General features: G+C 56.8%; 55 protein-coding genes, 3 tRNA genes, 1 other RNA gene and 1 riboswitch (2 of these 60 running past the window's edge). Of the genes, 40 read left to right on the top strand and 19 right to left on the bottom strand.

From position 1 onward, the window contains the following. The 19 genes from sucA to P2R09_RS01750 all read left to right on the top strand — a co-directional run. Positions 1 to 2301 carry the 3' portion of a 2-oxoglutarate dehydrogenase E1 component gene (gene sucA, locus P2R09_RS01660; RefSeq protein WP_003853155.1) on the top strand. The gene continues 507 nt to the left of window position 1, outside the view, so only the last 2301 of its 2808 coding nucleotides appear in the window; the start codon falls outside the window, past its left edge; it ends in the stop codon at positions 2299 to 2301. Positions 2302 to 2316: 15 nt separating this feature from the next. Then, positions 2317 to 3540: a 2-oxoglutarate dehydrogenase complex dihydrolipoyllysine-residue succinyltransferase gene (gene odhB / locus P2R09_RS01665; protein WP_275766513.1), complete on the top strand. Its 1224-nt coding sequence runs from the start codon at positions 2317 to 2319 to the stop codon at positions 3538 to 3540. A gap of 67 nt (positions 3541 to 3607) precedes the next feature. Further along, positions 3608 to 4774 carry an ADP-forming succinate--CoA ligase subunit beta gene (gene sucC / locus P2R09_RS01670; RefSeq protein ID WP_003853151.1) on the top strand — a complete coding sequence of 389 codons (1167 nt, stop codon included), beginning with the start codon at positions 3608 to 3610 and terminating at the stop codon, positions 4772 to 4774. Further along, the gene (gene sucD, locus P2R09_RS01675) at positions 4774 to 5649 is read left to right on the top strand and encodes a succinate--CoA ligase subunit alpha (RefSeq protein ID WP_003853148.1); all 876 of its coding nucleotides are present in this window, start codon (positions 4774 to 4776) and stop codon (positions 5647 to 5649) included. Before sucC ends, sucD begins: the two co-directional genes overlap by 1 nt. Positions 5650 to 6222: 573 nt before the next feature. Next, positions 6223 to 7794 carry a cytochrome ubiquinol oxidase subunit I gene (cydA, locus tag P2R09_RS01680; protein WP_275766521.1) on the top strand — a complete coding sequence of 524 codons (1572 nt, stop codon included), beginning with the start codon at positions 6223 to 6225 and terminating at the stop codon, positions 7792 to 7794. Positions 7795 to 7805: 11 nt separating this feature from the next. Then, positions 7806 to 8945 (top strand): cytochrome d ubiquinol oxidase subunit II, encoded by a 1140-nt coding sequence (cydB, locus tag P2R09_RS01685; protein WP_275766523.1) that lies wholly within the window; start codon positions 7806 to 7808, stop codon positions 8943 to 8945. A 15-nt stretch (positions 8946 to 8960) separates the two neighbouring features. Further along, positions 8961 to 9065, top strand: coding sequence for a cytochrome bd-I oxidase subunit CydX (gene cydX / locus P2R09_RS01690; RefSeq protein WP_072040350.1), 105 nt, complete (start codon positions 8961 to 8963; stop codon positions 9063 to 9065). Continuing rightward, a complete protein-coding gene (gene ybgE / locus P2R09_RS01695) occupies positions 9065 to 9358 on the top strand; it encodes a cyd operon protein YbgE (RefSeq protein ID WP_008925028.1) in 294 nt (97 codons plus the stop codon). The genes cydX and ybgE overlap by 1 nt, the downstream gene beginning before the upstream one ends. Before the next feature lie 178 nt (positions 9359 to 9536). Then, complete coding sequence (gene ybgC, locus P2R09_RS01700; RefSeq protein ID WP_003853144.1) at positions 9537 to 9941, top strand: tol-pal system-associated acyl-CoA thioesterase; 405 nt, start codon at positions 9537 to 9539, stop codon at positions 9939 to 9941. Continuing rightward, entirely contained in the window at positions 9938 to 10624 is a 687-nt protein-coding gene (tolQ, locus tag P2R09_RS01705; protein ID WP_003853142.1) for a Tol-Pal system protein TolQ, read from the top strand. The genes ybgC and tolQ overlap by 4 nt, the downstream gene beginning before the upstream one ends. A gap of 13 nt (positions 10625 to 10637) precedes the next feature. After that, positions 10638 to 11066 (top strand): colicin uptake protein TolR, encoded by a 429-nt coding sequence (gene tolR / locus P2R09_RS01710; protein ID WP_003853140.1) that lies wholly within the window; start codon positions 10638 to 10640, stop codon positions 11064 to 11066. 27 nt (positions 11067 to 11093) lie between these two features. Then, the gene (gene tolA / locus P2R09_RS01715) at positions 11094 to 12470 is read left to right on the top strand and encodes a cell envelope integrity protein TolA (RefSeq protein ID WP_275766530.1); all 1377 of its coding nucleotides are present in this window, start codon (positions 11094 to 11096) and stop codon (positions 12468 to 12470) included. 115 nt (positions 12471 to 12585) lie between these two features. Next, positions 12586 to 13881: a Tol-Pal system beta propeller repeat protein TolB gene (gene tolB, locus P2R09_RS01720; RefSeq protein WP_275766532.1), complete on the top strand. Its 1296-nt coding sequence runs from the start codon at positions 12586 to 12588 to the stop codon at positions 13879 to 13881. Between the two features lie 51 nt (positions 13882 to 13932). After that, positions 13933 to 14460: a peptidoglycan-associated lipoprotein Pal gene (pal, locus tag P2R09_RS01725; RefSeq protein ID WP_003853135.1), complete on the top strand. Its 528-nt coding sequence runs from the start codon at positions 13933 to 13935 to the stop codon at positions 14458 to 14460. A gap of 9 nt (positions 14461 to 14469) precedes the next feature. Continuing rightward, entirely contained in the window at positions 14470 to 15264 is a 795-nt protein-coding gene (gene cpoB / locus P2R09_RS01730) for a cell division protein CpoB (protein WP_003853134.1), read from the top strand. Positions 15265 to 15428: 164 nt separating this feature from the next. Then, positions 15429 to 15504: transfer RNA gene (locus tag P2R09_RS01735), tRNA-Lys, on the top strand. A gap of 70 nt (positions 15505 to 15574) precedes the next feature. Next, positions 15575 to 15650 (top strand) — tRNA-Lys (locus P2R09_RS01740). A gap of 46 nt (positions 15651 to 15696) precedes the next feature. Continuing rightward, a tRNA-Lys gene (locus P2R09_RS01745) sits at positions 15697 to 15772 on the top strand. A 43-nt stretch (positions 15773 to 15815) separates the two neighbouring features. After that, positions 15816 to 15949: non-coding RNA, RtT sRNA (locus tag P2R09_RS01750), on the top strand. 380 nt (positions 15950 to 16329) lie between these two features. Here P2R09_RS01750 and P2R09_RS01755 read toward each other — a convergent pair. Next, the gene (locus tag P2R09_RS01755) at positions 16330 to 17805 is read right to left on the bottom strand and encodes an AlkA N-terminal domain-containing protein (protein WP_039659187.1); all 1476 of its coding nucleotides are present in this window, start codon (positions 17803 to 17805) and stop codon (positions 16330 to 16332) included. A gap of 158 nt (positions 17806 to 17963) precedes the next feature. On the opposite strand from P2R09_RS01755, the gene P2R09_RS01760 reads away from it, so the two are divergent. The 3 genes from P2R09_RS01760 to pnuC all read left to right on the top strand — a co-directional run bounded on the left by P2R09_RS01760 (position 17964) and on the right by pnuC (position 20440). Next, positions 17964 to 18506, top strand: a complete 543-nt coding sequence (locus P2R09_RS01760; protein ID WP_275766539.1) for a methylated-DNA--[protein]-cysteine S-methyltransferase — start codon at positions 17964 to 17966, stop codon at positions 18504 to 18506. 126 nt (positions 18507 to 18632) lie between these two features. Beyond that, positions 18633 to 19694, top strand: a complete 1062-nt coding sequence (gene nadA, locus P2R09_RS01765) for a quinolinate synthase NadA (protein WP_033762596.1) — start codon at positions 18633 to 18635, stop codon at positions 19692 to 19694. A gap of 23 nt (positions 19695 to 19717) precedes the next feature. Further along, positions 19718 to 20440: a nicotinamide riboside transporter PnuC gene (pnuC, locus tag P2R09_RS01770; RefSeq protein WP_275766542.1), complete on the top strand. Its 723-nt coding sequence runs from the start codon at positions 19718 to 19720 to the stop codon at positions 20438 to 20440. Here pnuC and zitB read toward each other — a convergent pair. The 4 genes from zitB to P2R09_RS01790 form a co-directional block, all read right to left on the bottom strand. Continuing rightward, positions 20434 to 21417, bottom strand: a complete 984-nt coding sequence (gene zitB / locus P2R09_RS01775) for a CDF family zinc transporter ZitB (protein ID WP_275766544.1) — start codon at positions 21415 to 21417, stop codon at positions 20434 to 20436. The genes pnuC and zitB overlap by 7 nt on opposite strands. Continuing rightward, positions 21395 to 24451, bottom strand: a complete 3057-nt coding sequence (locus P2R09_RS01780) for an ATP-binding protein (protein WP_275767257.1) — start codon at positions 24449 to 24451, stop codon at positions 21395 to 21397. Before P2R09_RS01780 ends, zitB begins: the two co-directional genes overlap by 23 nt. 14 nt (positions 24452 to 24465) lie before the next feature. Continuing rightward, positions 24466 to 25047 carry a response regulator transcription factor gene (locus tag P2R09_RS01785; protein WP_275766547.1) on the bottom strand — a complete coding sequence of 194 codons (582 nt, stop codon included), beginning with the start codon at positions 25045 to 25047 and terminating at the stop codon, positions 24466 to 24468. A 98-nt stretch (positions 25048 to 25145) separates the two neighbouring features. Continuing rightward, entirely contained in the window at positions 25146 to 25514 is a 369-nt protein-coding gene (locus P2R09_RS01790) for a YbgS-like family protein (protein ID WP_275766549.1), read from the bottom strand. A gap of 287 nt (positions 25515 to 25801) precedes the next feature. Here P2R09_RS01790 and aroG point away from each other — a divergent pair, with 287 nt between their 5' ends. Then, the gene (gene aroG / locus P2R09_RS01795; protein ID WP_275766552.1) at positions 25802 to 26854 is read left to right on the top strand and encodes a 3-deoxy-7-phosphoheptulonate synthase AroG; all 1053 of its coding nucleotides are present in this window, start codon (positions 25802 to 25804) and stop codon (positions 26852 to 26854) included. A 75-nt stretch (positions 26855 to 26929) separates the two neighbouring features. Here the strand turns inward: aroG and gpmA are convergent, their stop codons facing one another. The 6 genes from gpmA to modE form a co-directional block, all read right to left on the bottom strand. Then, complete coding sequence (gene gpmA, locus P2R09_RS01800; protein ID WP_003851893.1) at positions 26930 to 27682, bottom strand: 2,3-diphosphoglycerate-dependent phosphoglycerate mutase; 753 nt, start codon at positions 27680 to 27682, stop codon at positions 26930 to 26932. Between the two features lie 151 nt (positions 27683 to 27833). Beyond that, a complete protein-coding gene (gene galM, locus P2R09_RS01805) occupies positions 27834 to 28868 on the bottom strand; it encodes a galactose-1-epimerase (RefSeq protein WP_275766558.1) in 1035 nt (344 codons plus the stop codon). Continuing rightward, on the bottom strand, positions 28862 to 30010 hold the full coding sequence (gene galK, locus P2R09_RS01810; RefSeq protein WP_275766561.1) for a galactokinase: 1149 nt from the start codon (positions 30008 to 30010) through the stop codon (positions 28862 to 28864). The genes galM and galK overlap by 7 nt, the downstream gene beginning before the upstream one ends. Further along, entirely contained in the window at positions 30007 to 31053 is a 1047-nt protein-coding gene (gene galT / locus P2R09_RS01815) for a galactose-1-phosphate uridylyltransferase (protein WP_275766564.1), read from the bottom strand. The genes galK and galT overlap by 4 nt, the downstream gene beginning before the upstream one ends. A gap of 237 nt (positions 31054 to 31290) precedes the next feature. After that, the gene (modF, locus tag P2R09_RS01820; RefSeq protein WP_275766567.1) at positions 31291 to 32763 is read right to left on the bottom strand and encodes a molybdate ABC transporter ATP-binding protein ModF; all 1473 of its coding nucleotides are present in this window, start codon (positions 32761 to 32763) and stop codon (positions 31291 to 31293) included. A 69-nt stretch (positions 32764 to 32832) separates the two neighbouring features. After that, positions 32833 to 33615 (bottom strand): molybdenum-dependent transcriptional regulator, encoded by a 783-nt coding sequence (modE, locus tag P2R09_RS01825; protein WP_275766570.1) that lies wholly within the window; start codon positions 33613 to 33615, stop codon positions 32833 to 32835. Between the two features lie 136 nt (positions 33616 to 33751). Here modE and P2R09_RS01830 point away from each other — a divergent pair, with 136 nt between their 5' ends. The 4 genes from P2R09_RS01830 to modC all read left to right on the top strand — a co-directional run bounded on the left by P2R09_RS01830 (position 33752) and on the right by modC (position 36570). Next, entirely contained in the window at positions 33752 to 33907 is a 156-nt protein-coding gene (locus P2R09_RS01830; protein ID WP_008925042.1) for an AcrZ family multidrug efflux pump-associated protein, read from the top strand. Between the two features lie 145 nt (positions 33908 to 34052). After that, positions 34053 to 34826, top strand: a complete 774-nt coding sequence (modA, locus tag P2R09_RS01835) for a molybdate ABC transporter substrate-binding protein (protein ID WP_275766574.1) — start codon at positions 34053 to 34055, stop codon at positions 34824 to 34826. Continuing rightward, positions 34823 to 35512, top strand: a complete 690-nt coding sequence (modB, locus tag P2R09_RS01840) for a molybdate ABC transporter permease subunit (RefSeq protein ID WP_275766576.1) — start codon at positions 34823 to 34825, stop codon at positions 35510 to 35512. The genes modA and modB overlap by 4 nt, the downstream gene beginning before the upstream one ends. Next, the gene (gene modC / locus P2R09_RS01845; RefSeq protein ID WP_275766579.1) at positions 35512 to 36570 is read left to right on the top strand and encodes a molybdenum ABC transporter ATP-binding protein ModC; all 1059 of its coding nucleotides are present in this window, start codon (positions 35512 to 35514) and stop codon (positions 36568 to 36570) included. The genes modB and modC overlap by 1 nt, the downstream gene beginning before the upstream one ends. Here the strand turns inward: modC and P2R09_RS01850 are convergent, their stop codons facing one another. Then, entirely contained in the window at positions 36571 to 37389 is an 819-nt protein-coding gene (locus P2R09_RS01850) for a pyridoxal phosphatase (RefSeq protein ID WP_003851875.1), read from the bottom strand. It lies immediately after the preceding gene. 155 nt (positions 37390 to 37544) lie between these two features. Between P2R09_RS01850 and pgl the strand changes: the two genes are divergently transcribed. Continuing rightward, the gene (gene pgl, locus P2R09_RS01855) at positions 37545 to 38546 is read left to right on the top strand and encodes a 6-phosphogluconolactonase (protein ID WP_039659206.1); all 1002 of its coding nucleotides are present in this window, start codon (positions 37545 to 37547) and stop codon (positions 38544 to 38546) included. Between the two features lie 278 nt (positions 38547 to 38824). On the opposite strand, the gene P2R09_RS01860 is transcribed toward pgl, so the two are convergent. Both P2R09_RS01860 and bioA read right to left on the bottom strand, forming a co-directional pair. Then, entirely contained in the window at positions 38825 to 39301 is a 477-nt protein-coding gene (locus P2R09_RS01860; protein WP_275766584.1) for a kinase inhibitor, read from the bottom strand. A 75-nt stretch (positions 39302 to 39376) separates the two neighbouring features. Next, a complete protein-coding gene (gene bioA / locus P2R09_RS01865; protein ID WP_275766586.1) occupies positions 39377 to 40681 on the bottom strand; it encodes an adenosylmethionine--8-amino-7-oxononanoate transaminase in 1305 nt (434 codons plus the stop codon). Between the two features lie 86 nt (positions 40682 to 40767). Here bioA and bioB point away from each other — a divergent pair, with 86 nt between their 5' ends. The 4 genes from bioB to bioD are packed head-to-tail and all read left to right on the top strand — an operon-like array spanning position 40768 to position 44357. After that, positions 40768 to 41799, top strand: coding sequence for a biotin synthase BioB (bioB, locus tag P2R09_RS01870; protein WP_275766588.1), 1032 nt, complete (start codon positions 40768 to 40770; stop codon positions 41797 to 41799). After that, complete coding sequence (gene bioF, locus P2R09_RS01875; protein ID WP_275766591.1) at positions 41799 to 42950, top strand: 8-amino-7-oxononanoate synthase; 1152 nt, start codon at positions 41799 to 41801, stop codon at positions 42948 to 42950. Before bioB ends, bioF begins: the two co-directional genes overlap by 1 nt. After that, positions 42934 to 43689: a malonyl-ACP O-methyltransferase BioC gene (gene bioC / locus P2R09_RS01880; RefSeq protein ID WP_275766593.1), complete on the top strand. Its 756-nt coding sequence runs from the start codon at positions 42934 to 42936 to the stop codon at positions 43687 to 43689. Before bioF ends, bioC begins: the two co-directional genes overlap by 17 nt. Further along, positions 43686 to 44357 (top strand): dethiobiotin synthase, encoded by a 672-nt coding sequence (bioD, locus tag P2R09_RS01885; RefSeq protein ID WP_275766595.1) that lies wholly within the window; start codon positions 43686 to 43688, stop codon positions 44355 to 44357. The genes bioC and bioD overlap by 4 nt, the downstream gene beginning before the upstream one ends. A gap of 3 nt (positions 44358 to 44360) precedes the next feature. Here bioD and P2R09_RS01890 read toward each other — a convergent pair whose 3' ends face one another. After that, positions 44361 to 45083, bottom strand: coding sequence for an ATP-binding cassette domain-containing protein (locus P2R09_RS01890; RefSeq protein ID WP_003851859.1), 723 nt, complete (start codon positions 45081 to 45083; stop codon positions 44361 to 44363). Positions 45084 to 45976: 893 nt separating this feature from the next. Between P2R09_RS01890 and uvrB the strand changes: the two genes are divergently transcribed. Beyond that, on the top strand, positions 45977 to 47998 hold the full coding sequence (gene uvrB, locus P2R09_RS01895) for an excinuclease ABC subunit UvrB (RefSeq protein ID WP_003851852.1): 2022 nt from the start codon (positions 45977 to 45979) through the stop codon (positions 47996 to 47998). Here the strand turns inward: uvrB and yvcK are convergent. Continuing rightward, positions 47982 to 48905: a uridine diphosphate-N-acetylglucosamine-binding protein YvcK gene (gene yvcK, locus P2R09_RS01900; RefSeq protein ID WP_275766598.1), complete on the bottom strand. Its 924-nt coding sequence runs from the start codon at positions 48903 to 48905 to the stop codon at positions 47982 to 47984. The two genes, uvrB and yvcK, sit on opposite strands and share 17 nt — an antisense overlap. A gap of 204 nt (positions 48906 to 49109) precedes the next feature. Then, a riboswitch (molybdenum cofactor riboswitch) is annotated at positions 49110 to 49243 on the top strand. On the opposite strand from yvcK, the gene moaA reads away from it, so the two are divergent. From moaA to moaE, 5 genes are all read left to right on the top strand, one after another. Continuing rightward, positions 49233 to 50219, top strand: coding sequence for a GTP 3',8-cyclase MoaA (moaA, locus tag P2R09_RS01905; RefSeq protein WP_275766600.1), 987 nt, complete (start codon positions 49233 to 49235; stop codon positions 50217 to 50219). Its footprint overlaps the riboswitch before it by 11 nt. Positions 50220 to 50233: 14 nt before the next feature. Further along, positions 50234 to 50749 (top strand): molybdenum cofactor biosynthesis protein B, encoded by a 516-nt coding sequence (moaB, locus tag P2R09_RS01910; protein WP_008925052.1) that lies wholly within the window; start codon positions 50234 to 50236, stop codon positions 50747 to 50749. Between the two features lie 11 nt (positions 50750 to 50760). Next, complete coding sequence (gene moaC / locus P2R09_RS01915) at positions 50761 to 51246, top strand: cyclic pyranopterin monophosphate synthase MoaC (protein WP_275766604.1); 486 nt, start codon at positions 50761 to 50763, stop codon at positions 51244 to 51246. Next, positions 51239 to 51484 (top strand): molybdopterin synthase sulfur carrier subunit, encoded by a 246-nt coding sequence (gene moaD / locus P2R09_RS01920; RefSeq protein ID WP_275766607.1) that lies wholly within the window; start codon positions 51239 to 51241, stop codon positions 51482 to 51484. Before moaC ends, moaD begins: the two co-directional genes overlap by 8 nt. Position 51485: 1 nt before the next feature. Beyond that, positions 51486 to 51938, top strand: a complete 453-nt coding sequence (moaE, locus tag P2R09_RS01925) for a molybdopterin synthase catalytic subunit MoaE (protein ID WP_033731918.1) — start codon at positions 51486 to 51488, stop codon at positions 51936 to 51938. Positions 51939 to 52036: 98 nt separating this feature from the next. Here moaE and P2R09_RS01930 read toward each other — a convergent pair whose 3' ends face one another. Beyond that, positions 52037 to 52822, bottom strand: coding sequence for an OBAP family protein (locus tag P2R09_RS01930; protein WP_275766613.1), 786 nt, complete (start codon positions 52820 to 52822; stop codon positions 52037 to 52039). A 106-nt stretch (positions 52823 to 52928) separates the two neighbouring features. Here P2R09_RS01930 and P2R09_RS01935 point away from each other — a divergent pair, with 106 nt between their 5' ends. Beyond that, the gene (locus P2R09_RS01935; protein WP_275766615.1) at positions 52929 to 54023 is read left to right on the top strand and encodes a DUF1615 domain-containing protein; all 1095 of its coding nucleotides are present in this window, start codon (positions 52929 to 52931) and stop codon (positions 54021 to 54023) included. A gap of 104 nt (positions 54024 to 54127) precedes the next feature. After that, entirely contained in the window at positions 54128 to 54835 is a 708-nt protein-coding gene (locus P2R09_RS01940) for a Bax inhibitor-1/YccA family protein (RefSeq protein ID WP_033762576.1), read from the top strand. Positions 54836 to 54883: 48 nt separating this feature from the next. On the opposite strand, the gene P2R09_RS01945 is transcribed toward P2R09_RS01940, so the two are convergent. Together P2R09_RS01945 and clsB are read right to left on the bottom strand one after the other, a co-directional pair. Next, on the bottom strand, positions 54884 to 55849 hold the full coding sequence (locus P2R09_RS01945) for a lysylphosphatidylglycerol synthase domain-containing protein (protein ID WP_275766618.1): 966 nt from the start codon (positions 55847 to 55849) through the stop codon (positions 54884 to 54886). Beyond that, positions 55849 to 56280, bottom strand: partial view of a cardiolipin synthase ClsB gene (gene clsB / locus P2R09_RS01950; protein WP_275766620.1) — the 3' end only. It continues 813 nt past the right edge of the window; 432 of the gene's 1245 nt are visible here — the last part of the coding sequence; its start codon lies beyond the right edge, outside the window; the stop codon is at positions 55849 to 55851. Before clsB ends, P2R09_RS01945 begins: the two co-directional genes overlap by 1 nt.

The following is a 56280-nucleotide window of genomic DNA, read 5'->3' on the forward strand; positions in this document are numbered from 1 at the left end:
GCAGAATATATGCACATCAACAACACCGATGAAAAACGCTGGATTCAGCAGCGTCTTGAGTCGGTCGCGGGCCGTGCAGCGTTCAGCAACGAAGAGAAAAAAGGTTTCCTGAAAGAGCTGACTGCGGCAGAAGGGCTGGAAAAATACCTTGGGGCGAAATTCCCGGGTGCCAAACGCTTCTCGCTGGAAGGCGGCGATGCGCTGGTTCCGATGCTGCGCGAAATGATTCGTCACGCCGGCAAGAGCGGTACCCGTGAAGTGGTACTGGGTATGGCGCACCGTGGTCGTCTCAACGTGCTGATTAACGTGCTGGGCAAAAAGCCGCAGGATCTGTTCGACGAGTTCGCCGGTAAGCATAAAGAACATCTGGGCACCGGTGACGTGAAGTACCACATGGGCTTCTCCTCTGACGTGGAAACCGAAGGCGGCCTGGTTCACCTGGCGCTGGCGTTTAACCCGTCCCACCTGGAGATCGTCAGCCCGGTGGTTATGGGTTCTGTGCGTGCCCGTCTGGATCGTCTGGATGAGCCAGCCAGCAATAAAGTTTTACCGATCACCATTCATGGTGATGCGGCCGTGATTGGTCAGGGCGTGGTTCAGGAAACCCTGAACATGTCGCAGGCGCGCGGCTACGAAGTGGGCGGTACCGTTCGCATCGTTATCAACAACCAGGTTGGCTTTACAACGTCCAACCCGAAAGATGCGCGTTCTACCCCTTACTGCACCGACATCGGCAAAATGGTGCTGGCACCGATTTTCCACGTCAATGCTGATGACCCGGAAGCGGTTGCTTTTGTGACCCGTCTGGCGCTTGATTACCGCAACACCTTTAAGCGTGATGTGTTTATCGATCTGGTCTGCTATCGCCGTCATGGTCACAATGAGGCGGATGAGCCAAGTGCGACCCAGCCGCTGATGTATCAGAAAATCAAAAAACACCCGACGCCGCGCAAAATCTACGCCGACCGTCTGGAAGGTGAAGCCGTTGCCACGCAGGAAGATGCGACCGAAATGGTCAATCTCTACCGTGACGCGCTGGATGCGGGCGAGTGCGTGGTGCCGGAATGGCGTCCAATGAGTCTCCACTCCTTTACCTGGTCGCCTTACCTGAATCATGAGTGGGATGAGCCTTATCCGGCGCAGGTCGACATGAAACGTCTGAAGGAACTGGCGCTGCGTATAAGCCAGGTGCCTGAAGAGGTGGAAGTGCAGTCGCGTGTTGCCAAGATTTATAACGACCGTCGTCTGATGGCGGAAGGCGAAAAGGCCTTCGACTGGGGCGGCGCGGAAAACCTGGCCTACGCCACGCTGGTTGATGAAGGTATTCCGGTTCGTCTGTCGGGCGAAGATACCGGTCGCGGTACTTTCTTCCACCGTCATGCGGTGGTTCATAACCAGGCGAACGGCTCAACCTATACCCCTCTGCATCATGTGCACAGTGGTCAGGGTCAGTTCAAAGTGTGGGATTCCGTGCTGTCAGAAGAGGCGGTACTGGCCTTTGAATATGGCTACGCCACCGCAGAGCCGCGCATCCTGACCATCTGGGAAGCGCAGTTTGGTGACTTCGCTAACGGTGCACAGGTTGTTATTGACCAGTTCATCAGTTCCGGTGAGCAGAAATGGGGCCGTATGTGTGGCCTGGTGATGCTGCTGCCGCACGGTTATGAAGGTCAGGGCCCAGAGCACTCCTCTGCGCGTCTGGAGCGTTATCTGCAACTTTGTGCTGAGCAGAACATGCAGGTTTGCGTGCCGTCTACACCCGCACAGGTTTACCATATGCTGCGTCGTCAGGCGCTGCGCGGTATGCGTCGTCCACTGATTGTGATGTCGCCAAAATCTCTGCTGCGCCATCCGCTGGCTATTTCCACGCTGGATGAACTGGCGAATGGCAGCTTCCAGCCTGCGATTGGTGAAGTCGATGATCTGGATCCGCAGGGCGTTAAACGCGTCGTACTGTGCTCCGGTAAAGTGTATTACGACCTGCTTGAACAGCGTCGTAAAAATGAGCAGACCGATGTGGCTATCGTGCGCATCGAACAGCTTTATCCGTTCCCGCATCAAGCGGTTCAGGAAGCATTGAAAGCGTATTCTCACGTACAGGATTTTGTCTGGTGTCAGGAAGAGCCACTGAATCAGGGCGCCTGGTACTGCAGCCAGCATCATTTCCGTGAAGTTGTGCCGTTTGGTGCCACTTTACGTTATGCAGGCCGCCCGGCCTCCGCCTCACCGGCCGTGGGTTACATGTCCGTACACCAACAACAGCAGCAAGACCTGGTTAATGACGCGCTGAACGTTAATTAATTAAAAGGAAAGATAATGAGTAGCGTAGATATTCTCGTTCCCGACCTGCCTGAATCGGTTGCCGATGCCTCAGTGGCAACCTGGCACAAAAAACCAGGCGATGCAGTCACTCGCGATGAAGTGCTGGTCGAAATCGAAACCGATAAAGTGGTGCTGGAAGTACCAGCCTCTGCTGACGGTATCCTGGAAGCCGTTCTGGAAGATGAGGGTGCCACTGTTACCTCCCGCCAGATCCTGGGTCGTCTGAAAGAGGGCAATAGCGCCGGTAAAGAGAGCAGCGCGAAGTCTGAAAGCAAAGAGTCTACCCCGGCTCAGCGTCAGACTGCGTCACTGGGAGAAGAGAGCAACGATGCGCTCAGCCCGGCTATCCGCCGCCTGATTGCAGAGCACAATCTTGACGCCTCACAGATTAAAGGCAGCGGTGTTGGCGGACGTCTGACCCGTGAAGATGTTGAAAAATACCTGGCCAACAAGCCGCAGGCGGCTAAAGCGGCAGCACCTGCTGCTGATGCGGCTACCACGCAGCAGCCAGTGGCTAACCGCAGCGAAAAACGCGTACCGATGACGCGTCTGCGTAAGCGCGTTGCTGAACGTCTGCTGGAAGCGAAGAACAGCACCGCGATGCTGACCACCTTCAACGAAATCAACATGAAGCCCATCATGGATCTGCGCAAGCAGTATGGTGAGGCCTTCGAGAAGCGTCACGGTGTGCGTCTGGGCTTTATGTCCTTCTACATCAAAGCGGTTGTTGAAGCGCTGAAACGCTATCCGGAAGTGAACGCTTCTATCGATGGAGAAGATGTGGTTTACCACAACTACTTCGACGTCAGCATTGCGGTCTCTACCCCTCGTGGTCTGGTTACACCAGTCCTGCGTGACGTTGATGCGCTGAGCATGGCGGACATCGAGAAGAAAATCAAAGAGCTGGCAGTGAAAGGCCGTGACGGCAAGCTGACAGTGGAAGATCTGACCGGCGGTAACTTCACCATTACCAACGGCGGCGTCTTTGGTTCACTGATGTCTACCCCGATCATCAACCCACCGCAGAGCGCCATCCTGGGCATGCACGCCATCAAGGATCGCCCGATGGCGGTCAATGGTCAGGTTGTAGTGCTGCCAATGATGTATCTGGCGCTCTCCTACGACCACCGTCTGATCGATGGTCGTGAATCAGTTGGTTACCTGGTTGCAGTGAAAGAGATGCTGGAAGATCCGGCGCGCCTGCTGCTGGATGTCTGATTTTCACCGGGCGCGCCTGGCGCGCCCAACCTCAATACTCTTTTCAGACCTGAATGGATAGAACATCATGAACTTACACGAATACCAGGCGAAACAACTGTTTGCACGGTATGGCATGCCTGCACCAACGGGTTACGCCTGTACTACACCACGTGAAGCGGAAGAAGCTGCCTCTAAAATTGGCGCAGGCCCGTGGGTAGTTAAATGTCAGGTTCATGCCGGTGGCCGCGGTAAAGCGGGCGGTGTGAAAGTAGTTAACAGCAAAGAAGAGATTCGCGCCTTTGCTGAAAACTGGCTGGGCAAACGCCTGGTGACCTATCAAACAGATGCAAACGGCCAGCCGGTAAACCAGATTCTGGTTGAAGCGGCAACCGATATCGACCAGGAGCTCTATCTGGGCGCTGTGGTCGATCGCGCAACGCGTCGCGTCATTTTCATGGCGTCGACTGAAGGCGGCGTGGAAATTGAAAAAGTGGCGGAAGAAACCCCGCACCTGATCCATAAAATGGCGCTGGATCCCCTGACCGGCCCGCAGCCTTACCAGGGCCGTGAGCTGGCATTCAAACTTGGCCTGACTGGCAAGCTGGTCGGTCAGTTCACCAAGATCTTCATGGGTCTGGCGACACTGTTCCTGGAGCGCGATCTGGCAATGGTTGAGATCAACCCGCTGGTGATTACCAAGCAGGGCGACCTGATCTGCCTGGACGGTAAACTGGGTGCCGATGGCAATGCCCTGTTCCGTCAGCCAGAACTGCGTGAAATGCGCGATCCAAGCCAGGAAGATCCACGTGAAGCACATGCGACACAGTGGGAACTGAACTATGTTGCGCTGGAAGGCAACATCGGTTGTATGGTTAACGGCGCAGGTCTGGCGATGGGTACCATGGACATCGTTAAGCACCATGGCGGTCAGCCAGCCAACTTCCTTGATGTCGGCGGCGGCGCGACCAAAGAGCGCGTAACTGAAGCCTTTAAAATCATCCTGTCTGACGATGCGGTTAAAGCCGTTTTCGTTAACATCTTCGGCGGTATCGTACGCTGTGACCTGATTGCCGACGGCATCATCGGCGCAGTGGCTGAAGTGGGTGTGAACGTGCCAGTAGTGGTACGTCTGGAAGGTAACAACGCCGAGCTGGGCGCCCAGAAACTGGCGGACAGCGGTCTGAACATCATTGCAGCAACCAGCCTGACAGACGCCGCACAGCGTGTTGTTGCTGCCGCGGAGGGTAAATAATGTCCATTCTGATCGACAAAAACACCAAAGTCATTTGCCAGGGTTTCACCGGTGGCCAGGGGACTTTCCATTCTGAGCAGGCGCTGGCTTACGGCACCCAACTGGTTGGCGGCGTGACGCCAGGCAAAGGCGGCACGACTCACCTCGGCCTGCCGGTGTTCAACACCGTACGCGAAGCCGTAGAAGCGACGGGCGCAACCGCCACCGTGATCTATGTACCCGCACCATTCTGCAAAGATGGCATCCTGGAAGCGATCGAAGCGGGCATTAAACTGATCATCACCATCACCGAAGGTATTCCGACCCTGGATATGCTGACCGTGAAAGTGAAGCTGGATGAAGCAGGCGTGCGGATGATTGGTCCAAACTGCCCGGGTGTTATCACCCCTGGCGAATGTAAGATCGGCATCATGCCGGGCCACATTCACCAGCCGGGCCGCGTTGGTATCGTATCGCGTTCAGGTACGCTGACCTATGAAGCGGTTAAGCAGACCACTGACATCGGCTACGGCCAGTCAACCTGCGTCGGCATCGGCGGTGACCCGATCCCAGGCTCTAACTTCATCGACATTCTGAAAATGTTCCAGGATGATCCACAGACTGAAGTTATCGTGATGATCGGTGAGATCGGCGGTAGCGCTGAAGAAGAAGCCGCAGCCTTCATTAAAGAGCACGTGACCAAACCGGTTGTGGGCTACATTGCTGGCGTAACCGCGCCAAAAGGCAAGCGTATGGGCCATGCAGGCGCCATCATTGCCGGTGGTAAAGGCACGGCAGATGAGAAATTTGCTGCGCTGGAAGCGGCAGGCGTGAAAACCGTTCGCAGCCTGGCTGATATCGGTGATGCAGTTAAAGCCGTATTACCGGCCAAATAAGTCAGCGTCATCTGAAACTAAGCCACCTTCGGGTGGCTTTTTTTATGCCCGTTTTCTACGGGCATAATGCTGGCAGTGAAAACGAAGAATACGTTGTTAAAAAACCTGCTCACGGTTTATCACGTTAAGGAAAAGTGGCAAAGGTAAACTATTTCTTCATGTCTTATTTCATTAATGACAATTTTTTAACAGGAAACTGACCCAGCTCTATCTGGAAACTTATTACGTTAATCCAGATCAATAAATCACGTTTTATATCCAACTATATCTCTGGCAAAGCGCAACGCTAAGGGCGTAAATTGCGCTGCATCAATCCAGCCTTTTACACAAATTTTCATACGTCTGCTCAACCCGGGATGACACCCACTTTTCTCCTGTTAAAGCAGCCGTTAATAAAGTGCTGATTGGCATTTTTCAGAGCTGCTTCATTCGTTACTCGCCTTTTCGGGCAGCTCACAGACCTGTTCTGCTGGTAATAAAAAACTGGAATCAATAAACAGTCGTTCCTGACTCTGATTACGTTCGATCTGATCGCGCGCGTGACGGAGACAAAGCGAGGAGCAAGGAGTCCTTATGTTAGATATCGTCGAGCTGTCGCGGTTACAGTTTGCCTTAACGGCGATGTACCATTTTCTGTTCGTCCCTTTAACGCTGGGTATGGCGTTTCTGCTGGCGATCATGGAAACGGTCTATGTCCTGAGCGGTAAACAAATTTATAAAGATATGACGAAGTTCTGGGGCAAGTTATTTGGTATTAACTTTGCGCTGGGCGTCGCTACCGGCCTGACCATGGAATTTCAGTTCGGAACAAACTGGTCATATTACTCTCACTACGTCGGCGATATCTTCGGCGCGCCGCTCGCCATTGAAGGTCTGATGGCGTTCTTCCTGGAATCGACCTTTGTCGGCCTGTTCTTTTTTGGCTGGGATCGGCTGGGTAAAGTGCAGCACATGGCGGTGACCTGGCTGGTCGCTCTGGGCTCGAATATGTCTGCGTTGTGGATTCTGGTCGCCAACGGCTGGATGCAGAACCCTATCGCTTCAGAGTTCAACTTCGAAACCATGCGCATGGAGATGGTCAGCTTCTCAGAGCTGGTGCTGAACCCTGTGGCACAGGTGAAATTCGTTCACACCGTCGCGGCCGGTTACACCACAGGCGCGATGTTTATCATGGGCATCAGTGCCTGGTACATGCTGAAAGGCCGCGACTTCGCCTTTGCTAAACGCTCGTTCGCTATCGCGGCAAGCTTTGGCATGGCGGCGGTGCTGTCAGTGATCGTGCTGGGTGATGAGTCTGGTTATGAAATGGGTGACGTGCAGAAGACCAAGCTGGCCGCGATTGAAGCGGAGTGGGAAACCCAGCCGGCGCCAGCGTCCTTTACCCTGTTTGGCTTGCCCGATCAGGCCACTCAGGAGAACCGGTACGCCATTCAGATCCCCTGGCTGCTGGGCCTGATTGCCACCCGATCCACGGATACGCCGGTGACGGGCCTGAAAGAGTTAATGGCACAGCATGAGGTGCGCATCCGCAACGGTATGAAAGCCTACGCCTTGCTGAACGAACTGCGCGGTGGCAGTCAGGATCTGGCGTTACGTGACGCGTTCAACAGTCACAAACAGGATCTCGGTTACGGTCTGCTGCTGAAACGCTATACCGATAACGTGGCGGATGCGACAGAAGCGCAGATCAAACAGGCGACGCAGGACTCTATCCCGCGTGTTGCCCCGCTTTATTTCGCCTTCCGTATCATGGTGCTGTGTGGTGTTCTGCTGCTGGGCATTATCGCGCTGGCGTTCTGGAGCGTGTTGCGTAACCGCATCGGTAAAAATCGCTGGTTACTGAAAGCGGCGCTGTTTGGTATCCCGCTGCCGTGGATCGCAATCGAATCCGGCTGGTTCGTCGCGGAATATGGTCGTCAGCCCTGGGCTATCGGTGAAGTTCTGCCGACTGCGGTGGCGAACTCTTCTCTGACTGTAGGCGATCTGTTGTTCTCGATGATCCTGATTTGCGGACTCTACACGCTGTTCCTGGTGGCTGAGATGTACCTGATGTTCAAATTCGCCCGCCTTGGGCCGAGCAGCCTGAAAACCGGGCGTTATCATCATGAGCAGATCACGGCAACCACGCAGCCGGTTCGGGGATAAGGAGAGCGACCATGTTTGATTATGAAGTTCTGCGCTTTGTCTGGTGGCTGTTGATTGGCGTGCTGCTAATCGGCTTTGCCATCGCAGATGGTTTTGATATGGGCGTCGGCATGCTGACGCGCATTCTGGGTCGCACCGATACTGAGCGTCGCATTATGATTAACAGTATCGCCCCACACTGGGACGGCAACCAGGTCTGGCTTATAACTGCCGGTGGCGCACTGTTTGCCGCCTGGCCGATGGTCTATGCGGCGGCCTTTTCTGGCTTCTACGTGGCCATGATTCTGGTGCTCGCCTCTCTGTTCTTCCGTCCGGTTGGCTTCGATTACCGCTCGAAGATTGAAGACAACCGCTGGCGCGGTGCCTGGGACTGGGGCATCTTCATCGGCAGCTTCGTGCCGCCGCTGGTCATTGGCGTGGCGTTTGGCAACCTGTTACAAGGCGTGCCGTTCCATGCCGATGAGTATTTGCGTCTGTTCTACACCGGCAACTTCTTCCAGCTGCTGAATCCGTTTGGCCTGCTGGCGGGTGTGGTCAGCGTGGCGATGATTCTGGCACAGGGCGCAACCTATCTGCAGATGCGCACCACGGGTGAACTGCATCTGCGTTCACGCACCGCAGCACAACTTGCCGCCCTGGTGATGATGGTCTGCTTCATCCTGGCCGGTGTCTGGGTGAAATATGGTATTGATGGCTATGTGGTGACCAGCACGATGGATCACTTTGCTGCCTCTAACCCACTGGGTAAAACGGTAGTGCGTGAGGCAGGTGCCTGGATGGTCAACTTCCAGAACCATCCTGTGTTGTGGCTGTTCCCGCTGCTGGGCGTGGTGTTGCCGCTGCTGACCATATTTTGCTCGCGGGTTGAGAAGGGTGCCTGGGCATTCCTGTTCTCTTCACTGACGCTGGCCTGCGTCATCATGACCGCCGGCATTGCGATGTTCCCGTTCATCATGCCATCCAGCACCGTGCCGGGTACCAGCCTGACGATGTGGGATGCAACGTCCAGCCTGCTGACGCTGCAAACGATGACCGTTGCCGCCGCTATCTTTGTCCCAATCATTCTGATTTACACCACCTGGTGTTACTGGAAGATGTTTGGTCGTATCACCAAAGAGCATATTGAAAGCAACAGTCACTCACTCTATTAATTAAGGAGAAGTCGCATGTGGTATTTTGCCTGGATTCTCGGCACGTTGCTGGCCTGTGCCTTTGGTATCGTGACCGCGCTGGCGATTGAACATGTTGAAGCGCAGGATGAGCCTCACTGATGCGTACGCCAATTCGGATGCTGTATGATCTGATGGATAAGGGCCCGTTACGGGCCCTTTCACTGCTGCTGGCGCTGCTGGCGGCAGGCGGCGTGATGTGGGACCCGACCCGCTTTGCTAACCACGCGGGTCAGCTGCCCGCGCTGCAGGGTCTGGTGCTGATCTGGGCGGTCTGCAGTGGTGTGATTCACGGTACAGGCTTCCGGCCACAGCAAACCCGATGGCAGGCGCTGTTTAGCCCGTTACCCGCCATGCTGGTGTTATTTATCGCGCTTTACCGTTTTTACCTGTAACCCCCCACCTCACCAGCGCTGTCAGTGAATATTTGTCAGCGTCTGGTCAATTAATCTTCCTGAAATCGTTCCATTTGTTACCGAGCGATAATTATTTTCGCCTGGCTCTGACGAGCCATTCCCAACCCCAATTCTCTTGCGTATAGTAGCAACGTTTAAAACGAGGCCGGGATGTAGAGTGAGTACAACGCTGTTTCGCTGGCCGGTTCGGGTCTACTACGAAGATACTGATGCCGGTGGTGTGGTTTATCACGCCAGCTATATCGCTTTTTATGAACGAGCACGTACCGAAATGTTGCGACAGCACCATTTCAATCAGCAGACGCTGTTAGAACAGCAGATCGCTTTTGTGGTACGGCGCATCACGGTGGACTATCTTGCAGCGGCGCGTCTTGATGACCTTCTGGAGATCCAGAGCGAGGTCACCTCAATGACTCGGGCTACCATGACGTTCACTCAGCGTATCGTGAATACTGAAGGCAAAGTGCTCAATGAGGCAGAGGTCCTGATTGCCTGCATTAACCCTCATCTAATGAAGCCGATTGCGCTTCCCAAGTCTATTGTCGCGGAGTTCAAGCAGTGACTGACATGAACATTCTTGATTTGTTCCTGAAGGCGAGCCTTCTGGTCAAACTTATCATGTTGATTTTGATCGGCTTTTCTATTGCCTCCTGGGCCATCATTATTCAGCGCACACGTATTCTGAATGCGGCGGGAAGAGAAGCTGAGGCATTTGAAGACAAATTCTGGTCCGGCATCGAACTCTCCCGACTGTATCAGGAGAGCCAGGAGCGTCGGGAAGAGCTGGGCGGCTCGGAGCAGATTTTCTACTCCGGCTTTAAAGAGTTCGCCCGACTGCACCGCGCTAACAATCATGCGCCGGAGGCGGTTATTGATGGTGCAAGCCGTGCAATGCGCATCTCAATGAACCGTGAGCTGGAAGCGCTGGAAAACCACATTCCGTTCCTCGGTACTGTCGGTTCAATCAGTCCCTATATCGGGCTGTTCGGTACTGTCTGGGGGATCATGCACGCCTTTATCGCGCTGGGCGCGGTGAAGCAGGCAACACTGCAGATGGTGGCACCGGGTATCGCTGAAGCATTGATTGCAACCGCAATCGGTCTGTTTGCGGCAATTCCGGCGGTAATGGCGTACAACCGTCTGAACCAGCGCGTCAACAAACTGGAGCAGGGCTACGACAACTTCATGGAAGAGTTCACTGCCATTCTGCATCGCCAGGCTTTCTCCAGCGATAGCGCTAAGTAAATAGAGGTTAATGATGGCCAGAGTACGTGGTCGCAAACGCCGCGACCTGAAGTCGGAAATCAACATCGTTCCGCTACTGGACGTCCTGTTGGTGCTGCTGCTGATCTTCATGGCAACGGCACCCATTATTACCCAGAGCGTGGAAGTGGATCTGCCTGATGCGACCGACTCTAAAACCGTTTCCAGCGATGATAATCCGCCGGTAATTGTTGAAGTGGCGGGCGTGGGGCAGTACAGCCTGGTCGTGGATCACGATCGTATGGATCAGCTCCCCCCCGAGCAGGTGATCAGCGAAGCGCAGCGTCGACTGGAAGCAAATCCTAAGACGGTGTTTTTGATCGGGGGCGCGAAAGAAGTGCCTTACGATGAAATCATTAAAGCGCTCAACCTGCTGCACCAGGCGGGTGTTAAATCTGTCGGTTTGATGACGCAGCCGATTTAAAATCGAACCGTTTTTTGGGAACCGAGTGTGTCGAAGGCAACCGAGCAAAACGAGAAGTTAAAGCGCGCGATAATCATTTCGGTGATTCTGCATATCGTGTTGATCGCGCTCCTGATTTGGAGCTCGTTTAATGAGCACGTTGACCCCAGCAGTGCGGGTGGCGGAGGCAGCGATATTGATGCTGTGATGGTCGATCCCGGTGCCGTCGTGAGTCAATACAATCGTCAGCAGAACCAGCAAAGCGACAGCCAGCGGGCTGAGCAGCAGCGTAAAAAGCAGGCGCAGCAGCAGGCGGAAGAGCTGCAACAGAAACAGGCTGCTGAACAGCAGCGTCTGAAAGCGCTGGAAAAAGAGCGTTTAGCCGCGCAGGAAACCGCGAAAGAAGAGGCTAAACAGCAGGCTGAGCAGCAGAAAGCGGCAGAAGACGCCGCTAAACAGGCTCAGGAACAGCAGAAAACGGCCGAAGCGGCAGCAGCTAAAGCCAAAGCCGATGCGAAAGCTCAGGCGGATGCCCAGGCCAAAGCGACCGCCGAGCAGGCGAAGCAGGCCGCGGCTGAAGCAAAAAAGCAGGCTGATCAGCAGGCGAAAGCCGCTGCTGCCGCTGCGGCAAAAGAGAAAGCCGTTGCGGAAGCGAAGGCAAAGTCTGAAGCGGATGCAAAAGCGGCGGCTGAGGCCAAAGTGAAAGCGGCTGCGGATGCCAAAGCTAAAGCCGCCGAAGAAGCGAAAGAGAAAGCCGCAGAAGCGAAAGAAAAAGCCGCAGAAGCGAAAGAAAAAGCCGCAGAAGCGAAAGAAAAAGCTGCTGAGGCAGCGAAAGAGAAAGCCGCTGAGGCTGCTAAAGAAAAAGCTGAAGCCGCCAAAGAAGCTGCCAAAGAGAAAGCTGAGGCGGCAAAAGAGGCCGCTAAAGAGAAGGCCGAAGCTGCTGCTAAGGCGAAAGCTGATGCGGCTGCCAAAGCGAAAGCCGATGCTGCCGCGAAAGCCAAAGCAGATGCCAAAGCGAAAGCTGCCGCCGATGCGGCCAATGACAGCGATGTTGATGATTTGCTGGGTGGACTCACTTCCGGTAAAAATGCACCGAAAAGCGGCACCTCAGGTGGCGCAGCGGGGCAGGGCAACCAGAAGAAAGCGGGGGCATCGGGCGCTGAGATCAACTCCTACATGGGTCAGGTCGTGAGTGCGATTCAGAGCCGATTCTACGATGCCGATCTGTATCGCGGAAAAACCTGTGATTTGCGGATTAAACTTGCGCCTGATGGCTTGTTGATTGATGTTAAGTCAGAGGGTGGTGATCCCGCGCTCTGCCAGGCCGCGATTGCTGCTGCCAAACAGGCACGTATTCCGAAGCCGCCTTCTCAGGCGGTCTACGAAGTGTTTAAAAACGCCCCGATGCGTTTTAAACCGCAATAATGCAGTCACGGTCGGCAAGTTGATCTATGTTTAGCTTGCCGTACTTATGTTGTACTCGTGGTTTCCAGGAACAGTGCCAATTATCGTGGACTGAGGTTCAGATAAGGGAGATAAAATGAAGCAAGCTCTTCGCGTTACGTTAGGCTTTTTTATCCTGCTGTGGGCAGCCATGCTGCATGCAGAAGTTCGAATTGAGATCACCCAGGGTGTGAACACCGCGCGCCCGATTGGCGTGGTGCCGTTTAAATGGGCCGGTTCTGGTGCAGCGCCGGAAGATGTCGGCGGCATCGTGGCGGCTGACCTGCGCAACAGTGGCAAATTCAATCCACTGGATCGCTCACGTCTGCCACAGCAGCCAACCAGCGCGCAGGAAGTGCAGCCTGCCGCCTGGAGCGCACTCGGCATTGACGCCGTTGTCGTCGGTCAGGTCGCGTCGAACCCGGATGGCAGCTATCAGGTCTCTTACCAGCTGGTCGATACCGGCGGTGCGCCGGGTACTGTGCTGGCACAGAACTCGTATAAAGTGACGAAGCAGTGGCTGCGCTATGCCGCTCACACTGCCAGTGACGAAACGTTCCAGAAGCTGACAGGCATTAAGGGCGCTTTCCGCACCCGCATCGCCTATGTCGTGCAGACCAACGGTGGTCAGTTCCCTTATGAACTGCGCGTCGCTGACTACGATGGCTATAACCAGTTCGTCGTGCATCGTTCACCACAGCCACTGATGTCGCCAGCCTGGTCTCCGGATGGCAGCAAAGTGGCCTACGTGAGCTTTGAAAGCGGCAAGTCCGCGCTGGTGGTCCAGACGCTCTCTAACGGTGCCATCCGTCAGGTTGCCTCTTATCCGCGTCACAACGGTGCCCCGGCATTCTCGCCAGATGGCTCTAAGCTCGCTTTCGCGCTCTCTAAAACCGGTAGCCTGAATCTCTATGTGATGGATCTGGCTTCAGGTCAGACGCGTCAGGTGACGGATGGTCGTTATAACAGTACTGAACCGACCTGGTTCCCGGACAGCCAGACTCTGGCTTATACCTCCGATCAGGCGGGTGCCCCTCAGATCTATAAAGTCGGTCTGAATGGCGGCACGCCACAGCGTATTACCTGGGAAGGCGGTCAGAACCAGGATGCGGATGTGGCAACAGATGGTAAATCTATGGTGATGATTAGCACCAACGGTGGTGCTCAACACGTCGCCAAACAGGATCTGGAAACGGGAGCCGTTCAAACGTTAACGGACACGTTCCTGGATGAAACGCCGAGCCTGGCACCAAATGGCACAATGGTAATCTACAGCTCTACTCAGGGTATGGGTTCCGTGTTGCAGTTGGTTTCAACCGACGGCCGTTTCAAAGCGCGTCTTCCGGCAACTGATGGACAGGTAAAATTTCCTGCCTGGTCGCCGTATCTGTAATGTCTGACACTTCAGACATCGCAAACAATAAACAATAATGGGATTTTTGAAATGCAACTGAACAAAGTGCTGAAGGGTTTGATGCTGGCTCTGCCGGTTCTGGCAGTAGCGGCTTGTAGCTCACACAAAAACAACAACAATGACCAGACTGGCATGGGTGCTGATGGCGCTTACGGTGCAAATTCTGGCATGAACGGCAACGGCGGCAACATGTCTTCTGACGAGCAGGCTCGTCTGCAGATGCAGCAGCTGCAGCAGAACAACATCGTGTACTTCGGTCTGGACAAATATGACGTTCAGTCTGATTACGCACAGATGCTGGATCAGCACGCAACTTTCCTGCGCAGCAACCCATCATACAAAGTGACCATCGAAGGTCATGCGGATGAGCGCGGTACGCCGGAATACAACATCGCCCTGGGCGAACGTCGTGCTAACGCCGTTAAGATGTATCTGCAGGGTAAAGGCGTGTCGGCTGATCAGATGTCTATCGTTTCTTACGGTAAAGAGAAGCCAGCCGTTCTGGGTCATGACGAAGCAGCGTATTCTAAAAACCGTCGTGCCGTTCTGGTCTACTAAGAGAATCACATGGTTAGTAACTTCAGACGTCATCTGTTGAGTCTGTCGTTACTGATTGGCGTAGCGGCCCCCTGGGCCGCTAATGCCCAAGCGTCAATCAGTAGCGTTGGCTCCGGCTCGGTCGAAGACCGTGTCACCACTCTTGAACGAATCTCTAATGCCCAGGCACAGCTGATGCAGCAATTGCAGCAGCAGATGAGCGATAACCAGCGTGATATTGATGCGCTGCGTGGGCAAATCCAGCAAAACACGTATCAGTTGAATCAGGTGGTTGAGCGGCAGAAGCAGCTTTACCAGCAGATTGACACGCTGAGCAGCGCCAGCAGCAACGGCGGGCAACAGGCAGCCGGCAGCGATGCCGCAGCAGATACAGGCGCAGCAGCAACCGCAGGCGCGGCAGCATCAACGGAGAGCGCACCTGCGCAGACCGGCGATGCGAACAGCGATTACAATGCGGCTGTGGCGCTGATTCTGGAGAAGAAACAGTATGACCAGGCGATCAGCGCGCTTCAGGCGTGGGTAAAACGTTACCCTGATTCGACCTATCAGCCGAATGCGAATTACTGGTTGGGTCAGCTGAACTACAACAAAGGCAAAAAGGACGACGCGGCTTATTATTACGCCACGGTAGTGAAAAACTATCCGAAGTCGCCGAAAGCTGCAGAAGCGTTGTTGAAAGTGGGTGTGATCATGCAGGAGAAAAAAGACACGGCGAAAGCCAAAGCGGTCTTCCAGCAGGTGATCAAACTTTATCCAGACACTGAATCTGCTAAACAAGCTCAGAAACGTCTGAGCGGTCTGTAATTTGTCCGGTTCAGACCAGATATCGTGTGATTTCTGGTCTTGCCGTATGAAAGGTAAGCAACTGAAGCGTTTAGCAGAAATAAGAGTTGCGCTACCCCGCTAAATCAGTAATATATGCCGCCGTTGCCGGGACACATTGAAAAGTGTCTGGTAAGCCTGAAGATGGGTCGTTAGCTCAGTTGGTAGAGCAGTTGACTTTTAATCAATTGGTCGCAGGTTCGAATCCTGCACGACCCACCATCTCCTTCAGACGCGCTTTTACCGCGCAGTTTCAAGAAGAACACTTCAGCATTGCTTCACAACCTAAGATGGGTCGTTAGCTCAGTTGGTAGAGCAGTTGACTTTTAATCAATTGGTCGCAGGTTCGAATCCTGCACGACCCACCATCTTATCTCAGCCGCCTGGTGCGCTGAACGGTTGTAAGCCCCCAGCGGGTCGTTAGCTCAGTTGGTAGAGCAGTTGACTTTTAATCAATTGGTCGCAGGTTCGAATCCTGCACGACCCACCAATTAAGAAAGAAGCGCCCTTTGGGCGCTTTTTTCGTTTCCGGGGCACGGACTTTACCGTGCAGGGTGAGAACCTGCAGCAGGTTCGACTGAATCGCCCGGCGATTCAGGCTGATGCGTCAGCATCACCCGGAGGGCGAGGCCCCGGATGGGCCGAGGCAATCCTGCACGACCCACCAATTAAGAAAAGAGCGCCCTTTGGGCGCTTTTTTCGTTTCTGCAGTATCTATTTATTATTCAAAAGCACAATGCATCTGGCATTTAAGATAGTGATCAAGCCTGGCCTGTATCGCTATGAGATCCAGCCTGCGCAGAGAACACGGTCAGATCGGAAAGACGCAAAATCCGTCATCCATGACACGCTCGGCCCGCTCCGTCCCTGGAGCGGGACGCTTTCCTCCTCTGACCGGGTTCCCTGCGCTTTAAACTCATTTATTACGGTCAGATTCAGCCGGATGATGGTTTGCCAGCAGATTGGAAGCTTTTTATGGCGCTTTTATTATTTCTGCGATACTGCTTGTGCAAGTCTGGGTGATAACCTGCATCTCTGTATCCATCCTCACGGCTTTTTCTTCACCTTCGCCACTGCCAGGCTCTCCCAGATATGCATCACCGCATAGCTGCGCCAGGGACGCCAGGATTGCGAGCGCGCTTCTGCTTCTTTAGATGACATACCGCCCAGGTTATTACGGATGGCGATATCCTCTTTGGGAAAGGCATCCGGCCAGCGCAGGGCGCGCATCGCGATATAGTGCGCGGTCCAGGGACCAATGCCCGGCAGGCTGACCAGCTTTTTTATCACCTCATCAGGCGGCTGCGCGGCACTGAGACGCAGATCGCCGCTGGCGCAGGCGGTGGCAAAGGCGATGATGGCGCGGGAGCGGGCAGCGCTGACGATGCCCATCGGCGCAACGTCATCCACCGTCAGCGCTGCGATGCGTTCAGGAAGCGCGGTGTAGCGGGTCAGGTCGGCAAAGGGCGTTTCACAGGGCTCGCCAAAGGCGGCGGCAAAACGGCTACTGACTGTGGTGGCGGCTTTGACGGTCACCTGCTGGCCGATAATAGCGCGCACGCCAAGTTCAAAAGCGTCGAAGGCGCCCGGCACACGCAGACCAGGATGTGCAATCAGGCTGGGTGCCAGCAGCGGGTCCTGAGCCAGACAGGCGGCGATACGCTGCGGCTGCGCGTCCAGGTCAAACAGATCGCGCAGGCGGCGCAGCAGCAGCGGCAGAACCGGCGTCAGTGAGGTTGAGAGCGTCACCTGCAGCGCGTTCTTCTGCGGCAGATGGGATACACTGACCCAGCCCCGAAAACGTCCCAGCGCCACGGTGCGTCGCCAGCAGCCATCTTCCACTGCCTCAACTTCCTTCATCAGGTGTGTCTGCAAAAACCAGAGCATCGCCGCCCAGTCGTAGGGCGGGCGATAGGCCAGCCGCAGCGTCACACGGTCGCCGGGCTGCGCACGCTTCGCGCCTGTATCCTCGCGACGCAGCGCGCTTGGCGTCATGCGGTAGCGAGCCTGGAAAACATCATTAAAACGGCGCAGACTGCTGAAGCCACTGGCGTAGGCGACCTCTGTGACCGGCAGTTGCGTTTCTGTCAGCAACTGCTTGGCCAACAGCATTCGCCGTGTCTGCTTCAGCTCCAGTGGTGAGACGCCGAGTTCATGTTGCACGATACGGCGCAGCTGACGCAGGCTGAGACTGAACTCAGCGGCAATCGCCTCCAGACCTTCGCGCTCCTCCAGCATGCCTTCCTCAATGCGCTGAATCAGCTGCTCCGCCACGCGATGCGGCTGATCGACAGGCGCATTGCCGGGAGCCAGCTCAGGCCGGCAGCGCAGGCAGGGGCGAAAGCGCGCTTTCTCCGCCGCCTCGGCGCTGCTGAAGAAAAGACAGTTTTTCTGCATCGGCGCTTTGACCGGGCAAATTGGGCGACAATAGATACCGGTTGAGGTCACGCCCACAAAGAAAACGCCGTCGAAGCGGGTATCACGTGAGGTCAGCGCCTGATAGGCAATGTCGGGATCGAGCATGGCATTTCTCCGGTAAATAAGCGCAGCCTACAGGGGGGAATCCTGGCAGACTGGCTGTTTTCGGACAGCACAACAGTTTATAACCATGACCGAAAACAGCCAGTCAGGCTGATGAAAAGTGCGATACTGGACGACGGAACCGTGACGGGAGAATCACCATGTACTACTTCAAACTGATAGTTACCCCGGTGGGCGAGCTGAAGCTGGTCGCCAGCGATATCGGCCTGGCGGGGATTTTGTGGGAAAACGACGATCCGAAACGCACCCGGTTTTTACCTCAAACGCGCAATGACGATCATCCCATTCTGATTGAGACCGCGCGTCAGCTCAGCGAGTACTTTACCGGTGCGCGACGCTGTTTTGAGTTGCCGCTCGACATGGCCGGCACCGACTTTCAGAAAAAAGTCTGGCAGGCGCTGGTGGCAATACCGTTTGGTGAGACGCGCAGCTACAGCCAGATTGCACGGGAGATCGGCCATCCACAGGCGGTGCGGGCGGTCGGCGCGGCCAACGGCCGTAATCCACTTTCCATTGTCGCACCGTGCCATCGCGTGATCGGTGCCAACGGCAAGCTGACCGGCTTTGCGGGCGGCCTGGAGACCAAAGCTTTCCTGCTGGCACTGGAAGCGCCGCAGAAAACGCTGGTGCTGGCAGATGAAACGCAGCCGGGCAGGGTCGGTGCTGTAACGCAGGCAGAGTAAAAATCTCACGACACAGTGTGGCTTTTCCGCTATCGTGTTTAGCATATAAAACACGACGGCGTATTCATCGCCAAAATTCGCCTCCTCAGGTGATTTTCGTTAATTAGACAAAACGAGAGCTGTGTCATGAGTGTAATGTTCGATCCTGAAAGCGCCGTTTATCCTTTTCCACCGAAACCCGCCCGCCTGAGTGACGATGAGAAGACGTTTTACCGTGAGAAAATCAAAGCGCTGCTGAAAGCGCGAAACGCGGTGATGGTGGCGCACTATTACACCGATCCGGAAATTCAGGCGCTGGCGGAAGAGACAGGCGGCTGCGTCTCCGACTCGCTGGAGATGGCGCGTTTCGGCAGCAATCATTCGGCGACCACGCTGCTGGTGGCGGGCGTTCGCTTTATGGGTGAAACCGCCAAAATCCTCAGCCCCGAAAAAACCGTGCTGATGCCAACCCTGCAGGCGGAGTGCTCACTGGATCTCGGCTGTCCCATTGAGGAGTTTAACGCCTTCTGTGATGCGCATCCCGATCGCACCGTGGTGGTCTATGCCAATACCTCGGCGGCCGTCAAAGCCCGCGCCGATTGGGTGGTCACTTCCAGCATTGCGGTAGAGCTGATTGAGCATCTCGACAGTCTGGGTGAAAAGATCATCTGGGCACCGGATCGCCACCTTGGCCGCTACGTCACCCGTATGTCGGGCGCAGATGTGCTGTGCTGGCAGGGCGCCTGCATCGTGCATGACGAGTTCAAAACCCAGGCGCTGCAGCGCATGAAAGCGCTCTATCCCGATGCGGCGGTGCTGGTGCATCCTGAGTCACCGCAGGCGATTGTCGATCTGGCGGACGCGGTCGGCTCGACCAGCCAGCTAATTCAGGCGGCGAAATCCCTGCCGCATCCGCAGATGATTGTGGCGACCGACCGCGGCATCTTCTACAAAATGCAGCAGGCGGTGCCGGATAAAGAGCTGCTGGAAGCGCCGACCGCGGGTGAAGGGGCAACCTGCCGCAGCTGCGCGCACTGTCCCTGGATGGCAATGAACGGCCTTAAAGCCATCGCAGAGGCGCTGGAGTCGGGTGGGGTGGAACATGAGATTCAGGTGGATGAGACGCTGCGAGAGGCGGCGTTACTGCCGCTTAATCGCATGCTATCCTTTGCAGCGGAACTTAAACTCAATGTGAAGGGCAACGCCTAAGCGTTCCCGGACAGGTGCTCTGCATGGACTTCTTCAGCACACATAATATTCTGGTTCATATTCCTCTGGGTGCCGGAGGCTACGATCTCTCATGGATTGAGGCCATCGGCACGCTGGCGGGCTTACTCTGTATCTGGTTTGCCAGCCTGGAAAAAATTATTAACTATCCGTTTGGCCTGATTAACGTCACGCTGTTTGCGGTGATCTTCTTTCAGATCCAGCTCTATGCCAGCCTGCTGCTGCAGCTCTTCTTCTTTGCCGCCAATCTCTATGGCTGGTACGCATGGAGCCGACAGACCGAAGATCATCAGGCGGCGCTGAAAATTCGCTGGCTGCCGCTGCCTAAAGCGCTGGCCTGGACAGCAGGGTGTGTGATTGCGATTGCGCTGATGACCCTCTATATCGATCCGGTGTTTGCGCTGTTAACCCGTGCGGCGGTAACGCTGATGAACGCTCTGGGTCTGTCGGTGGCGATGCCTGCGCTGCAGCCGGATGCCTTCCCGTTCTGGGATTCCTGCATGATGGTGCTGTCTATTGTCGCGATGGTGCTGATGACGCGCAAATATGTGGAGAACTGGCTGCTGTGGGTCATCATCAACGTGATTAGCGTGATGATCTTCGCCCGTCAGGGTGTCTATGCGATGTCGCTGGAGTATGTGATTCTGACGCTGATTGCGCTGAACGGATCACGTATGTGGATCCGCAGCGCGCGGCAACAGGGTTCCCGCGCGCTGTCAGCTCAGTGAGTGTGCTTGTCGCCTTTAACATGAGCATGGTCATGGTCGTGAGAATGACTGTGGTCATGGCCGGTGGCAGTCGCACTGCCTGAGCCGAGTTCACACTCGGCACCGGCGCAGGGCTGGTACTCCATCTGCACCGTCGCGTGCGCGATCTGATAGTTCTCGCGCAGATAGTCGTGAATGCGATGCAGCAGGGCATCATGATCGTAAGGCGGGATCACCTGCGCATGCAGCGTCAGCATCGGCTTTTCGCCCACCTGCCACAGATGCACATGGTGAACATTGCGCACCTCGGCGATGCTCAGGGTGAGATCCCGTGTCAGCTTGTTCACATCCAGTGAATGCGGTGCCCCTTCCAGTAACTCCTGCAGACTCTCACGCAGCAGCGACCAGGCACTGCGTAGCACCAGCAGAGACACCAGCAACGACAGTATCGGGTCGATGGGCGTCCAGCCGGTCAGCATTATAATTACTGCCGCCACAATCGCGCCCACTGAACCGAGCAGGTCACCCATCACATGCAGCGCCGCGGCCCGCACGTTGAGGTTCTTCTCTCCGCTGCCGTGATGCAGCAGCCAGAACGACAGAATATTGGCCAGCAGGCCGCCGATCGCGATTCCCAGCATCAGTCCGCCGGTCACCGGTTGCGGGTCGGCAAAGCGGCGCACTGCTTCCCAGACAATCAGCGCAGTTATGCCGAGCAGTGCAATGGCGTTAACAAATGCGGCTACCGTGGTCAGACGCAGCAGGCCAAAGGTGTGACGTGCATTGGGTTTACGGCGTGAGAAATGGACCGCCAGCAAGGCCATCAGCAGTGCGGCGGCATCGGTCAGCATATGCCCGGCGTCCGCCAGCAGCGCCAGTGAACCAGAGAGCCAGCCGCCAATGACTTCGGCAACCATGAAGATGACGGTCACCCCGAAGGCGGCCGCCAGACGCGTGCGATTACTATCCTGCCCGCTATGAGTGTGGGTATGTGCCATAAGTTTCCAGTTTTTTCAGTAACCTGTTTGCTAATAATATCAGTAATTGCCACGTCTCAGACGGGTCCTGATGCTGTTTTACCTGCTCCGTCAGTTGCTGGCTGAGCTGCGCGCCATGCTCCAGCCCCACCAGTAAAAAGCTTCCTTTCATCCTGTGTGTCGCCTCAGCGAACTGCGTCCAGTCCGCACGATCATGCGCCCCCTGCATCGCGGCCAGATCCTGCGTAACCGTGCTGTGCAGCGTCTGGCTCAGACGGCTGAGGAATTTTTCATTCTGCTGTGCCAGTTGCCACAGATTGTCATCCAGTGACGCCAGCGGATCGTCCTGCCACGCCTGCTGCCACTCTGCCAGTAACGCGCTGAGATCGGCTAACTGCACCGGTTTGATCAATACCCGCTCCCGCTCCTCAAGCGAGCGCGACAGCAGCTGCGCATCAGCCGAGCAGAGTACCCGCATCGCCTGCCGTCTCCGCTGGCGGTCACGCCGACGCAATATCCGCAGCAGCAGCGTGCCGTCGGGACGTGGCATCATCTGGTCAATAAACAGCAGGTCGTAAGGTTGCTGCGCATCGGCCTGCAGCAGCGCTCGTCCCTGCTCAAAGATGTCAGCCTGAATGGCAAAGCGTGCCAGCTGCTGCTGCATCACCAGCAGGTTGGTCGGGTGGTCATCAACAATCGCCACCCGCAGCTGCGGAAAACCGGGCAGGGTGGATTCATCCATGTGGTTTGCTGGCGTGCAGATCTCAAGCGGCAGCGTCACAGTGACCTGAGTGCCGAGCCCCGGTTCTGAGGCGAGCCGGATATCGCCGCCCATCCGCAGCACTATTTCGCGGCAGATAAACAATCCCAGACCGCTACCCTGCACCGAAACCGATTTTCCGGACGGCGCCTGATACCAGGGATCAAACAACTTCTGCTGTTCCTCCGATGGGATACCGCTGCCGCTGTCGCTCACTGTGAGAATCAGCTGTTGATCCTGGGCAGCCAGGGTCAGGCGAATCGTGCCGTGACGCGTAAATTTCAGTGCATTGGTCATCAGGTTGTTGATCACCTGCTGCAGGCGATCGGCATCGATGAGCACCGTGTCAGGCAGCGGCGTCAGCGCCTCGACAATCAGATGCGGCCCGTCACCGCGCATTAACGGGTGATAAAAGTGCTGCTGCTGACTGAGCCATTGCGCCAGCGCCAGTGGACGGGGTGCCAGGGTAAAACTGTTGCTCTCAATGCGGGCATGGTCCTGCAAGTCATTCAGCAGCGTCAGCAACGATTGAGCGCTGCTGTGAAGCAGCGTCAGGTTCTGGCTGCTGTGTTGCTGTTTTTCCAGCTCAAGCAGCCCCAGGATAGCCTGCATCGGCGTGCGCAGCTCATGACTGACGGTTGCCAGAAACTGGCTTTTCATCGCATTGGCATGCTCTGCCTGTTCACGCTGCTGACGCTCGCGGCGCTGTTGCCAGTAACGGCGTGCCAGCAGCAGCAACAGCAGCACAATGGCCGCACCGGCCACCGCCAGCACCATCATTGGCAGCGAACCCATTGCCATCACGCTGCCGGGCTGCGGCGGGGTAGACCAGCTGTCGCGCATCTGGCTCTGGGTATCAGCCGGGATCTGCTGCAGAGCACGATCCAGCAGCGTGCGCAGCACCGCCTGGTCGGGTGTGACGCCGAGCGCGATGGGCCAGGCGATGTCGCTGGCGGCAAAGGCCAGGTGGATGCGCGCATCATCGCGGCTGGCAATACGCCAGCGGGCGGAAAGCACATTATCGACCAGCACATCGATCTGCCCTTTTGCCAGCGCGTCATAAAGGCTATTACGGTCGGCAAACTGCAGGGGCTGCAGATCCGCAGGCAACAGGCGCAGCGCCAGGTCATCCTGCAATACACCAATCCGTTTGCCCCGCAGGTCGCGCCAGTGCGCCAGCGTGTCAGACTGGATGCTGTAGATGCCCCACAGCGCCCGCCACACCGGCAGCGACGTAGTCTGCATCGCATCGCCGTTCAGCGGCTGCATCAGCTGCAGCATCGCCTGCTTTTGCTCAATCAGGGTGCGTGCCTGACGGGGATTGCTGACCCATACCGGCTCAAACTGCAATCCTGTGCTCTGTGCTATCGCTTTCAGCAAGTCCACGCCATAACCTCTGGCGGTGCCGCTGGCATCGCGGTAGCTCCAGGGATAGTTGTCCGGTTCGGCGGTGTAAGTAACGCGCGGATGATCGGAGATCCAGGCGCGTTCTGCGGAGCTGAGCATCAGGGTCTGCGTATCCTGATAGCGCGGCAGGTTACTGCTCCAGCGCGCCTGTAGCGTGTTCATCAGTTCCGCTGGCAACTGACGCAGGCTCTGATTAATCCAGCTGATAAGCTGAGGATCACGTGCCACCGCGCGCAGGTTGAGCTGTCCGGCCTCGATGTGAGAGGCGATCTGGTAAATCTGGCCCTGCTGAAGCTGGCTTAACAAAAAACCGGCGCTGGTCTCATCCGCCACCACATAGTCATTCTGCTGATTGAGCAGGGTGTAGAGCGCCTGCAGATCGCTGCTGTAGCGTCTGAAGCTGTGGCGGGCCGCCAGCGCGGGCGGCAGTTGGGCCAGCGTGCTGTCGCTGATCGCCAGTTGGGCATTCTGGCTGTTAAACATCACGGCACGCTGGTTTTGCTGATTGCGGTAGACCCGCAGCGGGCTGCTGTACCAGTTATCGCTGCTCAGGGTGCCGGCTGGCAGGGGCGTGACCCACATGCCCAGCGCGAAATCAATCTGGCCGCTGCTCAGTGCCTGCATGAGATGCGGCTGATCGCTGTACAGGTTGAGGGTGAACTGCGCGCCGGTCAGCTGTCGCAGCGCGGAAAGATAGTCGGCATTGATGCCATAGAGGTCATTGCCGATGCGCATTGTCCAGGGCGCGTGGTTCTCTTCCAGCAGGCCAACGCGCAGAATTTTGCCCTGCATGGTTTCCGCGTGCGTCACCGGCAGCATCATCGGCAGATTGACGCTGCTCACCGGACGCACCTCAGCCAGCGCGGAGCCGCACAGCAACAGCAGCATCAGCAGAAAAACTCTCACTGCTGTGCCTTCCACAGATCGGCCAGTTCTACCACCGAGCGGGCGCCGGTTTTTTCCAGAATATTTTTCTTATGGGTGCTGACCGTTTTATTGCTGATGTGCAGTTGGGCAGCAATTTGCAGATTAGACAGGCCGCTGGCCAGTAGTGCCAGAATCTGACGCTCTTTCTGGGTTAACGGGAGTTCAGGCTCATCATCCATCTCCGGGAAAGCCGTCTGTCCGCCGAGCACGGCAAGGATAGCGCTGAGCAACTGCGCCATACGCTGGCTTTTCACCACATAACCGGCGGCACCCAGCGCATGAGCGCGCCGCACATAGTGGCGGGTCTGCTGCGCGGAGTAGATGAGGACCGGGCAATCGGGTCGATGGATCTTCAGGCGACGCAGGAACTCCAGCCCATCACTATCCGGCAGGCCGATATCCAGCACGATAATGTCCAGTGACTGCTGAAGCAGGGGACGGGCGGCTTTTTCACTGCTGGCAGAGAGGAGCTGAACCGGAATAGGTGACTGGCTCAGGGCGGCTTCAAGTGCCACTTCAACCAGCGGATGATCGTCTATCAGAAGCAAAACAGCCATGAAGGATTCCCTGTAAATTTCACAGGATTAGCATAGCGGAAGAGTGGGGCAGAGGGGAGAAAAACCCGGAGAGCCGAAGCGCGCCGGGTTAAACAGAATTACTGGGTGGTGCCGTCGGTTTTGGTATCTACGTCACCGCCGCCCACTTTAGTCTGAACTTTTTTATTAATGTTCGGACATTTGCCATCTTTACACTGGGCGTTCTGGTCCATTTCATTAGCAGACATATTTCCATTGCTGGTGGTGCTGCCAGAGGTTGCAGGATTGGTGTCATTGCCAGTGTTATTAATTTTGTTGTTATCGACTTTATTTGGCGGCAGATTTTCGTTCGCTCCGCCCGCTGCTGCACCTGCACTGGCTGCCTGGTTAGCTGTACCGTTATTGCTGCTGCTGTCCGCAGCCAGTACCGCACCGCTGCTCAGTGTCATTGCTGCTGTCAAAAAGAGTAAGGCAAACTTTTTCATCATTATGCTCCCGTTAATAAATGAAGTTGCTTTAAGCCCAGAGGTGCAATTTCGGGTAATAAAATCCCTGACGAAATAAAATTCGCCGGTTGGCTTAAACAGGGTGATTAAATTTGGTAAGCGGGATGTTCCTCAGTGCTTACTATTAAAAAGTTTAGTCGCTAAACTGATTAATGCAAATATGACCCGCACATTTAACCCGCAGCGGGAATTTACACCCCTGGCGCTTCGGGCTACATTGGGCAGGTTGTGTCCGGCGGGCGCCGGGCCAGAAATAATATGGAATCAGTATGAATTACCAGAACGATGACTTACGCATCAAAGAGATTAAAGAGCTGTTACCTCCGGTTGCGCTGCTCGAAAAATTCCCGGCGACCTATCGTGCTGCACAGACCGTTTCACAGGCCCGTCAGGCGATTCATCAGATCCTGCAGGGCAAGGATGACCGCCTGCTGGTGGTGATTGGACCCTGCTCCATTCATGACACACACGCGGCGAAAGAGTATGCCGATCGCCTGCTGGCGCTGCGTGATGAGCTGAAAGGCGAGCTGGAAGTGGTGATGCGGGTCTATTTTGAAAAGCCGCGCACCACGGTGGGCTGGAAAGGGCTGATCAACGATCCGTATATGGACAACAGCTATCAGCTCAACGACGGTCTGCGTCTGGCGCGTAAGCTGCTGCTGGACATTAACGACAGCGGTTTACCGGCGGCGGGCGAGTTTCTGGATATGATTACCCCGCAATACGTGGCTGACCTGATGAGCTGGGGCGCGATTGGTGCGCGTACCACAGAATCTCAGGTTCACCGTGAGCTGGCATCGGGTCTTTCCTGTCCGGTGGGTTTCAAAAACGGCACCGATGGCACCATTAAGGTCGCGATCGATGCGATTAACGCGGCAGGTTCGCCACACTGTTTCCTGTCAGTGACGAAGTATGGTCACTCCGCGATTGTTGAAACCAGCGGCAACGGTGATTGCCATATCATTCTGCGCGGCGGAAAAGAGCCAAACTACAGCGCGCCGCATGTGGCTGAGGTCAAAGAGGGTCTGGCAAAAGCGGGTCTGCCACAGCAGGTGATGATCGATTTCAGCCATGCCAACAGCAGCAAACAGTTCCAGCGTCAGATGGTCGTGGCAGACGATGTTGCACAGCAGCTGATTAACGGTGAGCAGGCGATTGTCGGTGTGATGATTGAGAGTCATCTGGTGGAAGGTAACCAGAGCCTGGAGAGCGGCGAGCCGCTGGTCTATGGCAAAAGTGTTACCGACGCCTGCATTGGCTGGGAAGATACTGACAAGGTGCTGCGTCAGCTGGCGGCAGCGGTTAAACAGCGCCGCGGCTGATTTGCCTGGCCAGACGTTGTCATTAATAAAAAAAGGCCAGACTTTCGTCTGGCCTTTTTGCCTTTCAGCGAGGAATTACTTCGCTTTACCCTGATTCGCAACGGCTGCAGCTTTCGCGGCAATCTCGTCCTGGTCGCCCAGGTAGTAGCGTTTCAGCGGTTTGAAGTTTTCATCGAACTCATAAACCAGCGGTACGCCGGTAGGGATGTTCAGTTCGAGGATTTCATCTTCGCTCAGGTTATCCAGATATTTTACCAGTGCACGAAGTGAGTTGCCGTGTGCGGCAATGATCACTTTCTCACCGCTTTTGATGCGCGGCAGAATGGTGTCGTTCCAGTAAGGGATAACGCGGTCGATGGTCAGCGCCAGGCTTTCGGTGGTTGGCAGCTGCTCTGGGGTCAGTTTCGCGTAACGCGGGTCATGGCCCGGGAAGCGCTCATCTGAACGATCCAGCTCTGGCGGGGTGACGGCAAAGCCGCGACGCCACTGCTTAACCTGCTCGTCGCCATATTTGGCGGCAGTTTCAGCTTTATCCAGACCCTGCAGAGCACCGTAGTGACGCTCGTTCAGACGCCAGGTTTTCTCAACCGGCAGCCAGGCCTGATCCAGCTCATCCAGCACATTCCACAGCGTATGAATTGCACGCTTCAGTACGGAGGTGTAAGCGAAATCAAAAACAAAGCCCTCTTTCTTCAGCAGCTGACCTGCTGATTTGGCTTCGCCACGACCTTTCTCAGAAAGGTCAACATCATACCAACCGGTAAAGCGGTTTTCGTTGTTCCACTGGCTTTCGCCGTGTCGCACCAGAACCAGCTTAGTTACAGCCATAGCTTAACTCCTTAATACTGTGATGTTTCTGTGAGATTGGAAACCTGCTGCTGCCCGCCTGATACACGAGCTGATTGCGCCATACCATAACGGAAAAGCGGGCAGCGCGTAAGCCTGTGTGTGACGCACTGCGCGTTTTTCAGCCGGAGGCTCAGCGTGGCGTGAAGCGATAACGCGTCACCGATTCCCAGCGATCTCCCGGCTGCAGCCAGCAATCAGGCTGAGGCCACTCAGCGTGATTAGGCGAATCCGGTAAAAATTCACTCTCCAGCGCAATGCCCTGAAAGGCATTATAGCTCGCCTGCTCACGGGCACGGGTGCCCGCCAGATAGTTGCCGGAGTAGAACTGCAACGCCGGGGCCGAGGTGGTCACGCTGAGCTGTAATTTGCCATCTTCTGACCAGAGTTCTGCCGCAGGCTGACTCTCGTCGCCGGCGCTGTTAAGCAGAAACGCGTGGTCATAGCCCTTCACTGCACGCTGGTCGTCATCTGCCAGGAAGTCCTGCGCCACGACTTTGGCGTTGCGGAAATCAAAGCTGGTATCGGCGACCGCTTTTAGCGGCGCATTCGGAATGCCTTCGCTGTCGACCGGTAAATACTGGTCGGCGTGCAGTTGTAAGCGATGCTGGCGGACGTCGCCATGATGCGCATCAAGATTAAAGTAAGCATGGTTGGTCAGATTGACCGGGCAGGGCTGATCGCAGCGCGCTTCATAACTGATGCTCAGGCAGTTCTGATCATCCAGCTGATAGCGCACGTCAGCAATCAGATTGCCCGGATAGCCCTGATCGCCATCCGGTGAATCGATGCGGTAATGCACTTCGCTGTCAGACTGACTGACAATTTGCCAGCGGCGTTTATCGAAGCCTTCCGGTCCGCCATGCAGCTGATGTGCGCCCTGGTTAGGCAACAGCTGACGGTTAAGTTTATTGAGTTTTGCGCCAGCGATGCGGTTGGCGTAGCGGCCCACGGTGGCACCCAGATAGGCATCCTGGTGCAGATAGTCAGAGGGCGTGGCGCAGCCGAGCAGCGCTTCACGCACCGTGCCATCCTGCATCGGTACGCGGGCAGAGAGCCAGGTCGCCCCCCAGTCCATAAATGTTGCCAGCATGCCGTTGGCATTGCGCAGCACGGTTATGCGCCACGGCTGACCGTCGGGCGCATGGGAGTTGACGTCATTCAGCATTGACCGGCTCCTTCAGAGGCTTTACAGACGTAGAAGGTCTCTTTGATGCCGGTCGCGGCTTCATACTGTTCTGCCACGGCGGCTTTAACCTGATCGACGAGGTCCAGTGGCATCAGTGCCACGATGCAGCCACCAAAGCCGCCGCCGGTCATACGGACGCCGCCGCGCTCACCAATCTGCGCTTTCACGATCTCAACCAGCGTATCGATCGGCGGCACGGTGATTTCGAAATCGTCACGCATTGAGGCGTGAGATTCGGCCATCAGCTGGCCCATACGGGTCAGGTCGCCCTGCGTCAGCGCATCGGCGGCTTCCAGTGTACGGGCGTTCTCGGTCAGAACGTGACGCACGCGTTTGGCTACCTGTGGATCGAGCTGCGACTTTGCCGCTTCAAACTCGGCCAGTTCAACGTCACGCAGCGCTTTCTTATTGAAAAAACGCGCGCCCGCTTCACACTGCTCGCGGCGGGTGTTGTATTCGCTGCCGACCAGAGTACGACGGAAGTTGGAGTTGATGATCACCACCGCGATATCTTCCGGCATCGACACCGGACGGGTGCCCAGGGTGCGGCAGTCGAGCAGCATAGCGTGATCTTTCTGGCCCAGTGCGGAGATCAACTGGTCCATGATGCCGCAGTTACAGCCAACGAACTGGTTCTCCGCTTCCTGACCATTCACCGCGATGGCTGCGCCATCCAGTGGCAGGTTATAGAGCTGCTGTACCACGGTGCCCACGGCGACTTCCAGCGAAGCCGATGAGCTGAGGCCCGCACCCTGTGGCACATTGCCGCTGATCACCATATCAATGCCGCCAAAATCGGCATGACGCTTCTGCAGATGTTTCACCACGCCACGCACATAGTTGGCCCACATCGGTTCCTGCACGCTGACAATCTCTTCATCCAGCGAGAACGTGTCCTGCGCATTCTCATAATCGGCAGCGACCACGCGAATCTGGCGATCGTCACGGCGGGCACAGGCGATGACCGTCTGATAATCGATAGCGCACGGCAGCACGAAGCCGTCGTTATAGTCAGTGTGCTCGCCAATCAGATTAACGCGGCCCGGTGCCTGAATGGTATGGGTGGCAGCGTAGCCGAATGCGTCAGAGAAAAGCTGCTGCGTGATGGTTTTTAAGCTCATTGTTGTGCCTCACGGAAGTGAACGTCGCTGACAGAACGCAGACGTTCCGCCGCCTGTTCCGCCGTTAAATCGCGTTGGGTTTCGGCCAGCATTTCATAGCCAACCATAAATTTACGCACCGTTGCTGAACGCAGCAGCGGTGGATAGAAGTGAGCGTGCAGCTGCCAGTGATCGTTGGCTTCGCCATTAAACGGCGCGCCGTGCCAGCCCATTGAGTAGGGGAAGGAGCACTGGAACAGATTGTCGTAGCGGCTGGTCAGCAGCTTAATGGCTTTTGCCAGATCGGCGCTCTGGGCTTCGCTGAGGTCCGTCAGCTGTTTAACGTGTGCTTTCGGCAGCAGCAGCGTTTCAAACGGCCAGGCCGCCCACCACGGCACCACGGCCAGCCAGTGTTCGGTTTCCACCACGGTGCGGCTGCCATCCTGCTGCTCACGGGCCAGATAATCGACCAGCATCGGCGAGCCATGTTTAGCAAAATAGTCGCGCTGATGATCATCTTCGCGCTGCGCTTCATTTGGCAGGAAGCTGTTGGCCCAGATCTGACCGTGCGGATGCGGGTTGGAGCAGCCCATCGCCGCGCCTTTGTTCTCAAACACCTGCACCCACGGGTAGTGCTGACCCAGATCGGCGGTCTGCGCCTGCCAGGTACGCACCACTTCCTCCAGCGCGCTCAGTGACATCTCCGGCAGCGTTTTACTGTGATCGGGCGAGAAGCAGATGACCCGACTGGTGCCGCGTGCGCTTTCACAGCGCATCAGGATATCGTCGCTCTCGGGCGCGTCAGGCGTGTCGGTCATCAGTGCGGCAAAGTCGTTGGTAAAGACGTACGTGCCCGCATAGTCCGGGTTTTTATCGCCGGTAATGCGGATGTTTCCGGCACACAGGAAGCAGTCCGGATCGTGCGCCGGTAAAGTATTGACCGCTGGGGTTTCCTGCGCGCCTTGCCACGGACGTTTGGCCCGATGAGGTGAAACTAAAATCCATTGATCAATCAGTGGATTGTAACGGCGATGCGGGTGATCGACCGGGTTGAATTTTTCCATGTGAGATCCTGGTAAGCGTCAAAAGCCAAAGAGGCATCGGTAAAAAGTAGCACATCAGCGCGCCCGAAAGCGTGATCAAGTCTGGATAAATGGTATCGTTTACACAAGCTGAATATTCTTATTTCGAGGCATTGTGTGCGGTTATGCGGGGTTAAAGACGGTGCTGAATGGTAGCGCTTACACCGATATGCTTTAAAACGCCGCGGTAGCGGCGTTGAAGGACGTGATGTGAATGCTTTAGCGCACCGTTTCCTGCTGAAAAACGTAGCCGCCATTATCGGGAACAAAGCTCAGGCGATGCGTGATGCAGGCGGGCGCATCTTCAGCATGATGCGAAACGAACAGCAGCTGAGTCCGCCCTTCGCCAATCAGCACATCCACAAAGCGCCGCACCAGCTGGCGGTTAATCGGGTCCAGTCCCTGCAGTGGTTCATCCAGAATCAGCAGCGTCGGATGCTTAACCAGCGCGCGGGCAATCAGCACCAGTCGCTGCTGTCCCCAGGAGAGTGAGTGGAACGGCGCATCGCCCAGCCGGTTATCCATTCCCAGCAGCGTCAGCCATTGCTGTGTCAGCGCTTTTTGCCGGTCAGATGCCGCCTGATAGAGACCGATAGAGTCGAAGAAGCCCGACAGAATGACCGTTCGCACATTGGTGCTGACGCGGTAATCAAGATGCAGGCTGCTGCTGACATAGCCAATATGTTGTTTGATCTCCCAGATGGTTTCGCCGCTGCCGCGACGGCGCCCAAACAGGGTTAAATCATTGCTGTAGCCCTGCGGGTGATCGCCGGTCACCAGGCTGAGCAGGGTCGATTTTCCGGCACCGTTTGGTCCAATGATCTGCCAGTGCTCGCCGGCGTTGACCTGCCAGTTCAGCCCCTGAATCACCGGCTGATCGTTGTAGGAGACGGTGCCGTTGCGCAGAATAACGCGCGGGGCATCATCTGTCAGTGAGGGTAACTGATCCGGCGCATCCGCCTCCGGTAACGCCATTCCCATCAGCTGTTCACTGTGCGCCAGCTGTGCCACCAGTGCTTCCGTTAAAATGGCCTGGCGCGGCCCGCTGTGGGTGAGGGTGCACTCCGCCAGCACACCAACCTGCTGAATGAAATCGGGAATGTCGTCAAAGCGATTGAGCACCAGCACCAGGGTAAACGCGGGATGCTGCAGGCTGCGCAGCGTGTCGGTCAGGCTGGCGCGTGACGCCACATCCAGTCCGTCAAACGGCTCATCCAGAATCAGCAGATCGGGCTCGTTCATCAACGCCTGACAGAGCAGAGTTTTACGGGTTTCGCCGGTGGAAAGATATTTGAAGCGACGGGACAAAAGCGGTTCGATGCCAAACTGCCGGGCAAGCTGTTTGCAGCGATCGTGCTGCTGCACCTCCGCCTGAATCACCTCTGCCACGGTCAGTCCGGTATCTTCTTCGCCTTCGCTGAGCATATCGGTGTTGTTGCGCTGCCACTCCTGCGCCACCAGTGTCTGTAACTGCTCCAGCGATAACCGGACCGGCCGTCTGAAATCGCTGCTGACGGAACCGGCCAGCGGTGGCAGTTCACCGGAAAGCGCGCGCGCCAGAGAGGATTTACCGCTGCCGTTGGCACCGACAAAAGCCCAGCTTTCGCCGCGCTGCAGCTCCACCTGATTCAGGTTCAGTGTCCGTGTATCGCTAAGATGAAACGTGCCTTGCAAAATCTGCAATGAAGCCATGATCTGTTCCATTTTCTGCATCGTGTCACTGAGTTGTAACCATTGCCCGTAATGAAGTCAAATCAACGGCTAGAGCAGGGTAGCGACAATGGCATTTTCTGCATTAAAACTGGCAATCACAGCGTCGCCCGGCTGCAGCTTCAACTGCTGCAGCTGATCGTGACTCAGGGTGGCGCACAGGGTTTCGCCGCTGGCGAGCTGCATCAGCACTTCGCTCATCAGCTCACCGGGCTCGATGGCACTGACGGTGGCTGGAAGCTGATTGTCTTCTTCAGCGGCGTCACGGCTGATACGGATCCACGGGGCTTTAATCAGTACCAAGACCTCTTTACCTGCCGCCAGTTGCAGACGATCGGCGCTGCGCTGGGTCAGCGCCACATTGAGCTGTGTGACGCCATCAGCAAGCTGAATCATAAGATGCTGGACCACCTGCTGCGCATCGTTGCTGACCACGGTGCCAAACAGTTGATTGCGGGCGCTGGTCTGCAGAGAGAAGCGGGCGATGGCCGCCAGCAGACTGTCGAGCGGCAGCGTATCCTGCTGCAGGGCATCGAACGCTTTCTGCTGAATCTGTTCCATCAGCTGAAACAGCTGTATCAGGCGTTCGCCGTAGCGGGTCAGCGTGGCGCCACCGCCGCCTTTACCGCCTGTGGCCCGCGCCACCAGCGTTTCATCCGCCATCTGGTTCATCTCATTAATGGCATCCCAGGCACTTTTGTAGCTGATGCCAGCCAGCTTCGCCCCCTGACTGATCGACCCGGTCTGTTGCACGCGTTTCAGCAGCTCAATACGCCGGGGATCGGCAAACAGTTTCTGTTGTAAACGGATATGAAGGGACAGTTCGGCTTCCATGACAGCTCCGGCAAAGGGTTAAGGCGAAGGCCGATGATAGCGGCGTTTTGTGACCAAAGTAAAAGCACGAAAAGGGCTGCGCAAAATTTTCCTGACCCGTTACAATCACTTTTTTGTTAGCAGAGTGAGACTCTCCATGCTGGAATTATTGAAAAGCCTCGCCTTCGCCGTCCTGATGGTGCCTGTGGTGATGGCGCTGATGCTGGGTATGATTTATGGCCTGGGTGAAGTGTTTAACGTCATTTCTAAAATTGGTCATCGCGAAAAATCCTCAGCCCGTTCGCACAATTAATTGCTGCCACGCCCGCCATCGTCGCGGGCGTGGTCGTTATTATTCCTCTCTGATTTAACCTTTTGTTCCTCCTGCCGATAATTTACTGAACCTCCCGGTCATTGCGTTATATTATCCACTACACAACGTATAGCCGGAGAATATCATGTCATTGAATTACACTCGCTGGGGCGCAGCGGCGCTGATCACTGTTTCGCTGGCCGGGCAGGCTGTGGCAGCCGATAACATTACCGTGTTTGCCGCAGCGTCACTGACCAACGCGATGCAGGATATTGCCAGTCAATACAAGCAGGAAAAAGGGGTGACGGTGGTCTCTTCATTCGCCTCATCGTCAACGCTGGCGCGCCAGCTAGAGCAGGGTGCCCCTGCCGACCTGTTTATCTCTGCCGATCAGCAGTGGATGGATGATGCGGTGGCGAAAAAAAACGTTATCACCCGTACTCGCTACACGCTGCTGGGCAATGATCTGGTGCTGATTGCACCACGTAGTGCGCCAGCTAAAGCGGTGACGCTGGACGCAAAGACCGACTGGAAAACACTGCTGCACGGTGAACGTCTGGCGGTTGGCGATCCGGACCATGTTCCGGCCGGCATCTACGCCAAAGAGGCGCTGCAAAAGCTGGGCGCCTGGGAAAGCGTTGCGCCTGTTTTAGCGCCAGCCAATAATGTGCGCGCGGCGCTGGCGCTGGTTGAGCGAAACGAAACACCTTATGGCATTGTCTATGGCTCGGACGCTGTTGCCACTGACAAAGTGCAGGTGGTCGGGCGTTTTCCGGCAAACAGTCATAAACCGGTGGAATATCCGATGGCGATCGTGAACGAGCACGACAATGCGACTGTTAAAGCGTTTTATGATTATCTGAAAGGACCGCAGGCCGCGGCTATCTTTAAACACTACGGATTCACACCGACGAAATGATACTCAGCGATCCCGAATGGCAGGCGGTACTGCTTAGCCTTAAAGTCTCTGGCATAGCCGTGCTGGGCAGTCTGCCGTTTGGCATCCTGATGGCCTGGATTCTGGTGCGTTGCCGTTTTCCCGGCAAAGCGCTGCTCGACAGCCTGATCCACCTGCCGCTGGTGCTGCCGCCGGTTGTGGTGGGTTATCTGCTGCTGATTAGCCTGGGCCGGCGCGGCATCATTGGCGAAAAGCTTTTCGACTGGTTCGGTTTCAGCTTTGCTTTCAGCTGGCGCGGCGCCGCACTGGCGTCTGCTGTCATCGCCTTTCCGTTGATGGTGCGTGCCATCCGGCTGGCGCTGGAAGCGGTGGATATCCGGCTGGAGCAGGCGGCTCGCACGCTGGGTGCCGGGCGCTGGCGCGTCTTTTTCACTATCACGCTGCCGCTGACGCTGCCTGGCGTGATTGTCGGGACGGTGCTGGCGTTTGCCCGTTCGCTGGGCGAATTCGGGGCCACCATCACCTTTGTTTCCAATATTCCCGGCGAGACGCGAACGCTTCCGCTGGCGATGTTTACTCTGATAGAGACTCCCGGTGCAGAGGGTGCGGCGGCGCGCCTCTGCGTTATCGCTATCGTGCTGGCGCTGGCGTCACTGCTAGCGTCGGAATGGCTGGCTCGCGCAGGCCGTAAGCGGATGGGAAACTGATGCTATCACTCAACATTATGCAGCAGCAGGGCGATCACCAGATGGAGGTTGACCTGCAGATCCCGGCCAAAGGGATCACCGCTATTTTTGGTGTTTCCGGTGCCGGTAAGACGTCCCTGATTAACGCGATTAGCGGGCTGACCCAGCCGCAGCGCGGGCGGATCCAGCTTAACGAGCGTCTGCTGTTTGATGCGGAGCAGAAGATTGCGCTGCCACCCGAAAAACGGCGCATCGGTTACGTGTTTCAGGATGCGCGGCTGTTCCCGCACTATCGGGTTCGTGGCAACCTGCAATACGGTATGGCGCCGGCAATGAAAGCGCAGTTCGACAGCCTGGTGTCGCTGCTGGGGTTGGAGGCGCTGCTGCCGCGCTTTCCGCTGTCGCTGTCTGGCGGGGAAAAGCAGAGGGTCGCGATAGGCCGTGCGCTGTTGACCGCACCGGACATGCTGCTGCTGGATGAGCCGCTGGCGTCGCTGGATCTGCCGCGCAAACGTGAACTGATGCTTTATCTGCAAAAACTGGCGAAACAGGTCGATATTCCAATGCTTTACGTTTCTCACAGTCTGGATGAGATCCTGCATCTGGCGGATAACGTACTGGTGCTGGATGCGGGCAAGGTTAAGGCCTTTGGTCCGCTGGAGCGGGTCTGGAGCAGCAGCGCGATGCGGCCATGGCTGCCAGTAAGCGAACTGACCAGCGTACTGCGGGTGCTGGTGCTTGAGCAGCATCCCGACTATCCGATGACCGCGCTGTCGCTGGGCGACCAGCATATCTGGGTCAGCCGGGTGAATCAGCCGGTGAAAACGCCACTGCGAATTCGCATCGCCTCTTCTGATGTCTCGCTGGCGCTGCAACCGCCGCAACACAGCTCCATCCGCAACATTTTACCGGCGCAGGTGGTAGAACTGCTTGAGGTCGGCGATCAGGTGGAAGTGAAGCTGCGTATCGGTATCAGCGAGCTCTGGGCGCGCATTACGCCGTGGGCGCGCGATGAACTGGGCATCCGGCCGGATCAGTGGCTCTATGCCCAGATCAAAAGCGTCTCGGTAACGCCCTGATTACAAGACGTACTGACGGAGGGTATCGGCAATACCGGTTTCAAGGTTGGTGCCGATCACCCGCTTCGCCCGCGCTTTGATCGCGTCGTCGGCATTGCCCATCGCCACACCCAGTCCGGCCGTTTCCAGCATGCTGAGATCGTTGTAGTTATCCCCGAACGCAATCACATCAGACATGTCCAGCCCCAGTGATTCAACCCACTGCGCCAGCCGTTTGCCTTTGCTATTGCCGCCTTTCGCAATATCCACCTGATCGTGCCATGACCATTCGCAGGCCAGACCCAGCTCCGCTTCGGCGCGGGTGGCGAACTGCTGCAGTTCCTCGTGATTGTCGTGCGACAGGGCAAACTTCCAGATCGAACCGGCGTCACGCGCCGCCTGCGCTAAGTCGGGCACCTGAATGAACAGCGGACGCTGATGAGCAGGCAGTGATTCGGCCCACTTCAGTGTGCGCATCACGTGACCGGTCGGCGTCTGATAGAGCATTGCATCATCCACGTAGAGCAACCCGTGAATACGCTGCTGATCCAGCATCTCAATGACCTGTAACGCCAGTTGCGGGTCCATGGGATCGGACGCCAGCACCTTTTTTGCCTGGTAATCATACAGGTAGGTACCATTACAGCAGATTGCGGGGGTATCCAGCTGTAACGCCTGATAAAAAGGATGAATAGCGCAGTGATGGCGTCCGGTGACGATAGCGACATGAACGCCCGCCTGGCGGGCCTGGTTTAACACATCGATTGACTGCGGCAGAATCGTCTTGGCTGGGGTCAGCAGCGTGCCGTCGAGGTCGAGGGCAATTACACGGTAGCTCATTAATCCTCACGTTTTTCCAGGTTTGCAGGGGCTGAAGTCTACACCTGACCACGGCCCGGAGACAAAAAACAGGGCACAAATGATTCCAGCGTAGGGCAATAAAACGCGCTACAGTGATTCAAAGATCATGACAAGGCAGCAAAAAAGGAGAATGCATGAAACAGGTTGTTTACACCGCCAGTCCCGAGAGCCAGCAGATTCACGTCTGGCAGATGAATGATGAGGGTGCGCTGACGTTGCTTCAGGTGACCGATGTCGCCGGCCAGGTTCAGCCGATGGTGGTGAGTCCGAAGCGCGATTTTCTCTATGTCGGCGTGCGTCCCAATTTTCGCGTGCTGGCGTTTAAGATTGCCGCTGATGGCACGCTGACCGAAGCGGGTCAGGCACCGTTGCCCGGCAGTCCGACCCACATTTCCACCGATCGTGAGGGCCGGTTCCTGTTCTGCGGCTCCTACAATGATGCCTGCGTCAGCGTCAGCCCGATTGGCGATGACGGCATTCCACAGGCTCCGCTGCAGGTGATCAACGGTCTGGATGGCTGCCACTCGGCCAACATCGACACTGACAATAAGACCCTGTATGTGCCGGCACTGAAGCAGGATCGTATCTGTCTTTTCTCGCTGGGCGCTGACGGTCAGCTGACGCCGCGTAAGCAGGCGCAGGTCACGACAGTAGAAGGCGCTGGCCCGCGCCACATGCAGTTCCATCCGGGCGGTCAGTTCGCTTACTGCGTGAACGAGCTCGACAGCACGGTTGAGGTCTGGGCATTAAATACGGGTGAAGGTGAAGCAGAAAGCGTGCAGACGCTGGATATGATGCCACCTGACTTCACCGGTACGCGCTGGGCAGCGGATATTCACCTGACGCCGGATGGCCGTTTCCTCTACGCCTGCGATCGCACCAGCAGCACCCTGGCGGTGTTCAGCGTCAGCGAGCTGGGTGACGAGCTGACTTTGGAAGGGTTCCAGCCGACGGAAACGCAGCCGCGCGGATTCAATATCGATCACAGCGGACGCTATCTGGTGGCGGCGGGACAGAAATCGCATCACATCGAAGTCTATGCGATTAGTGAACCAAAAGGGCTGTTACAGCCGCTGGGACGTTATGCAGTAGGGCAGGGCCCGATGTGGGTCGTAATTCATCAGTTGCAGGCGTAACGCACCATGAAAAATGCCTCTCCCGGGCGGGAGAGGCATTCAGACGGTTGAAAAACTCAAATCAGGGGGCATCTGGCCGCGATTGATTAGCGTAACACGCAGGGAATACGGTCAGAGGAGGAAAGCGTCCCGCGCCATGGACGGCGCGGGCCGAGCGAGCCAGGGATTGGCGTAAGCGACTTTCCGATTTGACCGAATTTCCTGCGCTGGCTCGGTCTCACAGCTAACCGGGACAGACTTTTAAGTACACCTCTCCCGGTCGGGAAAGATGTACTGAATTACTGATAATTCACTGTCAGCGAGGCGCTCGCCAGTGCGTGGAAATGCACATTAAAGCCGACCATTGCGCCGCTGGCGCCCTCATCCACCTCAATCGTCTCCACATCCAGCGCATGCACGGTGAAAATGTAGCGATGGGTTTCGCCCTGCGGCGGCGCCGCGCCACCGTAGCCCGCCTGACCGAAATCGGTACGGGTCTGAATTGCGCCTGCTGGCAGTGACGCTTTGCCGGAACCAGCACCCTGTGGCAGTGACGTGGTGCTGGCCGGAATATTCGCCACCACCCAGTGCCACCAGCCCGAACCGGTCGGGGCATCAGGATCGTAGCAGGTCACCACGAAACTTTTGGTGCCATCCGGCGCCGCTTCCCAGGCAAGATGGGGAGAGATATTCTCGCCCTGATAACCCATGCCGTTGAAAACATGCTTTTCAGGCATCTTCTCGCCGTCATTAAAATCCTGACTAAAAACGCGCATCACATCTCCTCAATTGTCGATGAATAGCCTTTCATCATAACCAAAAGCGCCACCAGTGCCAGCGGTCAGCCCGCTTCAGGCAGCAAAATGTTGCGAATGTTCCAGCGCGCCGCCTATCGCCTGCACCAGCTGACTCAGTGCCTGTGGCGTGATGATGTAGGGCGGCATCAGGTAGATCAGACGACCAAATGGCCGGATCCAGACGCCCTGTTCAACAAAGAACTGCTGTAGCGCCGCCATGTTGACCGCCTGATGCGTTTCCACCACGCCAATTGCGCCCAGCACGCGCACATCGGCCACCTGCGGTGAGTTGCGTAGCGGCAGCAGCTCAGCACGCAGCTGCTGTTCGATGGCGGCCACCTGATGCTGCCAGTCTCCTTCCGCCAGCATGGTCAGGCTTTCTGCCGCGACCGCGCAGGCCAGCGGGTTGCCCATAAAGGTCGGACCATGCATGAAACAGCCTGCCGCGCTGCGACTGATGGTGTTGGCCACGTCGCGGGTGGTCAGCGTCGCCGCCAGCGTCATCATGCCGCCGGTCAGCGCTTTACCGACGCAGAGTATATCCGGCGTGATGTCCGCGTGTTCACAGGCGAAGAGTTTGCCGGTGCGGCCAAAGCCGGTTGCGATCTCATCGGCGATCAACAGCACGCCATAGCGATTACAAGCTTCCCGCACCTGCTGCAGATAGCGTGGATGATAGAAACGCATGCCGCCCGCCCCCTGTACTATTGGCTCCAGAATCACCGCCGCCAGCTGCCGGTGATGCTGTTCAATCAGGCGGGCGAAATCATCGAAATCGCGTTCGTCCCACTCATCATCAAAACCGCAGGCGGGAGCTGCCGCAAAATGATGCTCGGGCAGATAGCCGCGCCACAGGCTGTGCATTGAGTTATCGGGATCGCACACCGACATCGCGGCAAAGGTATCGCCGTGATAGCCGCGCTTCAGCGTCAGGAACTGCTGGCGGGTTTCGCCCCGACCCAGCCAGTACTGCAGCGCCATTTTCATCGACACTTCCACCGCCACCGAGCCGGAATCGGCCAGGAAAACGCACTCCAGCGGCTCAGGTGTTATCGCCACCAGCTGACGGCAGAGCGCCACCGCCGCCGGGTGGGTAATGCCGCCAAACATCACGTGCGACATCTGTGTGACCTGCTCCGTCAGTGCCCGGTTCAGGCGGGGATGGTTATAGCCGTGGATCGCCGCCCACCATGATGACATCCCATCTACCAGCTCACGGCCATCGGCCAGTTGCAGCTGAAACCCTTGGGCGGCAACGACCGGATAGCAGGGCAGCGGATCCTGCATGGAGGTGTAGGGATGCCAGATATGCTGGCGGTCAAAACGGGCATCATCTGAGGAAAAAACAGGGGTAGTCATCGGAGTTGTAAACCAAAATAAAAAAATATAGTTTACAAGTATACCCCTGCTTTTCGTCGGGATGACACCCTTTTCTGGAGTAAGTAATGGCTCAACGCTGGACAATTGCACAGGCGCAAGCGCTGTTTGATCAACCTTTTCTCGAACTCATGTTTCAGGCGCAACAGGTGCATCGTCAGCACTTCGACCCTCGCCAGGTGCAGGTCAGTACCCTGCTGTCGATTAAAACCGGTGCCTGTCCGGAAGATTGCAAATACTGCCCGCAGAGCGCGCGTTACAAGACCGGCCTGGAGTCGGAACGTCTGATGGAAGTGGAGGAGGTGCTAACCTCCGCGCGTCAGGCCAAAGCCGCGGGTTCAACCCGTTTCTGCATGGGAGCCGCGTGGAAAAACCCGCACGAGCGCGATATGCCTTACCTGGAAAAGATGGTCGAAGGCGTGAAGGCGATGGGGATGGAAACCTGCATGACGCTGGGCACGCTCAGCGACGACCAGGCGCAGCGCCTGGCGGGCGCGGGCCTCGATTACTACAACCATAACCTCGACACCTCACCGGAATTCTACGGCTCCATTATCACCACTCGCAGCTATCAGGAACGTCTGGATACGCTGGGCAAAGTGCGTGACGCCGGGATCAAAGTCTGTTCAGGCGGCATCGTTGGCCTGGGCGAAACCGTGAACGACCGTGCCGGTCTGCTGGTGCAGTTAGCTAACCTGCCGACGCCGCCGGAGAGCGTGCCGATCAACATGCTGGTGAAAGTAAAAGGTACACCGCTGGCGGATAACGATGACGTCGAACCGTTCGATTTTATCCGCACCATCGCGGTGGCGCGCATCATGATGCCGACCTCGCATGTCCGTCTCTCCGCGGGCCGCGAGCAGATGAACGAGCAGACTCAGGCGATGTGCTTTATGGCCGGGGCGAACTCGATTTTCTACGGCTGCAAACTGCTCACCACACCGAATCCGGAAGAGGATAAAGACCGCGTGCTGTTCCGCAAACTGGGGCTGAACCCGGAGCATACTCACACCCAACATGGCGATCAGCAGCAGGAGCAGCAACTCAGCGAGCAGCTGTTCCATGCCGACACTGAACAGTTTTATAACGCGGCGCTGTAATGAGCTGGCAGCAACGACTCCGGCAGGGGCTGGCGCAGCGCCGTGCGGCTGATGGCTGGCGGCAGCGTCGGGTTATCGATGAGCAATCGACCCGCACACTGCAAAGCGGTGGCCGTAACTATCTCCATTTCTCCAGCAATGACTATCTCGGCTTAACCCGCCATCCGGCGGTGATTGCCGGCTGGCAGCAGGGCGCTGTGCTGGCAGGTGCGGGGGCGGGCGCTTCAGGGCATGTCACCGGTTATCACCGTCAGCACGCCGATCTTGAGGCGCAACTGGCCGACTGGCTCGGCTACGACCGTGCACTGCTGTTCATCTCTGGCTTTGCCGCCAATCAGGCGGTGATTCATCTGCTGGGTGAGAAAAACGATCGTATCCTGGCCGATAAACTCAGCCATGCCTCGCTACTCGACGCTGCCAGCCACAGCCCGGCGCAGCTGCGTCGTTTCAGTCATAACGCACCCGAGAGTCTGGCGGTGCGGCTCGCATTACCCTGCCAGGGGGAAACGCTGGTTGTGACTGAGGGCATTTTCAGCATGGATGGTGACAGCGCGCCGCTGGCTGCACTGGCGCAACAGACGCGCCAGGCTGAGGGCTGGCTGCTGGTGGATGATGCGCACGGCATCGGCGTAGTGGGTGAGCAGGGGCGCGGCAGCTGCTGGCAGCAGGGCGTTAAACCGGAACTGTTGGTGGTCACCTTTGGCAAAGCCTTTGGCGTCAGCGGTGCCGCGCTGCTCTGTGATGCGGACACGGCCGACTATTTCCTGCAGTTCAGCCGGCATCTGATCTACTCCACCGCGATGCCCACCGCGCAGGCTGTTGCACTGCAGGCGGCGCTGCAGGTCATTCAGCAGGGCGATGCACTGCGCCAGCAGCTGCAGCAGAACATCCGGCATTTCCGGCGCGGCGCAGCCTCACTGCCGTGGCAACTGATGAACTCAGAGAGTGCGATTCAGCCGCTGCTGGTGGGTGAAAATAGCGATGCGATGGCGCTCTCTCAGCGTCTGGCTGAAGCGGGCTGCTGGGTCAGCGCCATCCGGCCGCCCACCGTGCCGCCGGGAACGGCACGGCTGCGCATTACCCTGACGGCGGCACATCGCCAGGAAGATATCGATCGGTTACTGGAGGTGCTGCATGACGCTGCGGGTTGATAAGCAGGCGGTTGCACGCGCCTTTGGCCGGGCGGCCAGCCATTACGACGCCCATGCGGCGCTGCAACGCCTTAGCGGCGATGCGCTGCTGGCTCTTGCACCGGCTCACAGCGGGGTTCAACTGCTGGATGCCGGATGTGGCACCGGCTGGTACAGCAGGCTGTGGCGCGAACGCGGCAAACAGGTGACGGCACTGGATCTCTCACCACAGATGCTGCAACAGGCGCGGGATAATGACGCAGCGCACTGCTATCTGGCGGGCGACATTGACGCGCTGCCGCTGGCGGATAACAGCATCGACCTGGTATGGAGCAACCTGGCGGTGCAGTGGAGTGAAGATCTGCCCGGCGCGCTGCGCCAGTTCCGGCGGGTGCTGCGACCCAATGGCACGCTGCTGTTTTCCACGCTGGGCGACGGTTCGCTGCAGGAGGTTCATGAAGCCTGGTCTCATCTGGATGCGTTGCCGCACGCCAACCGCTTTCTTAGCGAGCCGCAGATTGCCGCGGCCTGCCAGGCGGAGCAACTGCGTTGCAGCTCAGAGGAGGTGACGCTGCATTTCCCCGATGCGCTCAGCGCCATGCGATCCCTGAAGGGGATTGGGGCCACCCATCTGCATCAGGGCCGCGACGGGCAGATACTCACCCGGCAACGGCTTAACCAGTTAGAGGCGCACTGGCCGCGCGATCGGCACGGCTATCGCCTGAGTTACCATTTAATTTATGGAGTCACGCTTTCATGAAACGGTTTTTTATTACCGGCACCGACACTGAAGTCGGTAAAACTGTCGCCAGCGGCGCACTGTTGCAGGCCGCAGCTGCCGCAGGCTTTCGTTGTGCAGGCTATAAGCCGGTTGCGTCGGGCTGTGAGATGACGCCAGAGGGGATCCGCAACAGCGATGCACTGGCGCTACAGCGATTCAGCAGTGTGCCGTTAACCTATCAGCAGGTGAATCCGCAGGCGTTTATGGAACCCACCTCGCCGCACATTGTCAGCGCTGAAGAGGGCAGACCGATTACCCATCTGGCCTTGTCAGCAGGTCTGGCGGCGCTGGAGCCACTGGCGGACTGGATTCTGGTCGAGGGCGCGGGCGGCTGGTACACGCCGCTGTCAGAGACACACACTTATGCAGACTGGGTAGTCAGCGAAAAGCTGCCCGTGATTCTGGTGGTGGGAATTAAGCTCGGCTGCATCAACCACGCGATGCTCACCGCAGAGGCGGTACGGGCGCGTGGCCTGCCGCTGGTGGGGTGGATCGCCAACACCGTCGAACCGCCTGGCAAACGCTATCCGGAGTATCTCACCAGCCTGAAAAACCGACTGCCTGCGCCCTGTCTGGGCACGATTCCGTATCTTACCGATGCGGCGCAGCAGGCGTCATGTGGTCACTACCTGACGCTTCCGGCGTAAGCCTCAGGCCACCGTCAGCCACTTATCGACGGTGTGGTCATCCAGCTGTTCCATGCTGCCCTGCGCCACATTGCGACCGCGGTGTAGCAGCAGAAAATAGTCTGCCACGCGACGGATCAGCGACAGTCGCTGTTCAAGGAGCAGGATGGTCAGCCCATAGTCGAGATTAAGACGACGAATCAGGTTGCCCATCTCCTCTTCCAGCCACGGCGACATCCCGTCAGTCGGCTCATCCAGAATCAGCAATTTGGGCTGCAGCACCAATGCGCGCGCCAGGGCCAGCTGTTGCTGTTGATCGATCGGCAGATCGCCGCTGCGCTGCTGTCGCAGTGAATAAAGTGCCGGAAACAAATCAAATACCATTTCGGGAATGGCGCGATGGCGATCACGCTGGCTGGCCCCCGCCAGCAGGGCAATCAGCAGGTTATCTTCCACGCTCATCTGCGTAAAAATATGGCGGCCCTGTGGCACATAGCCAATGCCCATCTGCGCTCGCTGTTCAGCGGGCTGCAGCAGCAGATCTTCCGGCGGTGAGCCATCCTCTTTCCAGGAGATAGAGCCGCTGTTAATCGGCAGTCTGCCCATGATGCAGTTGACCAGCGTGGTTTTCCCCATGCCTTGACGACCCAGAACGCCCGTGCAGGTGCCAGGTGCCAGATCCAGATCCACATCCCACAGAATATGGTTCTGACCATAAAATTGATTGACCGAACGTAGACTCAGCATCTGACACTCTCCTTCCCGATCATTAGCCTGATTGCATCCGCTCTCTGTCGTCTGGCAAACAAGTCATCAGCAACAGCTGTCTCGCTATTGCAGCACAGTGCGCGTGAAGCGCGTTGACGCCAGTCACTCCTGCAATTCTCAGGCCAGATCTAAAAACGGTCCTGATTCCGGCCGGGATACCATGTTTAAGGGATAAAAGTTGAGAAAAACTTATCAATTCCCCACAGTGGTCACGCCGCTGCACTTTTGCAGTGCCTCGGGGCGCTGTTTCTGGTGCAGACGGTGTGTTAAGAGGCAATAAGTCTGATTAAGAATCTTAGTGGATCGATGAAAATTTGCGTGATACATCAGGTGGACGATGAAAAATGCAGAATATTCCGTCAGCGGTTGACGCGAAATTTAACGCAAAAAAAAATTATTTTCGAGGCGATGAAGGAGCAGGGAAAAATTATACACAGCTGATGGCGGCGGGGCTGCCATCACTTATCCACCATTCCTGTGGATAACCTTGTGCATTAGGTAATGAAAACCAGTTGGAAGCGAGGAAATACGCGGCCTGGTAACATTATGTCGAGAATCTGGCCTTGTGACCTAAAGTAAATTAAATCAGTAGGTTATCAAAAAACAACCCTGCGAATTATCTGTCAGGTAACCGAACTGTAATTTTGTGACGCTCTATTGACAAATGTTAAATCTGATCCGGGTCTGGGGATAACATTGCGCAACAGACTTTGTGCTATCGCTACCACGTCGCCAGTTCATTAAGTCTCATTGTGCTGACGTTAACAATGCATCATTACTGTTTTTATATCCAGTATTATTTTCTGGCAAAATCACCATAGCAGAGTAAAATAAGTGCCTGCCCGCCGACTTCTCCAGCAGGAACTGCATTCATGACCAAAGCCTTTAAATTGAATTCCGCCTTCAAACCTTCGGGCGATCAGCCTGAGGCGATCCGTCGCCTGGAAGAGGGGCTGGAGGATGGACTGGCCCATCAGACCTTATTGGGTGTGACGGGTTCTGGTAAGACCTTTACCGTCGCCAACGTGATTGCCGACCTCAACCGGCCGACAATGGTGCTGGCCCCCAACAAGACGCTGGCCGCTCAACTTTATGGCGAGATGAAAGAGTTTTTCCCGGATAACGCCGTCGAGTTTTTCGTCTCTTACTACGATTATTACCAGCCTGAAGCCTATGTGCCGAGCTCGGACACTTTTATTGAAAAAGATGCATCGGTTAACGAACACATTGAGCAGATGCGTCTCTCGGCCACTAAGGCGCTGCTGGAGCGGCGCGACGTTATTGTCGTCGCGTCGGTTTCGGCAATCTATGGTCTGGGCGATCCCGATCTCTATCTGAAAATGATGCTGCACCTCACGCGCGGCATGATTATTGATCAGCGTAGCATCCTGCGCCGCCTGTCAGAATTGCAATACACACGTAACGATCAGGCGTTTCAGCGCGGTACTTTCCGCGTACGTGGTGAAGTGATCGATATTTTCCCGGCAGAGTCGGACGATATTGCGCTGCGCGTTGAACTGTTTGACGAAGAGGTGGAGCGTCTGTCGCTGTTTGACCCGCTGACCGGTCAGATCGATTCCGTGGTGCCGCGTTTTACCATTTACCCTAAGACGCACTATGTCACGCCACGTGAGCGCATTCTGCAGGCAATGGAAGATATCAAAGTCGAGCTGGCGGACCGCCGCCGGGTGCTGCTTGAGAATAATAAGTTGCTGGAAGAGCAGCGCATTACCCAGCGTACCCAGTTTGACCTGGAGATGATGAGCGAACTGGGCTATTGCTCGGGCATCGAGAACTACTCGCGCTATCTTTCCGCACGCGGACCGGGCGAAGCCCCGCCGACACTGTTTGATTATCTGCCAGCGGATGGCCTGCTGGTGGTGGATGAGTCACACGTCACCATTCCGCAGATTGGCGGCATGTACAAAGGTGACCGGGCGCGTAAAGAGACGCTGGTTGAGTATGGCTTCCGCCTGCCGTCGGCGCTGGATAACCGTCCGATGAAGTTTGAAGAGTTTGAAGCACTGGCGCCGCAGACCATCTATGTTTCTGCAACGCCGGGCAAATATGAGCTGGAAAAATCGGGCGACGAAGTGGTCGATCAGGTGGTACGTCCTACCGGCCTGCTGGACCCAATCATTGAAGTGCGCCCGGTCGGGACTCAGGTCGACGATTTGCTGTCAGAAATCCGTCAGCGCGTAGCAATCAACGAACGTGTGCTGGTCACGGTGCTGACCAAACGCATGGCCGAAGATCTCACCGAGTATCTGACGGAGCATGGCGAGAAGGTGCGTTATCTGCACTCCGATATCGACACAGTGGAGCGTATGGAGATTATTCGCGACTTACGTCTGGGGGAGTTTGATGTGCTGGTGGGCATCAACTTACTGCGTGAGGGGCTGGATATGCCGGAAGTCTCTCTGGTCGCGATTCTGGATGCGGATAAAGAGGGTTTCCTGCGTTCTGAACGATCGCTGATTCAGACCATTGGTCGTGCGGCGCGTAACATTAACGGTAAGGCGATTCTTTACGGCGATAAAATTACGCCGTCGATGGCACGCGCCATTGAAGAGACCGAGCGCCGCCGTGAGAAGCAGCAGCTACACAACGAGCAAAACGGCATTGTGCCGCAGGGGCTGAACAAGAAGATCACCGATATTCTGGAACTGGGTAACAACATAGTGAAAACCCGCGGCAAAGCGAAACCGGCACGGCCTGGCGAAGCCCAGGCACTGGCCGATTTCAAGCTGCTAACGCCGCAGGCTCTGCAGAAAAAGATTCACGAGCTGGAAGGGCAGATGCAGCAGCACGCGCAGAACCTGGAGTTCGAACAGGCGGCAAATGTGCGCGATCAGCTGCATGAGCTGAGAACGCTGTTTATTGCGGCCTCGTAGCGCCGTCAAAGCCCTGAATGGCGTGTTCCAGCGCCACCCGTAATAGCTGGCGGTCGTGACGATATTTGATGTCGGCGGCCTCCAGCGGTTCCCGGACAATCAAACGGTTTTCAATGCCCTCTGTCGCCACTGACGGGCCGACCACCACCGCATCAATGACTCGCTTGCCAATGTAACGCTCCATCATCTGAAGCTTATCAGCCACAGACAGACTGGCAGCAGCGGCACTGAGCTCACGGCCCAGATTGCCGATAAACACCATGGTGGCCGGCGTGCGACGCAATGCCTGCGCCATCTCTTCCATCAGCAGAATCGGCATCAGGCTGGTGTAAAAACTACCTGGACCAATCAGGATCAGATCCGCGTCACCTATCGCCTGCAATGCTTCCCGCGTGGGCTGGACATTGGGATGAAGCATCAATTCCTGTGGCGGCTGTTTCATCTCGTCAATGGCGGTTTCACCGTAAACCATATTGCCTTCGGCATCCATCGCCACCAGATCCACCGGCTGTTCTGACATCGGAATTAAAAAGGCATCTACTTTTAGCAGGTTACGGATGATATTAATCGCTTCAAGCGGACGTACACTTAAATGATCCAGCGCCCGTAGCATCAGGTTGCCGAGATTGTGTCCGGCCAGTTCGCCGTTACCGGCAAAGCGATACTCAAACATCGCTGAGGCGACGCTGGGTTCCGCAATCAGCTGGTTAAGGCAGTTACGCATGTCGCCCCAGGCGATCCCGCCTTCGGAGCGGCGAATACGGCCGGTTGATCCGCCGTTGTCGGTGGTGGTGACGATACCGGTGAGACGCGAGCCCAGCGGGGAAAGGGCAGACATCACGCGGCCTAAACCGTGTCCGCCTCCCAGTGCCACAACGCGATCAAGATCGGCCAGTGTGCGATTCATACTTCTCCTTAAAATCCGTTCGCGTGGCGAGGCTCTAAACGCTAAGCCCGCGCGGATGACATGCGTCAAAATCTGGATCGCATTTTAACGTATCCTGTCGCTAACATGCGGTCAAAATTCGCTATGTATAAGAATATATAGCGAAAAGAGCAAATGGAAGAGTAGCGAAATACACGCTACCATCATGCTTACCGCGCTGATCAACGGGTCAGCGTACACTCAAGCCTGAATGCCTAAGTCTGCGGATAGGGGGTTCAGGCCGTAGCCATCGAGCTGCCAGGGTGCAGGAAGAAATGACTGCATCTCCCAATCTGGAAAGGTGTTCTGGTGTCACAATTTACTGATGCATACGCGCGCAAGTTCTATTACCTGCGCCTGTCGGTCACGGATGTCTGTAATTTCCGCTGTACCTACTGCCTGCCTGACGGCTACAAGCCGCAGGGAATTCGTAACAAAAGCTTTCTCTCTCTCGATGAAATCCGCCGTGTCACGCGGGCCTTCGCCGCTGCTGGCACCGAAAAAGTGCGGCTGACCGGCGGTGAGCCGTCGCTGCGCCGTGATTTCACCGACATCATTGCGGCGGTACGTGAAAACGCTTCTATCCGCCAGATCGCGGTGACCACGAATGGCTACCGGCTGGCGCGTGATGTGAAGCAGTGGCGCGATGCGGGTTTAACCGCACTCAACGTCAGCGTCGACAGTCTGGATGCCCGTCAGTTTCACGCTATTACCGGTCAGGATAAATTCCATCAGGTGATGAGCGGCATTGATGCCGCGCTGGACGCCGGTTTTCGCCAGGTCAAAGTCAATAGCGTGCTGATGCGCGATCTCAACAGCCGTAATCTGGCGACGTTCCTCGACTGGATCCGCACCCGCCCGATCCAGCTGCGCTTTATCGAACTGATGGAAACCGGCGACGGTGGCACGCTGTTCCGCGATCAGCACGTTTCCGGCATGGTGATCCGCGATCAACTGATCGCCCAGGGCTGGCAGCGCCGCGAAAGTGGACGCAGTGACGGGCCGGCGCAGGTCTTTTACCATCCCGATTATGTCGGAGAGATTGGCCTGATCATGCCTTACGCCAAAGATTTCTGTGCCAGCTGCAACCGTCTGCGCGTCTCAGCGCAAGGTAATCTGCACCTGTGCCTGTTTGGTGACGGCGGCGTACCGCTGCGCGACCTGCTGGCGTCCGATGAGCAGCAGGCCGAACTGCAGGCGCGCATTGCCAGCAGCCTGGGGCAGAAAAAGCAGACGCACTTCCTGCATCAGGGCAACACCGGCATCACACAGAATCTCTCTTACATTGGCGGCTAATTTCAGGAGGAAGTATGGGTAAACCAGCCAGCGAATTTCAGGCATTGCAGATGGCGGTGATGACGGTGTCAGATCGCCGCGATGCCAGCAACGATACCTCCGGCGACTACCTGCGCGAGGCAGCAGCAGAAGCGGGCCATGAGGTGGTTGATCACGCCATCGTGCCGGATAATCTCTACCGCATCCGCGCCACCGTGTCGCGCTGGATCGCCAGTGAAGATGTACAGGTGGTGATTATTAATGGCGGCACCGGCTTTAACCTGAAAAACAGCACGCCGGAAGCACTCCTGCCGCTATTTGATCGCGAGATTGACGGCTTTGGCGAACTGTTCCGGATGGTCTCCTATGAAGAGATTGGCGGTTCGACACTGCAGTCGCGCGCCGTTGCCGGTCTGGCCAATGGGACGCTGATTCTGGCTGTGCCGGGGTCGACAAGCGCCTGCCGTACTGCCTGGGAGCGGATTATTGCTGACCAGCTTGATGCGCGCACCGCGCCCTGTAATTTTGTCTCACATCTGAAGAAACGGTAAGAACGGTAAGTATGTCTCAACTCACACATATTAACGCCGCGGGCGAAGCACACATGGTGGATGTCTCCGCCAAAGCTGAAACCGTGCGCGAAGCGCGGGCAGAAGTACTGGTGCTGATGCAGCCGGAAACGCTGCAGATGATTATGGAAGGCAGCCACCACAAAGGGGATGTCTTTGCCACGGCACGCATCGCCGGGATTCAGGCAGCGAAACGCACCTGGGAACTGATTCCGCTCTGTCATCCGCTGATGCTGAGCAAAGTGGAAGTGAATCTGGAAGCGGAACCGGACCATAACCGGGTTCGCATTACCACGCTCTGTCGCCTCACCGGCAAAACCGGCGTCGAGATGGAAGCACTGACGGCCGCCTCGGTTGCTGCCCTCACCATCTACGACATGTGCAAAGCGGTACAGAAAGATATCGTCATCGATCAGTTGCGTTTAATCAGCAAGAGCGGCGGTAAAAGCGGCGATTTCCAGGCGGTTGGGCATGATTAAGGTGCTGTTTTTTGCCCAGGTGCGTGAGCTGACCGGCACGGCATCGCTTGAGGTCGGTGCTGATTACCCGGATGTGGCCGCGCTGCGCAGTGCGCTGGCCGACCGCGACGATCGCTGGGCGCTGGCGCTGGAGTCAGGCAAACTGCTGGCGGCGGTCAATCAGACGCTGGTGCCGATGACGCATCCGCTGCATGCCGGTGATGAAGTCGCTTTTTTCCCGCCCGTGACCGGAGGCTGAGATGGAAACGCAGATTCGCGTTGGCCCCGCACCCTTTGATATGGCGGAAGCGTATCGCTGGCTGGCGGCCTGTGATGAAGATGGTGCGGTGGTGACCTTTACCGGCAAAGTCCGCAACCACAATCTGGGTGATAACGTGGCGGCGTTGACGCTGGAGCACTATCCCGGCATGACCGAAAAAGCGCTGCAGGAGATTGTGGATGCGGCCCGCGAACGCTGGCCACTGCAACGGGTTACCGTGATTCATCGCGTCGGCGAACTGTTTCCCGGCGATGAGATCGTGCTGGTGGGCGTGACCAGCGCCCATCGAGGCAGCGCCTTTTCTGCCGCAGAGTTCATCATGGATTACCTGAAAACCCGCGCCCCCTTCTGGAAGCGCGAAGCGACCGAGCAGGGCGAGCGCTGGGTGGATGCCCGCGACAGCGATCACCAGGCAGCTCAGCGCTGGGACTAAGGCGGCGTTAATGGCTCAGCGGGCCAGACCCTTTTCGCCCGCTGAGTCTTCTCTGTGTATCCATACGCCACTGCCAGAAAACACGCTTATCACGTCGCTTAAGGCTGCTTTAGCTGCTCCGCCGGGCCAAAGCCGGTCTGGCCGTGGCTGTGCTCACCGCCGCCGTTTGAGCGCTTCAGCTGAATAACCTGACCCTTTTCCCACGCGTTGGCACCCGGTGCCGCCGGATGCGCTACGATATCCGCTCGTTCGGCACGGATCTTTTTGCTATCGACGTCAAAGCGGCGATCGCGATCCGCCAGCAGTCGCGAATCCATCTGACCATCCGCTGTAAAGCCCATCATCAAGGCCGGAATGCCAATTGGCAGCGTTTTATCGCGATCCGTGTGCCAGGTGTGCCAGGTCTTTCCGTAGGTGTTCACGATGCGTGTCATCAGGGCATGATCGGCGGCGGCCGGTAAGCCTGGCGCAATCAGCGTGCCCGATTTCACCTCATACTGATGGCTGTGCCACAGTTTCTTCTCTTCCGGCGGCAGGGTCTTAAACAGCCGTTCGCTGATAATGTACTCCACGCCCATCAGCCGCGCGTCACGCGTATTGCCGTCGTAAATCACCGCCTGCATCACATCGTCGTTCAGCACGGTGACATAGTGGTGCGCCTCCATCTGACCGTTCTTGTCGCCGTTATAAAAATGGAAGCCATCAAGATAGGTGTTGATGGCGTCAATGGGCGGACGTGACTGCATCACGCTGGCGCCCGTCTCCAGCACTTTAAGCGAGGAGGAGGTGGGCGCGCCCGGTGACTGCACCTGGGCAGGCGTATTATTGGCGCCACAGCCGGTTAATAACAGGCTGAAAGCCGCAACAGGCCAGAGTTTAAACATCGTAAGTTCCTTTAACGTTAAAAAAGGTAACCTTAGTTCAGTTCTCGCCTGCCTGCGAAACGCTGGGAATGGTAGAGTAGGGCTTTCGTTCATTCTGAGGACAGGCATGTCATCCACCCCGATTCTGCAACGTCTGACACTGGTCGCCGCACTGGTGCTGGCGGGTTGTAGCAGCAAGAAAACCCCTGAGGCACCCGTGCGGCAGCCCGAAGATGTCAAAGCGCAGATCCAGCGGCTGCTGCCGTCGCACGTCAGTAATAAAGCCGCATGGAGCGACGACATCTACACCACCTTCCGCACGCAGCAGATCGATCCCAGAGCCAGTAATCTCTGCGCGGTGATCGCCGTGGCGGATCAGGAGAGCAACTTCAGCGCGGAGGCCGCCGTGCCGGGCCTGCCAAAAATTGCCTGGGGCGAAATCAACCGCCGTGCGGCGCAGGTGCATGTGCCGGCCTTCCTGGTGCGCACCGCACTGCTGATCAAGTCGCCGACCGGGGAAAGTTACGCGGCCCGTCTGGACAAGGTGCGCAGTGAAAAAGATCTCAGCGCTATCTTTGATGACCTGATCGACATGGTGCCGATGGGCCAGACGCTGTTCGGTAATCTCAACCCAATCCACACCGGCGGGCCGATGCAGGTCAGCATTGCGTTTGCCGAAGCACACGCCAAAGGCTACCCGTGGCCGATCGAGGGCACCATTCGGCGCGAAGTCTTTACCCGTCACGGCGGAATCTACTTCGGCACCATGCATCTGCTTGGCTACCCGGCTGACTACAGCCAGCCGCTCTACCGCTTTGCCGATTACAATGCGGGCTGGTACGCCAGTCGCAATGCGGCCTTCCAGGCGGCGGTGTCGCGTGCCACCGGCATGAAGCTGGCGCTGGATGGGGATCTGATTCTTTATGGATCGGATGCGGCAGGTGGGACTGAACTCGCGGTGCGCACACTGTCGAAGCAGATCGACATGAGCAACAGCGATATTCGCCGCGATCTGGAGAAAGGAGAAAAAGCGTCGTTCAGCGACAGTGAACTCTGGAAACAGGTCTTTACCCTGGCGGACAAAATGGCGGGTCGCAAACTCCCACGTGAAATGCTGCCGGGCATCAAGCTGGAAAGCCCGAAAATTACCCGTAATCTGACTACGGCGTGGTTTGCGCAGCGCGTTGACAGCCGCTATCAGCAGTGCCTGTCGCGTCGTTAAGCGGCATGTTGTGGCGCAGTTGAGCTGAGCTGTGCCACACTTAGCCTCTGGCATGTCTCCCGGTTGGGAGCGCATCTGTTCATCCGTCTAACAAGAGGTGCATCATGGACCGATATCCAAGAAATGATTCCATCGTTCAATCCGCATCTCGCGGTTTACAAGCCTATATGGCGCAGGTTTACGGCTGGATGACCTGTGGTCTGTTACTGACTGCGTTTGTCTCCTGGTATGCTGCGCGCACGCCTGCAGTGATGGAGATGGTGTTTGCCAATCGCATCACTTTCTTCGGGCTGATTATCGCGCAACTGGCACTGGTCTTTTTCCTGTCAGGTATGGTGCATCGCCTGAGCGGGGCAGTGGCTACCGGACTGTTTATGCTCTATTCGGCCCTCACCGGCCTGACTATGGCGAGTATCTTCCTGGTTTACACCTACTCCTCCATCGCCAGCACCTTCTTTGTTACGGCGGGGATGTTTGGTGCGATGAGCTTCTACGGCTACACCACTAAACGCGATCTGAGCCGTTTTGGCAGCCTGCTGTTTATGGCGCTGATTGGCATTGTACTGGCGTCGCTGGTGAACTTCTGGCTGAAAAGCCCGGCGCTGATGTGGGCGATTACCTATATCGGCGTCGTGGTGTTCGTGGGGTTAACGGCGTATGACACGCAGAAGCTGAAAAATATTGGTGAGCAGATCGATGCCCGCGACACGGAGAACCTGCGTCGCTACTCGATTATGGGTGCACTGACGCTCTATCTCGACTTCATCAACCTGTTCCTGATGCTGCTGCGGATTTTCGGCAACCGCCGTTAAGTCAGTGAGGCATTAGCAGGGAGTCGCATTATCTGCGCCTCCCTTTTTTTACGACTTCTGCAATTTCTGTTCGTTCTTCTGACGCAGATGCTTCGCCCGACTCTCCAGCCCCAGATAGAGCACCAGCGCTAACAGCAGCGGCAGGATAAAGTAGAGCACGCGATACGCCAGCAGCCCCGCAATAATGGTACCATGCGAGACGTGTTGACCGCTGAGCAGCGCCAGGAAGACCGCTTCCAGCACGCCAATACCCGCCGGAATATGTACTATTACGCCCGCGATACTGCTGATCAGCAGCACTCCCAGCACCATCGGATAGCCTGTGTCACGTCCCAGCAGCAGCCAGATAATCGCGCCCATCACCATCCAGTTGGCGCAGGACACCGCGAACTGCAGCAGCGCCATGCGCAGCGAAGGCAGCTGCAGCGTCTGGCCTTTTACCGTCCAGCGCCGCTGCTTTGAGAAAGCGCAGGCCCAGAGATAAACCGCCACCAGCACCAGCAGAACCCCGCCAATTAACCGCAGTGTGGTCTCGCCGATAAACCAGCCGCTGGGGATCGAGACCATGCCGGCACTGAACACCACGCCCGCCAGCAGAATATAGCCCAGCCAGTTGGTCGCGATGCTCAGGGAGAAGATGCGGGTGATGGTGCCGCTATCGAGACCGAGTCTGGAGTAAAGCCGGTAGCGCATCGCCACGCCGCCGACCCAGGTGCTCAGCGTCAGGTTAAAGGCATAACAGATAAACGACACCAGCATCACCTGACGCTTCGCCAGTTTGTGGCCGCAGTAGGCGCGGCCAATCAGGTCATAGCAGCCATACACCAGGTAACTCAGCACCACCAGTCCGGCGGCGCTCAGCACCACAAAACGGTTGTAATTAACGATGACGTTATAAACATCTTCCCAGTTCACTTTGCGGGCATAAACCACCAGCAAAACCACCACCGCGATGAAAAACAGTACGGTGAGGATTTTTTTCGCCAGTTGCCAGCGTGGATGTTTTTTTGCCATCAGGATTTTGCTCCCGGATTATCAGCTTCAACGCGATCCTGCGTTTCCATTTCAGGTTGTACCGGCGGACTCACCTGGGCCAGCAAGGGCGTATGCGCCGGAAGCCAGCCCGCGATGGCCGGGAAATGGCGCAGGAAGTGAAATACCACCACGCTTTTACTCAGTTGCCACCAGTTTCGCGGTGGCAGGTGCTCTTCCTGAACGCGCTTGCAATCATTGGCCAGCAGCGCTTCGAGGTTGTCACGCAGCGTCTGATTAAAGGGATGATCGTGAATGATCAGGTTGGCTTCCAGGTTTAAAGAGAGGCTGAGCGGATCGAGATTGCTGGAGCCGACGGTGGCCCAGTGATCGTCTTTTACAGCGATTTTACCGTGCAGCGGACGACGGATATATTCATACACTTCGACGCCGCCATCGACCAGATAGTTGTA

The organism is Pantoea sp. Cr_R13 (genome assembly GCF_029222565.1).
Classification (GTDB): Bacteria; Pseudomonadota; Gammaproteobacteria; order Enterobacterales; family Enterobacteriaceae; genus Pantoea; species Pantoea eucalypti.

Bases quoted from the DNA above. Each gene is read 5' to 3' on its own strand.
- cydX (WP_072040350.1), top strand. From the start codon at position 8,961: ATGTGGTATTTTGCCTGGATTCTCGGCACGTTGCTGGCCTGTGCCTTT.
- modF (WP_275766567.1), bottom strand. From the start codon at position 32,763: ATGGCTTCATTGCAGATTTTGCAAGGCACGTTTCATCTTAGCGATACA.
- P2R09_RS01930 (WP_275766613.1), bottom strand. From the start codon at position 52,822: ATGTTTAAACTCTGGCCTGTTGCGGCTTTCAGCCTGTTATTAACCGGC.
- nadA (WP_033762596.1), top strand. From the start codon at position 18,633: ATGAGTGTAATGTTCGATCCTGAAAGCGCCGTTTATCCTTTTCCACCG.
- uvrB (WP_003851852.1), top strand. From the start codon at position 45,977: ATGACCAAAGCCTTTAAATTGAATTCCGCCTTCAAACCTTCGGGCGAT.
- P2R09_RS01890 (WP_003851859.1), bottom strand. From the start codon at position 45,083: ATGCTGAGTCTACGTTCGGTCAATCAATTTTATGGTCAGAACCATATT.
- galT (WP_275766564.1), bottom strand. From the start codon at position 31,053: ATGGAAAAATTCAACCCGGTCGATCACCCGCATCGCCGTTACAATCCA.
- pal (WP_003853135.1), top strand. From the start codon at position 13,933: ATGCAACTGAACAAAGTGCTGAAGGGTTTGATGCTGGCTCTGCCGGTT.
- modC (WP_275766579.1), top strand. From the start codon at position 35,512: ATGCTATCACTCAACATTATGCAGCAGCAGGGCGATCACCAGATGGAG.
- galM (WP_275766558.1), bottom strand. From the start codon at position 28,868: ATGCTGAATGACGTCAACTCCCATGCGCCCGACGGTCAGCCGTGGCGC.
- P2R09_RS01860 (WP_275766584.1), bottom strand. From the start codon at position 39,301: ATGCGCGTTTTTAGTCAGGATTTTAATGACGGCGAGAAGATGCCTGAA.
- gpmA (WP_003851893.1), bottom strand. From the start codon at position 27,682: ATGGCTGTAACTAAGCTGGTTCTGGTGCGACACGGCGAAAGCCAGTGG.
- P2R09_RS01755 (WP_039659187.1), bottom strand. From the start codon at position 17,805: ATGCTCGATCCCGACATTGCCTATCAGGCGCTGACCTCACGTGATACC.
- galK (WP_275766561.1), bottom strand. From the start codon at position 30,010: ATGAGCTTAAAAACCATCACGCAGCAGCTTTTCTCTGACGCATTCGGC.
- bioC (WP_275766593.1), top strand. From the start codon at position 42,934: ATGACGCTGCGGGTTGATAAGCAGGCGGTTGCACGCGCCTTTGGCCGG.
- modB (WP_275766576.1), top strand. From the start codon at position 34,823: ATGATACTCAGCGATCCCGAATGGCAGGCGGTACTGCTTAGCCTTAAA.
- cpoB (WP_003853134.1), top strand. From the start codon at position 14,470: ATGGTTAGTAACTTCAGACGTCATCTGTTGAGTCTGTCGTTACTGATT.
- aroG (WP_275766552.1), top strand. From the start codon at position 25,802: ATGAATTACCAGAACGATGACTTACGCATCAAAGAGATTAAAGAGCTG.
- sucD (WP_003853148.1), top strand. From the start codon at position 4,774: ATGTCCATTCTGATCGACAAAAACACCAAAGTCATTTGCCAGGGTTTC.
- bioF (WP_275766591.1), top strand. From the start codon at position 41,799: ATGAGCTGGCAGCAACGACTCCGGCAGGGGCTGGCGCAGCGCCGTGCG.
- P2R09_RS01785 (WP_275766547.1), bottom strand. From the start codon at position 25,047: ATGGCTGTTTTGCTTCTGATAGACGATCATCCGCTGGTTGAAGTGGCA.
- P2R09_RS01850 (WP_003851875.1), bottom strand. From the start codon at position 37,389: ATGAGCTACCGTGTAATTGCCCTCGACCTCGACGGCACGCTGCTGACC.
- moaC (WP_275766604.1), top strand. From the start codon at position 50,761: ATGTCTCAACTCACACATATTAACGCCGCGGGCGAAGCACACATGGTG.
- P2R09_RS01830 (WP_008925042.1), top strand. From the start codon at position 33,752: ATGCTGGAATTATTGAAAAGCCTCGCCTTCGCCGTCCTGATGGTGCCT.
- odhB (WP_275766513.1), top strand. From the start codon at position 2,317: ATGAGTAGCGTAGATATTCTCGTTCCCGACCTGCCTGAATCGGTTGCC.
- P2R09_RS01940 (WP_033762576.1), top strand. From the start codon at position 54,128: ATGGACCGATATCCAAGAAATGATTCCATCGTTCAATCCGCATCTCGC.
- P2R09_RS01945 (WP_275766618.1), bottom strand. From the start codon at position 55,849: ATGGCAAAAAAACATCCACGCTGGCAACTGGCGAAAAAAATCCTCACC.
- sucC (WP_003853151.1), top strand. From the start codon at position 3,608: ATGAACTTACACGAATACCAGGCGAAACAACTGTTTGCACGGTATGGC.
- moaB (WP_008925052.1), top strand. From the start codon at position 50,234: ATGGGTAAACCAGCCAGCGAATTTCAGGCATTGCAGATGGCGGTGATG.
- pgl (WP_039659206.1), top strand. From the start codon at position 37,545: ATGAAACAGGTTGTTTACACCGCCAGTCCCGAGAGCCAGCAGATTCAC.
- tolB (WP_275766532.1), top strand. From the start codon at position 12,586: ATGAAGCAAGCTCTTCGCGTTACGTTAGGCTTTTTTATCCTGCTGTGG.
- P2R09_RS01790 (WP_275766549.1), bottom strand. From the start codon at position 25,514: ATGATGAAAAAGTTTGCCTTACTCTTTTTGACAGCAGCAATGACACTG.
- P2R09_RS01780 (WP_275767257.1), bottom strand. From the start codon at position 24,451: ATGCTGCTGTTGCTGTGCGGCTCCGCGCTGGCTGAGGTGCGTCCGGTG.
- cydA (WP_275766521.1), top strand. From the start codon at position 6,223: ATGTTAGATATCGTCGAGCTGTCGCGGTTACAGTTTGCCTTAACGGCG.
- moaE (WP_033731918.1), top strand. From the start codon at position 51,486: ATGGAAACGCAGATTCGCGTTGGCCCCGCACCCTTTGATATGGCGGAA.
- cydB (WP_275766523.1), top strand. From the start codon at position 7,806: ATGTTTGATTATGAAGTTCTGCGCTTTGTCTGGTGGCTGTTGATTGGC.
- zitB (WP_275766544.1), bottom strand. From the start codon at position 21,417: ATGGCACATACCCACACTCATAGCGGGCAGGATAGTAATCGCACGCGT.
- tolR (WP_003853140.1), top strand. From the start codon at position 10,638: ATGGCCAGAGTACGTGGTCGCAAACGCCGCGACCTGAAGTCGGAAATC.
- pnuC (WP_275766542.1), top strand. From the start codon at position 19,718: ATGGACTTCTTCAGCACACATAATATTCTGGTTCATATTCCTCTGGGT.
- yvcK (WP_275766598.1), bottom strand. From the start codon at position 48,905: ATGAATCGCACACTGGCCGATCTTGATCGCGTTGTGGCACTGGGAGGC.
- moaD (WP_275766607.1), top strand. From the start codon at position 51,239: ATGATTAAGGTGCTGTTTTTTGCCCAGGTGCGTGAGCTGACCGGCACG.
- ybgE (WP_008925028.1), top strand. From the start codon at position 9,065: ATGCGTACGCCAATTCGGATGCTGTATGATCTGATGGATAAGGGCCCG.
- modA (WP_275766574.1), top strand. From the start codon at position 34,053: ATGTCATTGAATTACACTCGCTGGGGCGCAGCGGCGCTGATCACTGTT.
- bioA (WP_275766586.1), bottom strand. From the start codon at position 40,681: ATGACTACCCCTGTTTTTTCCTCAGATGATGCCCGTTTTGACCGCCAG.
- modE (WP_275766570.1), bottom strand. From the start codon at position 33,615: ATGGAAGCCGAACTGTCCCTTCATATCCGTTTACAACAGAAACTGTTT.
- bioD (WP_275766595.1), top strand. From the start codon at position 43,686: ATGAAACGGTTTTTTATTACCGGCACCGACACTGAAGTCGGTAAAACT.
- P2R09_RS01760 (WP_275766539.1), top strand. From the start codon at position 17,964: ATGTACTACTTCAAACTGATAGTTACCCCGGTGGGCGAGCTGAAGCTG.
- P2R09_RS01935 (WP_275766615.1), top strand. From the start codon at position 52,929: ATGTCATCCACCCCGATTCTGCAACGTCTGACACTGGTCGCCGCACTG.
- bioB (WP_275766588.1), top strand. From the start codon at position 40,768: ATGGCTCAACGCTGGACAATTGCACAGGCGCAAGCGCTGTTTGATCAA.